The following is a 51964-nucleotide window of genomic DNA, read 5'->3' as shown; positions in this document are numbered from 1 at the left end:
GCCATCGTCGCGCCGCCGACGCCGTCGCGTCCAGTCTTGGCGCCGAGATAGACGACGGGCAGGCCGACGCCTTCCGCCTTCGAATAGAAGATGGCATCGCTTTTCGCGAGGCCGGCGGCAAAGGCGTTGACGAGAATGTTGCCATTATAGCGTGCGTCGAACTCGACCTCGCCGCCGACCGTCGGAACGCCGAAGGAGTTGCCGTAGCCACCAACGCCGGCGACGACGCCGGAGACCAGATGGCGCGTCTTCGGGTGGTCCGGCGAGCCGAAGCGCAGCGCGTTCATTGCGGCGATCGGGCGTGCGCCCATGGTGAAGACGTCGCGCAGAATGCCGCCGACGCCGGTCGCTGCTCCCTGGTAGGGTTCGATATAGGAAGGATGGTTGTGGCTCTCCATCTTGAAGACGACGCAGTCGCCGTCATCGATGTCGACAACGCCGGCGTTTTCGCCCGGTCCCTGAATGACGCGCGGCCCCTTGGTCGGAAGCGTCCGCAGCCATTTCTTCGAAGACTTGTAGGAGCAGTGCTCATTCCACATCGCCGAGAAAATGCCGAGTTCGGTGAAGGTCGGCTCGCGCCCGATCAGGCTCAGGATGCGCTCGTACTCATCAGGCTTCAGCCCGTGGGAGGCGATAAGATCCGGGGTGATGGGGCGGGTGTTGGAAATCGTCATCGTCGACCGTCAATCCTTCGGGCGGCGCGCAACCCTTCAAAAAAGGGACACGGCGCGTGTGAACCGCAACAGACACAACTGCATGTGTCCTCATCTCGCAGCGATTCAAGGACGAAACATGCAGCAACTCAAAGTGCTACAGCGACCTTTGCACGTCTGATAAGACGCGCGGCGCTGCAGGGGGCGCTTTGCGGCTTCTTTAGCCTATGCTGCGGCGCGGCGCGACAGAAAAATAAGCTCGATCAACAGTGCGCCGGAAAGGCCATCCGGAGCCGCCGGCGGGAAAATTCGTGCCGTCAAAACTTGTAGCCGAGCATCAGGCCCGCACGTGTCAGGCCATCATTGGGGCCGTTGCAAAGATCCGCATTCGAGGCATGTTCAATGGTGGCCGAGAGATTCCAGTGGTCGTCGAAGCGGTAGCCGGCGGCCGCATATTCGCGAAACAGCAGACGGCAGCCGAGCTTCGGTCCGCTCGTGCCGTCATCGTTCAAGTCACCGTCATGAACGGTGGCGCCGAGGCCGACTTCGACGAAGAACCGTTCGGTGAGATCGGCATTCCAATTAAGGCCGCCGTAGACCTCGTTCACGCCGCTCGACGAGGTTGCGATCGACGCGCCGGCATGTACGCGCGGCCTCAGGATCGTTTCAACAATACCGGTGGCGCTGTCGGTTGCGAAGGGATCAAAGAAGATCGTGAAGGACGGAAAGACGCCGCTTTCGTGATTGTCGCCGTCGCCAATCGACGTCGTCGCACCGAAACGCAGCTCATCGAAAATGCCTTCTGCCGCCTCCGTTTGCGATGCCCCAGCCGCGAGCCCGGTCGAAAAGATCAAGGCGACGGCGAACTGGTAGAGCCTGCCCCGACCGCCGAACGAGCGTGGATGCGTCATGCAGAAATCCTTCAAGCCGAATCAATCTTACGCAGCACACCGAACGACAGTAGATTGCCGTGGCTTGCGCGAATGTCATCTGCAAAAAGTGATTTAATCGAAACTGTCGTAACCGGTGCGGCCGCTATCGAGCAGTCGCCTGAGGATTTGAAAGCCTCTCTCCACGTCGGCCCGCTCAGGCGATGAGGAGAAGCCGACGCGGATGCGGTGGAAGACGCGGTCGGCACGCCCCGCCTTGAACTCATCCTCGTCGTCGATGAGGACTCCTTCCTGCAGAGCCGCCTGTTTGAAGGTTCCCGAGAGCCAAGGATCAGGCAGCTTCAGCCAGAGGAAGGGTACCCTCTGGTGGGAATTGAACTCGAAACCGGAGAAGACTTCGCGTGCCATCGCTTCGCGCGCCGTAATTTCCTCAACGGCGCGGTTGCGCAAGGCGGACGCGGCGCCTGACAGGACCAGCCGAGCGCAAAGCTCGGCGAGAATGAAGGGAAGACCACCGCTTATCATCTTATGCGCAATGCGGATCCGCTGGCTGAAATGCGGTGGGCAGGCAACCCAGCCGCCACGCACGCCGGCAGCCACGGATTTCGACAGGCCTCCGACGAGGAAGGTCCGCTCCGGCGCCAGCTCCGCCATCAAGGGCAACCGATCGCCGGTCATCGAACCATAGACCTCATCCTCGACCAGCCAGACGCCGTATTTTCGCGCGATCTCCGCGACTGCAAGGCGCCTGTCCAACGGCATGACGGCGACCGTCGGGTTCTGGGCGCTCGGCATGAGAAAGGCGAGCTTCGGATGTTGCTGGGCGCAGACGCGCTCGAAATCGTCCGGAAGGAGGCCGAATTCGTCGCTCTCCACCAGTGCTGTCCGCCGGCCGATCAGGCCCGCACTGCGGCTGACCTGTGAATAGGTCAAAGTCTCGAAAGCGATCCGGTCACCGGGGGAGGTGACGGCCGAGATCACGGCGATGACTGCGGCATGAGCGCCGAGCGTCGGCACAATGCTTTCGGGCACAGGGCGGAAATTGCCGCGTGCGAGCCATTGACTGCCAGCCTCGAACCAATCGTCCGGAAAATTGCGGGCATAACTCGCAATGTCCCCATGGTGCTCGCGGCTGATGTCGCCCAGCAATTTGGCCAGAATGTCACCCTGGCCAACGTCCGGCGCAGCGGTGCTGTCGAAACGCAACTTACCCGCCGGCGCATTGATCGGGCGCGTTCCAGCCAAGGACGTCGTCAAAGGATCGGCCTGTTCGGGCGGACGGCTCTCCGGGCGATCGAGGACATAGGTGCCGCGGCCGACCTCACCACTGACGAGCCCTCGTTCGCGGACGATGTTGTAGGCCCGGCCGATCGTGCCGATCGTCACGCCGATGTCAAAGGCAAGATTGCGCTGCGGCGGCAGCTTCGTCCCCACGGGCAGGGCGCCGCTGCCGATCGCCTGTTCGATCTGATCGGCGATCCGGGCGTAGAGGGGGCCTTGGCCCTGCTGTATATCGGGCAGCCAAGTTGTCATAGTGACAATTATCTATATTGCCTCAAACGCCGTGTCAATTATCTCAAGACAATGAGATCAATCCAGACAAAGGCATCTACAATGAGTGCAATTGATACAATTGAATCTCTACACGATCGAGGGGGCGATGTTCTCAGCAGCGGCGATGAGAGGACCTTCAGTATCGCGGCATCGGTGGGAGAGGGCCTGCTTGCCAAGCTATGGTATCTCTATTGCTCCCTGGCAGCGAAGCGGCGAAGCCGGATCGCGCTGGAAGAATTGAGCGCATATCAACTGAAGGACATCGGCGTCAGCGAAGAGGAAGCGCGCAGGGAAGGAGCCATGCCTTTCTGGCGCTAAAGCACCTCCTGCAGCGCCGCGCGTCTTTTCAGGCAACTAAACTCACGGCCGCGCTTTGAATTGCTGCATGCGGCGGCAGCGCTCTCTGTTAGCTGCAGCCTTGCCCGCCGGCGGCCCAGCGCCGGACGTCGGTGGCGATGCGAGAACCGACAGGCTCGCTCAACAGCGGACCGAAGGCTTGCAGGCGGGCGGGATGGCCTTCGGCCTGGACGACGGCAAGCGGACGCGCCTCCGGCGACTTCCTCGGTACCAGAAGGATACGCGGACGGCCCGAGAAGGAATTGAGCTCCGGTGCGAGGCGATAGGCCTTGAAGGCAGGATCGCCCGACTTGAACCAGCAGCTGTTGGCACCGAGCGCCACGCGCTCCATCGTCGGGAGAGCCGCGGTGCTGGCAGCTGGCGCAGCTGGCGTTCTCGACTGGCAGCCTGCAACAAGCGCAAGGCTGGCGACGGCGCAGGCAAGCGCGGAAAAGCGTGCGAAGGAGTATGAAGGCATCGGCGGTCTCGATCGTCGGTCGGTGGCGGGAGGCCGTCTTTTATCAGGGCGAAGGTTAAGCAGCGATTACATCAAGGGCGGAGGCGAAAATCCCGCGTCCGTCCGAACCGCCGTGTGCCGCTTCAATCAGGTTTTCCGGATGCGGCATCATCCCAAGCACGTTGCCCTTCGCATTCATGACGCCGGCAATGTCGTTGATCGATCCATTCGGGTTGGTGCCTTCGGCGTAACGGAACACCACCTGACCGCTGCCCTCGATCGCTTTGAGCGTTTCGGCGTCGGCGAAATAATTGCCGTCGTGGTGGGCAACGGGGCTGCGGATGACCTGTCCCTTCGAATAGGCGCGCGTGAAATCCGTGTCGGCGTTGGCAACTTCGAGCTTGACCTCGCGGCAGACGAATTTCAGCGAAGCATTGCGCATCAGGGCGCCGGGCAGGAGGCCTGCTTCAACTAGGATCTGGAAGCCATTGCAAACGCCAAGGACCTTCACCCCCTGATCGGCCTTCGCCTTGATCGCCTGCATCACCGGCATCCGCGCGGCAATCGCACCGCAGCGCAGGTAGTCGCCATACGAAAAACCGCCCGGTATGACGATCAGGTCGACGTCCGGAATTTCCGTTTCCGTCTGCCAAACGGTCACCGGCTTGTGGCCGGAGATCTTGGTGAGCGCCGCGATCATGTCGCGATCGCGGTTGAGACCGGGGAGTTGGACGACGGCAGACTTCATGGGACGTACATACCTTGCCTTGGCCTCGGCGCCTAAGCACTCCGAGGTGGTTTCAATGCGCAGTGGAAACGCTGGCTGTCAATCCGGCTGGAGCCGCTTAAAAGGACTTGAGGAGGCGACCAGCCGATCACCAGCGAAGCCATTCCCCCGCCGTCAGGCGAGGGAGATGGTGTAGTTTTCAATCACGGTGTTAGCCAGCAGCTTCTCGCACATGGCCTTGAGGTCGGATTCCGCTTTGGCCTTGTCCGCCGTTTCGATCTGCAGATCGAAGACCTTGCCCTGACGAACCTGGCCGATGCCGTCAAACCCCAGCGCACCGAGCGCACCCTCGATTGCCTTGCCCTGAGGGTCGAGAACGCCGTTCTTGAGCGTCACGGTTACACGTGCTTTGATCACTTTGCTTATCCCCGAAATTACTTGACCAACACCGGGCCGGAACCGCGCGGCGGCTCGTTCTCGTTGATGATGCCGAGGCGGCGCGCCACTTCCTGATAGGCTTCGACGAGACCGCCCATGTCGCGGCGGAACCGGTCCTTGTCCATCTTTTCCTTGGTTTCAATATCCCAGAGACGGCAGCTATCGGGAGAGATCTCGTCGGCAAGGACGATCCGCATCATGTCGCCTTCAAACAGGCGTCCGCATTCGATCTTGAAATCAACGAGCTGGATGCCGACGCCCAGGAAGAGGCCGGAAAGGAAATCGTTGATGCGGATGGCAAGCGCCATGACGTCGTCGAGTTCCTGCGGGCTCGCCCAGCCGAAGGCCGTGATGTGCTCTTCGGACACCATCGGGTCGTCGAGCGCATCGGCCTTGTAGTAGAACTCGATGATCGAACGCGGCAGCACGGTGCCCTCTTCGATACCGAGGCGCTTGGCGAGCGAACCGGCGGCGACGTTGCGCACGACGATCTCGAGCGGGATGATCTCCACTTCCTTGATCAACTGCTCGCGCATGTTCAGGCGGCGGATGAAATGCGTCGGAATGCCGATCTTGTTCAGATGGGTGAAGATGTACTCCGAAATCCGGTTGTTGAGCACACCCTTGCCGTCGATGACATCATGCTTCTTCTTGTTGAAAGCGGTCGCGTCATCCTTGAAAAACTGGATCAGCGTGCCCGGTTCCGGACCCTCGTATAGGATCTTGGCCTTGCCCTCGTAGATACGGCGGCGACGATTCATGGATCTTATCTCTGTTGGTTGGTGGCGCTCTTGGGTCGCGCAATTGGAATTTTCTCAGCGGGTCCATATCTGAAAAGAACGCATTTCACAATCGGCGTATCTTCCCATCCCCCGATTTAGATTAGGGTATCATGAAAGTCACCAAAGACGAAAACTTCGCATTGCACTTTCAGCGGTGTTTTGGTTTATGGCGATAACTGTTTCCGGCAAGGAATTCTGAGGGAGATTAGTTTATGACCACGATGCAGGATCGCGAGAAGGGCTTCGAGGCTAAGTTTGCGCTGGACGAAGAGCTGAGGTTCAAGGCAGTGGCGCGACGCAACAAGCTGCTCGGTCTTTGGGCGGCTGGTCTTTTGAACAGGGCCGACCCGGACGCCTATGCAAGGGAAGTCATCACCGCCGACCTCGCAGAACGCGGCCACGAGGACGTGGTGCGCAAGATCAAGGCAGATTTCGATGCCGCCGGCATCGCACAGTCGGAAGACGAAATCCGCTTGCGGATGCTCGAGTTTCTCGGTCAGGCGATGGAGCAGATCCAGAACGACTGATCTCGCCGTCCGCGAAAGAGCCCCGACGCCGCCCGAGATCAAAATCGGGCGGCATTTTTTATGCTACGGCCTGTACATACAGTACTTCAAAGTACTGCGTCACCGCATCCTGCGCGAATCTGAAAAGCCGCGCGGCATGTTAAAACCACCTCTGGCAAACGTCTCGAAATCGTGCCGGCTCATTGGCTTCGCCAGCACATAGCCTTGCAGGAAATCGCAGCCGAGATCGGCGAGAAGCGCGGCGTGGGCCCAGGTTTCGACGCCTTCGGCGACGACTTTGATATTCAATGAATGGCCGATGTCGATAATGGCGCGCACCAGCTTTTGCTGTTTGCTGCTTTCCGGGATCGGCCCCACCAGGGCACGGTCGATCTTCAGACGCGCCGGGTTGAGCTTGAGAAGCCCGATGATCGAAGCATGGCCGGTACCAAAATCATCGATCTCGATATCTATGCCGAGGTCATTGAGAGCGGCGATCGTTTCTGCAACTTCATCCTCGAACTCGTCGAGAAAGATCGATTCGAGCAATTCGACCGACATGACGCCACGGGGGATGTTCATCTCCCGCAGGTCGGACACGAGCTGAGGGTCGCGCAAGCGGCGCGAGGAAATATTGACCGAAATCTTGGGAACGGCGAGCCCCTGCCGCTGCCAGGCGCGGAAGTCGGCATAGGCCATTTCGACGACCATCCGGTCTATTGCGGCGAGAAGATTGATATCTTCCGCGACCTTCAGGAATTGCACGGGCGCCAAGAGCCCGCGTTCCGGATGGTCCCAGCGCACCAGGGTTTCGACGCCCGTGATCTCCAGAGTGCGGGCGTCGAACTGGGGTTGGTAGTAGGGAACGAACTGCTTTTTTTCGAGGGCTTCGCGGAGCTCGTCTCCGATCCGCTTTGCAGTCAGGATCTGGTTCTGCATCTCGTCGGAAAAGAGCTCGAACCGGTCTCGACCAAGGCTCTTGGCGCGATAAAGCGCGATGTCGGCGTCCATCAGGAGCTGCCTGGGGTCGGTCAGCCTGGCTTCGTCCAGTGAGACGCCGATGCTTGCGCCAAGGCGGCACAATTGACCGGCGTAAGGGACGGGACGGCGGAAAGCCTGGATGATGCGCCCGGCAAGCTCTGCGAGCTGTGTTGTATCCCGGCCGCTGCGACACACGATGACGAATTCGTCGCCACCGATACGCGCGATGAAATCGTCTTTCTCGGCATGTGACCTCAGCAAGGTTGCTGCATGAACGAGCATTGCGTCGCCGGCCTGATGACCGAGTGTATCGTTGATTTGCTTGAAGCGATCCAGGTCGATATGAAGAATGGCGTTGACGACGCGCGCTTCCGTCAGGATCCGATCGAGATAGCGGCGGTTCGGCAAGTCCGTCAGATGATCGTGAAGCGCGTTGTACTCGATGCTGACGCGGGCAGCTTCCAGTTCGCAATTGCGCGCCTCGGCGAAGGATTTTGCGCGCCTCAGCTCCTCCTGCAGGGCGATGTCGTCGGTAACGTCCCAATTGGCGCCGACGAGCCTCCTCGCGCCATCCAGGTCGGTGTGGAAAGCGGCGTTTGAGCGGATGTGCCGAACGACTCCGTCGGGCCTCATGATGCGGAATGCGTTGGTGAAAGGCGTACCGCTGGCAATCGCGTCATTGACGCGCTCGATTGCGGCGGCCTTGTCCTCCGGATGCAGAAAGCTCTCCCAACCGGCAGACGAGGGCGCTTCGCCGGTGGGCTCAAGGCCATACATGCTGAGCATGGCTTCGTCCCAGTGCGAAACGCCGGTATCCAGATTGTGCTCGAAGACGCCGATCCTCGAAATATCGAGCGCCAGTTGCAGGCGACGCGAAACTTCCTCGAGGCGGGCCTCCGCCTCCTTGCGCGCCGTAATATCGGTATCGGTGCCGATGATGCGGCACGGCTTGCCGTCGGAGTCGTAAGCGACCGACGCGCCCCGGCTTTCGATCCAGATCCAGCGCCCGTCCGCGTGGCGCTCGCGATACTGGAATGTGTTGAACCGGGCCTCACCCGAATCCTGGCGTTCGATGCAGGCTAGAACGTGCGCACGGTCATCCGGATGGACGTTTTCAATCCATTTTTCCAGCGTGCCATCGACCTCCGCGTCATCCGTCAAACCCCGCAGACGTCGCCAGGTCGAAGAATAGAACAGATTGCCGGTTTGGAAGTCGTGATCCCAGACACCTTCCAATGCGCTGTCGAGGGCATATTTCCAGCGCGTTTCGTCTTTGCGCAGACTGGCGATTTCCGAAACCAGGCTGTCAACCGGGAGCATCGCCAGCAACGTCTTGGCGTCGGCTCCTCGCGCGGCAGGCAGAGGGGCCCGTGAGACGAGCATGGAAAGCGTGCCGGGCGCACCGAGAAACCGGACGACCGCCGGATCTTTCGATTGCTGCGTCTCCTCCACGTGCACGACGGCTGGAAGATCTTCGCCATGAACAAACGCGGCAACTGGTGCGCCGGCAAGTTCTTCGGCGGTCCGCCCAAGCATCCGGAGCGCGGCTGCATTGGCGGCGCGTATCACATCGCCCCTATCAACAAGAATGACGCCCGCCGGCAATTGATCTATTGCGACCGGTGCCAAGCTGTCGTGTGTCGTCGGCCCACTGCCGGTATCGATTGGTTCCCGCGGTTCGGTCACTTATCCCGGATCCTGAGAGTTGCCAGCCGATAATGATGCGCAGCAATGAAATTCGGATTAATGCTGCGCGCGGTGCCCATGCCGCTTATGGCTGCAGCCGGCTAAGGAACTGGGCAAAGACCATCGTGCCCTCGGGCCACGGGCCGTGGCCGGATTCGGCATTGATATGCCCGGCTTCGCCGGCATCGAGCAGGAGCGAGCCCCAGGCGTTGGCGATGTCTCCGGCGTGTTCATAGGACCCGAAGGGATCGTTGCGGCTTGCCACCATCAGCGACGGGAAGGGCAGCGGGTCGCGCGGGTAGGGACCGAAAGTCATCAGATGCTTCGGGCGGATCTTGGGATTGGCGACGTCCGGCGGCGCGACCAGGAAGGCGCCCGCGATCTTCTTCGCGCAATGCGGCAGGGCGTGGATCGCCGTGGCGATGCCTAGGGAGTGCGCGACGATGACCACCGGCTTTTTTGTGGCATTGACTGCCTCGACCATCCGCGCCACCCAGTCCTCGCGCACAGGCTTCGACCACTCCGCCTGCTCCACGCGGCGCGCCGTCGAAAGCTTTCGCTCCCAGCGGCTTTGCCAATGGGTGGGGCCGGAGTTGGTGTAGCCCGGAACGATCAGGATGTCAGCTTCTGAAACCTTCATAATTGCCGCGATTTGGAGGTGAAAAGCGCCGAAGTCAAGGCGCAGGCGACAGAGGCTTCATTTTCTGTATAATCGAAATGTCGGTCGCGGTTGACAGCGGCTAGTTTCGCCGTTGTTGCGGGTCCGTGGCCGCTCTGGTTCGTTGAGGAGTGTGAGCCATGACAACCTTCCATGTCCTGTCGGGGGCGAATGCGAGCGTCTCGCATCCCAGTATACGAAAGATTGGCATTGCGGATGTGTTCGATGCGTTGCGTCTCGGCCTGAATGATTTTCGCGAGAAGCCGTCGCATTATGTTTTCTTGTGCTTGATATACCCGATCGCCGGTGCAGTACTGATAACCTGGAGCGCGGGCGCAAACATGCTGCCGCTGCTCTATCCGCTTGCTTCCGGCTTCGCCCTCATCGGTCCTGTCGCGGCAATCGGCCTCTACGAGATCAGCCGGCGCCGCGAATTGGGCATGGACTCCTCATGGCCGCATGCTTTGCGGCTGCACCGGTCGCCGGCGCTGCCTTCGATTCTGGCGGTCGCCGCCGTGCTGTTCGTGATCTTCATTGCCTGGCTTCTGGTCGCTCAGGCGCTTTATGAGATGATTTTCGGAACCGTGCCGCCAGCTTCGATTTCCGCCTTCTGGAACAGCATTATCGGCACGGAAGAGGGCTGGAACCTCATTCTTATCGGCAACGCCGTCGGCTTCGTCTTCGCCGTCGTCGTGCTCTCGATCAGCGTGGTTTCATTCCCCTTGCTGCTTGACCGCGACGTCGGCGCCGTCGCCGCCGTCGAGACCTCGATCCGGGCGACGCTCACCAATCCGCTACCGATCGCCTGCTGGGGTCTCATCATTGCAGCCGGCCTGGTGATCGGCTCGATCCCTGTCTTCGTCGGCTTGGCGGTCATCATGCCGATTTTCGGCCACGCCACGTGGCATCTCTATCGGAAACTGGTGGAACCGGACACGACCGGCCGCCAAGCCTGAACGGCACGATCGCCAACAACGCGGTGATCTTGCATCGATCCAAGATCACCGCGATTGTCGTTGCGTGAGTTCATCGAGCGCCGGCCCGAAACGGCGGCTGTTATTGACGGAAGAATTTATAGTAGGACGAGATCTGCGCCGCGGTGTTCGACGAGAGCTTGAGTTTGATGCCGATCTTGTCGCCGCGATACCAGCGAACTATGCCGGTGAGAAAGCCAAGCTCCTCACTCTGGATCGTGACTTCCTGCCCGGTTTGCGCGCCGATGTCGAAGAGGAGCTGGAAGCAGATACCCTCGTCGGAAAGATCTCTGACGATCCCGTTGCTCGACCCGAATTTGCAGGTAACTTTGCCGGTTATTTTCGTCTGTGTGCGCGGTGATGTGCGCTGAACACTGTCCCTGTAAGTCATGGCTTCCTCGAAAACCTGATTAGACAGGTGTCGAGGCTTGCACACTACTTCTGAACAACTTGCTAAAATATCGCCCGCACTCGAACAAAATGCATCACATGCGGGCGTTATTTTTCACGTGGCAACGTCACCGTGTGTACGACGGGCCAAGCTGCTGCTGCATGATAAGACATGCAGCAGTTCAAAGTGCTACAGCGTCCTTTGCGCGCCTGATAAGACGCGCGGCGCTGTCGCCGCATCAGCCAAAGACGCGTTTAAAGATCGTGTCGACGTGCTTGGTATGGTAACCGAGGTCGAATTTCTCGCGGATTGCCTCTTCGGAAAGCGCGGCACGGACTTCCGAATCGGCCAGCAACTCCTCGAGGAAGTCCTTGCCCTGTTCCCAGACCTTCATGGCATTGCGCTGAACGAGCCGATAGGCATCCTCGCGCGAAACGCCGGCCTGGGTAAGCGCGAGCAGCACGCGCTGCGAGTGAACAAGGCCGCGGAACTTGTTCAAGTTCTTCATCATGTTCTCGGGATAGACGAGCAACTTGTCGATCACGCTGGTCAGCCTCGCCAAGGCGAAATCGAGCGTGACGGTTGCGTCCGGCCCGATCATGCGTTCGACCGAGGAGTGCGAGATATCGCGTTCATGCCAGAGCGCCACGTTTTCCATGGCCGGCACCACGAAGGCGCGGACCATGCGGGCGAGACCGGTGAGGTTTTCCGTCAGCACCGGATTGCGCTTGTGCGGCATGGCCGAGGAGCCCTTCTGGCCCGGGGAGAAATATTCCTCGGCTTCCAGCACCTCGGTGCGCTGGAGATGGCGGATTTCCGTCGCAAGACGCTCGATCGAGGAGGCGATGACGCCGAGCGTCGCGAAATACATGGCGTGGCGGTCGCGCGGGATCACCTGCGTCGAGACCGGTTCCGGCTTCAGGCCGAGCGCCTTTGCGACATGCTCCTCGACCCGTGGATCGATATTGGCAAAGGTGCCCACAGCACCGGAGATGGCGCCGGTCGCAACTTCTTCGCGTGCGGCAAGAAGGCGCTGCTTGCAGCGATCGAATTCCGCATAGGCAAGCGCCAGCTTGATGCCGAAGGTGGTGGGCTCGGCGTGGATCCCGTGCGAACGGCCGATGGTGATCGTATCCTTGTGCTCGAAAGCACGGCGCTTCAGGGCTTCGAGCAGCTTGTCGAGGTCAGCGAGCAGGAGGTCCGTCGCGCGAACGAGCTGCACGTTGAAGCAGGTGTCGAGAACGTCTGACGAGGTCATGCCCTGGTGGACGAAGCGGCTATCCGGCCCGACGAATTCCGCAAGATGGGTGAGAAAAGCGATGACGTCATGCTTCGTGACCGCCTCGATCTCATCGATACGGGCAACATCGAAAGTTGCCGCGCCGCCCTTTTCCCAGATCGTCTTCGCCGCATCCTTGGGGATGACGCCGATTTCGGCGAGCGCATCGCAGGCATGCGCCTCGATCTCGAACCAGATGCGGAATTTCGTTTCCGGCGACCAGATGGCCACCATTTCCGGCCGGGAGTAACGGGGGATCATGGGCTTCAAGCTTTCGTTCGACAGTGGAGGATGGCTGTGCCTCTATCAAAGATGGCGATCAAGCTCAACGCCGTTGGCGCACATCCGATCGCGCAAGCCAAGGGCTGGCAGCAACAAGAGCGACAATACCGAGCGGCAGGTAGAGCCGAACACCCAGGACCAGAAACTGGTAGAGAGCGGCAAGCGACGTGAACAGGAACTGAAAGAGCCAGATGCGCGTTCCAGTGTCCGCATGCCACTGCGCGTAGAATATCCGATAGTCGAATGCGAAGAGGCACGCCGTCGTGCCAACCGTGCCCGCGATAAGGCACAGAAGAAAGGCCGCAAAACGGGTCTCGACCGCCCGCCCGTGTGCCGAGAAACGTGCCGCAAACAGCGAAAGCGGCCAAGCCAGCAAGCCGCCGAGCGCATAAAGCGAGAGGATGTCCATGAGGTGGAAGGCCGCCTCGGTTCCGCGCAGCCAAAGCGCCAACCACGCAGACATCGCCATTGCCAAGGCCCACCCCGGAGCACCGATCAACACTTCCCGCGGTTTGGGAAGGGAGCGCACGAATCGCGATCCTTTCGACAGTACGACATCCGAAAAGAGCGCTGGCGATCGGGCGGCTCGCTCCTCGCTCGTCATTTGGGAAGCCGGACCGGCAACGCAATCCAGCGGCCATCGGTCGACCCCTCGAAACCGAGCGATTTGACCAGGACCATCACCACGTGGACTTCGGATCCGTCATCGTTGACGCGGGTCACGACGCCACCGATGCGATAACCCGTCGGGCAGCGGCGACTTTCCGGGATGCGTGCGTCCTCCTGCAAGACGTCCGTTGCAGGTTTCCCGGCCTTCTCCGTCATCGTCAGGCGAAAGCCTTTGACCTCCTTCAAGAAGCTGCTGCACACACCTTGCGGTTCGAAGCTCTTCTCCTCGAGCTTCAACGTATAGGTCTTGCGGAATGGCTCGTCGGCTGGGAAGGCATCGTAGTTCAGCGTATGCGCCGCGCTGCTTCCTTCGGTTACAGGATTGTAAGCGGCGAAGATCCCTGGGGCATCGGCCAGACGGTAAGCGTCTATCAGCGGTGCCGCACGGTGATGGGCCTCGCGGCGCGCTTCATGCAGGGCGCCACCGTCTTTCTCGATCACGGCGCGGACAGGTGCACCGGGGAGAAAGGTGTCGTTGCGCGTATCGAGCACGTAGATCGTCGAATAGGGAAAGCCGGAACCGTCCTGTACGCCGTATTCCTCGAAGGCGAAGACATTGCCGTCGGATGAAAATCCGATCGGCTGCAAGGCAGCATAGTCGCCAGCGCGCGCGTCAGCGCCGGCAATCGTCGCGGTTGCCAGAAGCGTACCGAGGATTACCGCCCGCGTGCTCATCCGAGTGCCTGCTCCGCTGATTTGCGGATCGCCTCGATGGCGGCGCGATAGGTTTCGACGGAATCGCCCTTGAAGACGGCCGAGCCGGCAACCAGCGCGTTGGCACCGGCCTTGACAGGCAGCGCAGCGGTCTCCGGCGTGATGCCGCCATCAACCTCGATCTCGATCGGCCGCTTGCCGACCATTGCCTTGATCCGGCGGATTTTCTCTTCGGTGGCGTGGATGAATTTCTGTCCACCGAATCCTGGATTGACCGTCATCACCAGAATCAGATCGACCGTATCCAGCACATATTCGATGGCGCTTTCCGGGGTCGCCGGATTGAGCGAAACGCCGGCCTTTTTGCCGAGCGACTTCACCGCCTGCAGCGAGCGGTGCAGGTGGGGCCCAGCCTCCGCGTGAACCGTCAGAATATCGCAACCGGCCTTGGCGAAGGCTTCGAGATAAGGGTCGGCAGGTGAAATCATCAGATGACAATCGAACGTCGCATCCGTATGGGGACGCAGTGACTTGATCACGTCCGGGCCGAAGGTGATGTTCGGCACGAAATGGCCGTCCATGACGTCGAGATGAATCCAGTCGGCGCCGGCATCGACGACGTCGCGAACCTCCTGGCCGAGCTTCGAGAAGTTGGATGCCAGGATCGACGGGGCTATGCGAATGGGATGGGTCATGACAGGCTCCGATGTTTCCCGCGCCATAGCATCCCGGCGGTGCGCAAACAACATCTCACACGAAGCCTTGCGACTCGGCGCCTAGATCGCGATGATTTTGGGTCGCGGGCGGAAAACCGCGCACACTTTTCCTCATTCCCGCTCTATTGCGCCCAGGACGGCATCAGGTCGTTCTCGGCCGCAACCGCATCGTGGACACCGCGTGCGATCGCACGCGCCATCGTCGAGGCGGCGGCCGCGCTGAGATCGATGAAATCCTCAAGCAGGGGCGCCTTGCCGCTTGCGCCAGTCGCGAGCGCGAAGACCAGGTCGCCATCAAGCGGTGTGTGGGCCGGCCATAACGCGCGGGAAAAACCGTCATGGGCGGCGATAGCCAGCCGTTTCGCCTCCGCCTTGCTGAGGATCGCATCGGTGGCAATGACGGCGATCGTGGTGTTCGCAGCGGCCGATTGCCTTTCACGGAACTTGAAGCGTGCAAGGGCCGCATCCTCCGGCAGAGGAGTGGGGTAACCAAGACCGCCGAACTCGTCATCCAGTTCGAAGGGGGCCGCCCAGAAATGGCGCGTATTGCCGATTGTCGCCGAGCCGAGCGCATTGACGGCGACGAGTGCGCCGATCGTGATGCCATTGGCCAGCAGCGTCGATGCCGAGCCGAGGCCGCCTTTGAAGGTGGCCGTGCGTGCGCCCGTGCCGGCACCGGCCGTCCCGGTCAGAAATGCTACACCGGCAGCCCGCGCGGCGTCGTAGCCGAGGTCGCGATAGGGCGAAAAGCGTCCCCAATCCTTGTCGCAGCCGTTGATGAGATCAAAGAGAATTGCCGCCGGTACGATCGGAATGCGATGGGGACCGACCTCGAAGCCGCGTCCCATCTCCCGAAGGGCGGCCTGTACGCCGGAGGCGGCGTCCAGACCGAAGGCCGAACCGCCCGAAAGCACGACGGCGTCCACCGTCTGAACAGTGTTTTCCGGCGCAAGAAGGTCCGTCTCCCGTGTTCCCGGAGCACCGCCCAGGACCTGGACCGCGGCCGTTGCCGGCTGCTCGCAAAGCACGACGGTGACACCGGACTTCAGCCGGTGGTCCTCGGCATTGCCGACCAGCAGGCCGGCGACATCCGTAATCAGGTTGTTCGGTCCCTTGCGCATCAGTCCGCGCCGCCTGCGCCCGTGGCAGCGACGAAGCGGCCGTCCCGCCACTCCATCAGCCTGTAAGGCGTCTCGGTCCTCTCGTGGCTGTCGTTGAATTTTATCGGCCCGAGGATCGTTGCGTAAGGCCCCTTCAGAAGCGCCTCGGGAAGCGCGCTGCTATCCTTGGCAGCCTGGTCCTTTGCCTGTTCAAGGAGCGACATGGCGGCAAAGGCCGGCAGGACATAGCCCTCGGGTTCGGTTCCGCTCGCACGCATCGCCTTGACGACGGCGCCGGCTTCGGTCGACCGGGACGCATCCGGAACAGTGACGGCAAGCACCCCGTTCTCGAGCGGCACGTCGAGGTCGGCGGCGTTCAGTACATCGCCGCCGAGCAGGGTTATCGGGATGTTCTCAGCCTTCGCGTCACGCGCGATCACGGCAGTGTCGTAGCGGTCGCCTCCGGTAAAGACGTGGGTGGCGCCACTCTTCGCCAGTCGGCGGACGAGGCCGACCTGTTGCTCCTGAGCCGGCCGATAGGTGTCGGTGAACACGGGCGTCACCCCGATCTCGGCAAGTGCGCTGCGAACGCTTTCGACGAGTTCCCGGCTATGGATCGTGCCGTCGTCGATGAGCGCGAGCGGCTGGCCCTTCCAGTTTGCGACGATGACGTCGGTGACCGCCGCCGCTTCGGCCTTTCCGCTCGGCGCCAGGCGATAGAACGGCCACTTTTTCTTGAGAGCGTCCTCCATCAGGATGTCGGAGCGGACACTAAGGGTGATGGCCGGAATACCGGCTTCGGCCAGTGCGGGCAGGGCGGCTTCAAGGCTCTCCGTGCAGAGAAAGCCGATCGCGGCCTCGGCGCCGCTCTCCAGCAGCGCCTTCGTCAGCGCCTCGCCGCCGGCGGGATCACAGCTTTCGTTGATCGGGATAATCTGGCTTTCACGGTCGCCTGCCTGAAAGGCAGCGCCGTCAGTCATCTGCTTTCCGAGCATGGCGAAAGGCCCTTCTGCGGGAGCGACGACGGCAACCTTTAAGCCCGCCGTAAGGGCAGGGGAAGCCGACAACAATCCGGCGGCGACGAGGCTCGTGACAATCGATCGAAACATGTATTTTTCCCGCAACGACGCCATGTTTTAAGGATGTGTTTCTTTCCGTCAAAGGAAAAGATCGCACGCCACAGCGCCGCGCGTCCAATCAGACGCGCAAAGATTGCTGCAGCAAGAGCTTATTGTTCCGATCACGCTATGGTCATGCCGCTGATCCGCAAGAATCTCGTGCGGCCGGGTTTCATATTTTCCGTGAGAGTCTATGTATGTGCAAGACATCGATCCGGAGAGAGATGTGTTGGAGAAGACACGGCTGGACCCCATAACGTACCGCAATGCGATGAGCCGCATGTCCGCTCATGTGCAGCTCATCACTGCGGCCGACGGGGGCGCGCGGCGCGGTGTCACGATCACTGCGTCCTGCTCGGTGTCCGACGAACCGCCGACGATTCTCGCCTGCCTCAACGCCGCAAATCCGCGCAACGATATCTTTGCGCGTTCCGGTGCTTTCGCGCTGAACCTCCTGGGTGCACCGCACAGGACCCTGGCCCATGCTTTCTCTGGCCGTGATCAGCTCGACATGGAGCGGCGCTTCGCGCTCGGCCAATGGACGCAGCTCACCACCGGCGCGCCGATTCTTGGTGATGCCGTCGTCGCCTTCGATTGCCGCCTCATCGAGGCCAAGATCATGGCGACCCATCTCATCCTCTTCGGCGAAGTCGTCGACATGCGTCTCGGACAGAAGCACCCACCGCTCATTTATGTGGACCGTGGATACCACACGCTATAAGTTTTTCCCCGACCGCGGAGGAAACATGGCGAAACACGAGACGGGAAAGCTGCCGCGATCCATCGATGAGACGATGGCGATGCTGGAGGCGCAGGACTACCTCGCCGGAACCGCGCTTGCGACGGTGCTTTTCCTGGCACTGAAAATGAGGCGACCGCTGTTTCTCGAAGGCGAGGCAGGGGTCGGCAAAACCGAGATCGCCAAGGTCCTTGCCCGTTCCCTCGATCGGCCGCTGATCCGGCTGCAATGCTACGAAGGGCTCGACGTCTCGTCGGCCGTCTATGAATGGAACTACCCGGCGCAGATGCTGGAGATTCGCCTTTCGGAGGCGGCCGGCATGGTCGACCGCCAGAGGATCGAAGGCGATATCTTCTCCGAAAGGTTCCTCATCCGCCGCCCGGTGCTGCAGGCGATATCCGCCGGAACGGGGCGGGCCCCCGTATTCCTGATCGACGAACTCGACCGCACCGACGAGGCCTTCGAGGCCTTCCTGCTCGAAGCGCTTTCCGATTTCCAGGTCACCATCCCGGAGCTTGGAACGATCAGGGCGGACGAGCCGCCGATCGTTATCATCACGACCAACCGCACCCGCGAGATTCATGACGCCTTGAAGCGACGCTGCCTCTATCACTGGGTCGACTATCCGAAGGCGGCGCAGGAACTGGAGATCATCCGGCGCAAGGTGCCCGGCTGCAACGCCGCTTTGTCGCGGGAAATCGTCGCCTATGTCCAAAGATTGCGGGCGATCGATCTCTTCAAGAACCCCGGCGTGGCGGAGACGATCGATTGGGCGACGGCACTCACCGAACTTGACCGGCTGGCGCTCGATCCGGAAACGATCGCCGACACGCTCGGCACGTTGCTCAAATACCAGGACGATATCGCCCGAATCGAGGGCACCGAGGGGCGCAAGCTGCTCGCCGAGGTCAAGGCCGAACTCCTGGCGCAGGGCTGACCGTCATGGCGGGCAATCACGTCGATCGCACAGCAGTTTCGCCGATAACGTTGGGCGACGGCAAACTCGCCGACAATATCGTCTTCTTTGCCCGTGCGTTGCGAAGGGCGGGAATGAGAATAGGTCCCGCCGCCATTGCCGACGCCATCAATGCCGTGAGTTTGATCGGGATTGGCTCCCGCAACGAATTCTACGCCGCCCTGCAATGCACCTTCGTCAAGCGCCATGAAGATCAGGCCCTGTTCGACGAGGCATTCCGGCTGTTCTGGCGCTCACGCGATCTCGTCCAGAAGATGATTGCGCTCCTCTCGCCGGTGGCACCGGAGCGGCAGGGCGAACATCGGACCAGGCGCGCCGGCGAGGAGCGACTCCGCGAGGCACTCCTCGCAGGAAGAGACGATGCCCGTTCGCCGCGCGACGAACCGGAGATTGAAGTCGATGCCCGCTACACGGTCTCCGGTCGCGAGCTTTTCCGCAAGGCGGATTTCGCGCAGATGACCGCAGCCGAGATCGCCGAGGCCAGGAAGGCCCTGTCGTCGCTGATATTGCCGCTGAATCGTGTGCGGACCCGCCGCTTTCGCCCCGCCCGCCGGCCGGTACGCATCGACCCGCGCGCCACCATGCGCGACGCGATGCGCTTCGGTGGCGAATTGATCCTCCCGCGCTTTCGAGAGCCGCGCCTTGTCCAGCCGCCGCTCGTCGTGCTTGCCGATATTTCCGGTTCGATGAGCCAATACACGCGGATTTTCCTGAATTTCCTGCATGCGCTGACGGAGCAGCGGCATCGTGTTCAGACGTTCCTCTTCGGGACGCGGCTCACCAATGTCACGCGCCAAATGCGCAACCGCGATCCCGACGAAGCGCTGGACGAATGCGTGGCTGCGGTCAAGGATTGGTCCGGCGGCACGCGTATCGGCGAAACGCTTCATGAGTTCAACCGGCGTTGGTCGCGCCGGGTGCTCGGGCAGGGCGCCATCGTCCTCCTGATCACCGACGGCCTCGAGCGCGATAATACAGCGGAGCTGGAAATCGAAATCGATCGTCTGCATCGCTCTTGCCGACGCCTTATCTGGCTCAACCCGCTGCTGCGCTTCGACGGATTTGAGGCGCGCGCCCGGGGTGTGCGAGCCATGCTGCCGCATGTTGACGAATTCCGGGCGGTGCACAATCTTGAGTCCGTGGCCGAGCTGGTGAAATCGCTGTCAGGACAAGGTGTGCAAGACGCCGATCCGCGGCGCTTCCTGGGTGCGAGAATGGCATGAACAGTTGCCCTCGCAAACGATCGTACTGCATGCTTGGAGAACCGGAACATGTCGACAGAGCCTAACGTCCTCGATCCGCTGGAGATCGCCGAAACTTGGTGCAGTGACGGGCGCAAAGTGGCGCTTGCCACTGTCATCGAGACCTGGGGCTCGGCACCGCGACCGGTCGGCAGTCATCTCGTCATCGATGAGGAAGGGAACTTTCAGGGATCCGTCTCCGGCGGATGCGTCGAAGGTGCGGTCATAGCGGAGGCGATGGACATCATCGCCTCCGGCACATCCAGAATCCTCGAATTCGGCGTTGCCGATGAGACTGCATGGCGTGTCGGCCTTTCCTGCGGCGGCCGCATCCGGGTCTATGTCGAAAGAATTGACGGCTGACGATGGAACGCTCCACCCTTCAGGCAATCAATGCGGCGCGGGCCGCGCGACGAGCCGCGGTCGTCGTTACCGATCTTGCGGACGGCGCCAGTCAGGTCTTTCCGGAAGGAGCGAAATTTCCGCCGGAATGGGACAGCGTGATCGTGGAAGCGTTGCGTTCGGGGCGCGCCGGCGTTACGGCGGTGGAAGGACGATCGCTGTTTATCAATGTTCATCTGCCGCCGCCGCGCATCGTTGCCATCGGCGCCGTTCATATCTCTCAAGCACTTGCCGGTCTGGCTGCAGTTGCCGGATTCGACATGACGATCATAGATCCTCGCACGGCGTTCGCGACGACGGAGCGCTTCGGTAATGTCGGACTCCTGGCCGAGTGGCCCGAAGACGTTCTGTCCTCAAGGCCACTCGACCGCTATACGGCGCTCGCCGCGCTCACCCATGATCCGAAGATCGACGATTATCCCATCCGGGCGGCCTTGGAAGCGGGCTGCTTCTATGTGGGAGCGCTCGGCAGCCGCAAGACCCACGCAACGCGCGTCGAAAGATTGACGCAAGCAGGCGTGCCGGCGGAAGCCATTAGTCGTATCAAAGCCCCGATCGGCCTTGATATCCGCGCGGCGAGCCCTGCCGAAATCGCTGTCGCTGTCCTGGCCGAGATCATCGAAGCCTTGCGCCGCCGTGATCCGGCGGGCCGGGCAGGAGGTGCAAGATGAGGTTCGGTCCCGTGCGGCTCGCCGATGCCGAGGGCGCTGTTCTTGCGCATGCGATGAAAACCGGAACGCTGAGGCTGTCGAAAGGCCATCGCCTGGGCCAAGCGGACATCGCGGCGCTTGCCGAAGCCGATGTGAAAGAGGTCATTGTTGCCCGGCTCGATGCGCACGACCTGCTCGAAGACGAGGCGGCTGCGCGGATCGCCGCAGCGATCGCTCCCGACCACCTGCGCTTTTCGCAAGCGGCGACGGGCCGGGTGAATATTTATGCCACCGTCTCCGGTCTTTTCGTGGCAAATCGCGCCGTCGTCGACCGGCTGAACCGGATCGATCCGGCGATCACGCTCGCCTGCCTCGCCGATCACACGGCGGTCACATCGGGCGACATGGTGGCGACGATCAAGATCATTCCGCTGGCGGTGCCGGAGAACTTCGTCGCGCAAGCCGAGGACATGCTGCGGGCCGAACCGGCCTTCGAGGTTAAACCCTTCGCACCGCGTCGCGCGGCTCTGATTGCTACCGAGTTGCCGTCACTCAAGCACCAGGTCATGGAGAAGACCCATGCCGTCCTCGCCGCCCGGCTCTCGCGCTCCGGGAGCCATCTCGTTACGGAACGTCGTGTGGCGCATTCGGAAGGCGCGGTTGGCGCTGCCATAGCCGATCTGAAGTCGACTCATGATCTGATCATCGTTTTCGGCGCGTCTGCAGTCGCCGACCCGGACGACGTGATTCCGTCAGCGATTCGCGAAGCAGGTGGCGTCGTCGAACATGTCGGAATGCCGGTCGATCCTGGCAACCTTCTCGTTCTGGGCGGAATCGGCGAAATTCCCATCGTCGGAGCGCCGGGTTGCGCACGCAGTCCGAAGGAGAACGGCTTCGACTGGATTCTCGACCGGCTGCTTGCCGGCGAATGGCCGAACTCGCAGGAAATAACCGGCCTCGGTGTCGGCGGCTTGCTGAAGGAGATTCCGACGCGGCCGCAGCCTCGGGAGCTAAGCGTCAGCCCACCGCGCGATCCGGCACGGATCGTGGTTCTGGCTGCGGGTAGGGCAAGCAGGATGGGTGCCGGCGGCGGACACAAGCTTCTTGCCGAATTCGACGGTGTTCCACTGGTTCGGCGCTCCGTGGAAACGGCGATGGCGGCCGATGCCGGGAAGGTCGTCGTCGTGACCGGATACCGCGAATCGGATATTCGCGCCGCACTCGACGGCCTGTCCGTTACGCTTGTCTCCAATCCGGACTACGCCGCCGGTATGGCCTCGTCGCTGGTGGCCGGCGTGACTGCGCTTGGGACAGAGGCCGGCGGCGTTCTCGTGATGCTAGCGGACATGCCGGGGGTTACTCCCGATCATCTGCGCAAGATGATCGAAGTCTTCGACAACGAAGGGAGGCAAGCGGTCGTGCGTGCCGTCTCTGAAGGCCAGCGCGGCAATCCGGTTATTTTGCCGAGAGAGACGTTCGCCGCAGTCAGGCAACTCGTCGGCGACGTCGGAGCGCGGCATATCGTCGAGCGGTGCGGGCTTCCGGTCGTCGATGTCGAACTCGGCGAAGCGGCGCGCATTGATCTCGACACACCGGAAGCGATTATCGCCGCGGGTGGGGTACTGAAGGAGTGAAGGATGGATAACGCGGCGATCGAGGAGATGTTCGAAACATTGGGGCCGGTCACGATCCGCCGCATGTTCGGTGGGAAGGGCATCTATTTCGAAGGTGTGATCTTCGCGCTCGAAGTCGACGGCGAGATCCTTCTCAAGGGGGACGCCGAATCGGCGCCGGAATTCGAGCAGGCAGGCAGCCGCCAATGGGCTTACGACGGCAAGGGGAAAACGGTGAAGATGCCCTATTGGAGCATTCCAGATGCGGCGCTGGATGATCCGGACGAGATGGCCCGCTGGGTGAGAATCGCTTACGCGGCGGGACTCAGGTCGAAGAAATAGCAGATGAAGCGGGCAACAGAGATCATTTCATTTATTGAACTAATGAAATGATCCAACTCTTTGAAACCACGCAATTCCGGACGGGAAAACGTTATACACTTTTCCTGGAATAACTCTAGCCGAGGGCCCGAACAGCATCGGTGGCGAAGCGCGACAGCGGCCGGGGCAGGGCGGACAGATCGAACCAGCCGATATCGGAGAGCTTGTCCGGTTCGGTGAGACGTGGCTCGCCGGAAAAATCCTCAGTCACGTAGATGAGCGAAACCCAGTGCTGCCGGTCCGCTTCAATCACCTGCTCGCTGATGCAGAGAAAGCGGGTCGAGTGGATCGAAAGGCCGCTTTCCTCCTCAGCCTCCCGTCGCGCCGCATTTTCGGCGCGCTCCATATGATCGACCTTGCCACCGACGATGTTCCAGTGGCCGGCCTCGGGCGCCTTGAGGCGCCGGCAAAGCAGGATCTTGCCTTCGCGTAGAATGGCGAGACCGCAGCCAACACCGGGGAAATCGACACCGGGAAGAGCCATGAGGCCGAAGGTCAGGCCTTACCGGCAATCAGCATGAAGGCCGGGATATCGTCGCCAAAACCGATCGGCGTCGGGCCGTCGTCGTGATCGCGACGATGCCGGTTGCGGCGGTCGCGATTGTCGTCGTTGGCGGCATTCTGTGCGCGCCCCGGCCGATCGTTGCGGCCATTGTGACCGTTGTGACCGCGCCCGTTATCTGCATTGCGTTCCGGTTTCACTGCTTCCGCCCTTTCTGCAACTGGTTCGAGTTCAGCCGCACTATCGGCATGGGCGGTATCGGATCTATGATCGGAACGGCCCCTGCCGGAACGTTCCACATCTTTTTTGCGATCCTTGTGGCGATCACGGCCGCGATCCTTGCGGCCGGTATCGTGGCTTTCCATCGGTTCCGGAAGCTCGGAAAGGTCGCCGTTCAGCCACTCGACGTTCTGACCGATCAGCTTCTCGATGGCGTCGGCGAACTTCGTGTCGCGTTTCGTGACGAGCGTGAAGGAGGCCCCGGAACGACCCGCCCGGCCGGTGCGGCCGATGCGGTGAACATAGTCTTCCGCGTGAATCGGGACGTCGAAATTGAACACATGGCTGACGTCCGGAATATCCAGCCCGCGAGCCGCCACATCCGAAGCGACAAGCAGCTTGATGTTGCCGTCCTTGAAATTGGCGAGCATCGCCATGCGCGAGCGCTGATCCATATCGCCGTGCAGCGCGCCGACGGAGAAGCCATGGCGGTCGAGCGAACGGAAGAGATCGGCAACATCCTTCTTGCGGTTGCAGAAGATGATCGCGTTCTTCAATTCGTCCTGGGCCCGGATCAGGTCGCGCAACACCGCGCGCTTTTCATAGTCCTTGGCGTGCGCGGCGACGAACCGCTGGGCAACGGTGGTCGCAGTCGAGGAGCGGCGAGCCACTTCCACACGCTCCGGGTTCTGCAGGAAGCGATCTGCAAGCTTCTGGATTTCCGGCGGCATCGTCGCCGAGAAGAACAGCGTCTGGCGGGTAAAGGGAATAAGCTTCGCGATGCGCTCGATGTCCGGAATGAAGCCCATGTCGAGCATCCGGTCCGCCTCGTCGATGACGAGGATCTCGACACCTGACATCAAAAGCTTGCCACGCTCGAAATGGTCGAGCAGACGGCCGGGGGTGCAGATCAGAACATCGGCACCGCGCTCGAGCTTGCGGTCCTGTTCGTCAAAGGAAACGCCGCCGATCAAAAGCGCGATGTTGAGCTTGTGGTTCTTGCCGTATTTATCGAAGTTTTCTGCGACCTGCGCGGCGAGTTCACGCGTCGGTTCTAGGATCAGCGTGCGCGGCATCCGGGCGCGGGCGCGACCCTTTTCCAGAAGCGTCAGCATCGGCAGAACAAAAGAAGCCGTCTTGCCGGTTCCGGTCTGTGCGATGCCCAGAATGTCGCGACGCTGCAGCGCTGGAGGGATGGCGCCAGCCTGGATCGGTGTCGGAATTGTGTAGCCCGCATCGGTAACTGCGGAGAGAACTTTTTGGCTCAGGCCAAGGTCAGCAAAATTGGTCAAAGGGGAAACTGTTTCCGTTCCGGTTCAATAGAACACTAATCGATCGATGGAAAATGCGCCATCACGTGGCGGCGCTCTTAAGCCGAAAGGCGCCGAAAGTCAAGAAATCCAGCACGTTGAAGTAGCGAAAGGTAAACGGGCGCGAATCTGCGCGTTTCTTGTCAAGCGGGAGGAGACAATGCCGGTCCTTGCTAGCATCAATTCATATAGCCAGCAAGCTTCGTGCCGGCACTGAGAAAACGCATTGGATCGACGGCGTGACCGTTCAACCGGACTTCGTAATGCAGATGCGGACCGGTCGACCGTCCGGTGCTTCCGGACTTGGCAATGACGTCATCCGCACGCACATGGTCGCCGACGTCGACCAGGATCACCGACAGGTGGGCATAGCGGGTGACGACGCCGTTGCCGTGGTCGATCTCGACCATGTTCCCATATCCGCCCGTCGGGCCAGCGACGGTGACGGTCCCAGCGGCGGCAGTGCGGATGCGCGTCCCGATCGATGCCCGAAAATCGATGCCGGCGTGAAGCGCCAGCCGCCCGAGAAAGGGATCGAGCCGATTGCCGAAATTGCTGGTGATATCGCTGGCGGGCGCCGGATTTGCGAGCGGCAGCTTCCTGGCGGCTTCGCGGGTCCTCTCCAGTTCCAGAAGGGCGCTATCGAGTGCGGCAAGCGATTTCCCGAACAGATCATCACCGTTGGGTTCGACGAACGGCCCGCCGATCGCGGTTCGATCGATCCCGCTCGCGGAAGCTGCCGTCGTGCCGGCCGGAAGCGCGACACCGGTGCGCTCGACGATCGTCCTGATCGCTTCGGACGCCCGGGCCGCGTTGCTCCTCAGGCGCTCCATGCGCACCATGTGATCGCGTTCGACATCTTTCAGCGAAAGCGTGACCTTGGAAAAGATCCGGTCCGCTCGGTCCGAGATTGTTTCCTTGTCTCGGCTTCCAGGCAGGGTAGGCGTATAGGCGAGGGCAGCGAGGCGCATCGGCGTTGCGTTGGCCTCACCGCTCATCCCCAGGATTTCCTCGATTGCCTCGACGCCGCCATGCGCGTCTGCAGGCTTCTCGTAGGCGAGGGGTTCAACCGCCGGGGGCACGTCAGCGCCGAGATCTTCGGAAGCATCGGCGGTTCCCGCCAGAGCACCGAGCCTGTCTCTGCGCGACCAAAGGACCGACTGTTGTTGCAGGAGTTTCTCGACTTTTTCCTCGACGACCTGCTGGTCCAGCAACTGCCGACTCGTCACGCGGTCCACCTGCGCCCGCAGCGCCGTGATTCGGTCTTCGTATTCGTGCTGCATACGCGCCTGACGAGCGATCGTGCCGCCGATCAGGTCGTCGCGCAGAACCAGATAGGTTGTGGCCGCCATGTATCCGATACCGAAAACCCCGACAACGGATGTGACAAGCGCCGCCATCCAGGGGCGAACGGTCATATGCCGCACCTTGTCGCCGCTCGCCAGAATCAGCACGTGGCTTCGCGTGCTTTTTCCGAAGGCACGATTTGCCGGACGAACAGACACCACATCACCCCCGCCAGGTGCGAATTGCCTCGCATTGCTTGATGGCGATTACACTTTATTAGGGTTAATAAACCATTGAGCAAAGCATCTGCATCAGATGTTCGTAGACGACGTCATCGACCGGTAGAAGGACGGCGTCAGACCGGCCTCTGCGCGGGCGATATCGTTGAACGGAGCCTTCAGCGGGCCGCGAAAGTTCGCACGCACGAGTGCCTGGAACGTTGCGGCGGGATCCTTCCTTTGCCGGGCGCAAAGAAAGCGGAACCATTTGGCGCCGACAGCAACGTGACCCTTCTCATCCTCGTAGATAACATCAAGAACGGCAGCACTCTCGTGATCGCCGGTTTCCCGCATTTTCGCCTGTAAAGCCGGCGTGACGTCGAGACCGCGAGCCTCGAGTATGAGCGGCACGACCGCAAGGCGCGCGGTCAGGTCGTTGCGCGTATCGTGCGCGGCCTGCCACAGGCCGTCATGCGCGGGGAGATCACCATAGTCCGCACCAAGGTCGTTCAGCCGCTGCCGCACCATGCGAAAATGTTTCGCCTCCTCGAAAGCGACCTGCATCCATCCGTCGAAGAAGGAATTGGGCACAGGTTCCGAAGCAAAGCGGGCGACGATATCGAGCGCCAGATCGACGGCGTTCAATTCAATATGGGCGATGGCATGCAGCAGGGCGATGCGCCCCTTCAACGAACCGAGCGAGCGCCGCTTGACCTGGGTCGGCGGCGTGAGCACCGGCCTATCCGGACGTCCGGGCCGCTCGGGAACAGGGCGATCTCGCGGCGAGCGCAACGACAGCTTTCTCGCCTGCCAACGTCGAGCCGCCTGCTGCGCAAGCTCGGTCTTGAGACCGAGGTCTGACGCGCGAATCGCCTCGACGGCAGCGCCCCGCAGACTATGGAATTGCGGAAGGTCGGTCATCCTTCGCCCCTCATACTCATGTTCCTTAAATCGGAGCGGACTTAAGGATAAAACATGCAGCAATTCAAAGTGCCACAGCGAATTTCGCGCGTCTGAAAAGACGCGCGGCGCTGTAGTTCAAAGTGCTTTTGCGGCAGCGAGAACCTCGCTCGCATGACCTGCTACCCTGACCTTTTCCCAGACCCGGTTGATCGTCCCGTCCGGATTTATCAGGAACGTGGTACGCTCGACGCCCATGTATTTGCGCCCGTAGAGGCTCTTCTCCACCCAGACGCCATAGGCATTGACGACGTTCCTTTCTTCGTCCGCCGCCAACGTGACGGTCAGATTGTGTTTCTTCGCGAAGCGATCGTGCTGCTTGACCGAATCGGGCGAGAGCCCGATCAGAGCGACACCCGCCGCCGCGAATTCGTTCGCGAGACCGGAGAAAGAAATCGCTTCCTCGGTACAGGCCTTGGTGTCGTCCTTGGGATAGAAAAAGAGCACCACCGGCTTGCCGCGAAGAGACGAGAGCGAGATCGAACCGCCGCCGTCGCGAGGAAGCTCAAAGTCCGGGGCGACATCACCTGGTCCCAATCGTGCCATGATTTAACCTTTCTTACGCCAAGTTTTGTGGACATTCGGCAGGTAGGGCATATCGAAAATCGACGACGGCCGTCCAGCGGATTTGTGATAGATTTGACAGGTGCCGGACGGGCTTCGTGGCTACGAGGTAGCCGGTGTTCCGTCGTGTTAACTGGGGCGATAGGCGGGCCTTTCCACAGCATCGGCGCGGGCGCGTGGTGACTTGGCTCCGCGAATTGTGATCTACATGGGCGAAGAAGAGGTCCGGCCCTTGGGCGCGGCGATTGACCTTACAGGGAAAAATAAAATGCCGCACTTAGGTGGAGGGCGCCTGCACCGATGAGCGAGATCCGCGGCGAAAGGGTTTGCTTTCGCAAGGAAGACATCATCGCGCTGCACGAGCTGCCCTCGGCGCAAGCCCATGAACCGGTCATCGTGCATGCGCCTCAACCGGGCGGTGCCTTGCGTCTTCTCGGCAAGATCATACTGTGCTGCTCGCTTCTCACTTTTGTCGTCGTGGCGTCGCTCATCGCCGTCATCGAAAGCGGCCTGGTCGACGGGCCGCTCAACGCGCGGGCGCGCGCCGCGTTGAATGCTGCCCTCGGCGAGAACTACAATGCCGACGTCGAGAGCACCGTTATCCGCATGACGAGTGGCGGCGCGCTCGCCTTGAAGGCGCGTGGGGTCACGCTCAAGGAAAGCGGGTCGGGCCGCCACCTCGCCAGACTGGGCGCAATCTCGATAGCGCTCGATCCCTTCGCGCTGATGACCGGACGCATCGCGGTGTCGCGCCTCGAAGCGGAAGAAGGCCAGCTCGATACGGGCCTGTTGCCGCGCGGCGAACCGATTGATCTCACGACGATCCGGATCGCCGATGTCGGCGATGCACTAGAGGAGTTGTTCGCGCAGGTCGACCGCATGTCGCGATTGACCGCGGGCAGGGCGACACAAACCGTGCTGCTCTCCGATTTCAGCCTGTCGGTCACGGGAGCGCGTGGTCGCGTCGTTCCCGTCGAGGTGAAAACATTGGAGTTCACCCACGACCCCGACAGTTCCATGCGCGTTGATGGAACTGTCGCGATCGACGGAGTAAATGCCCAATTGACCGCCAAGGCGCTCGGATCGAATGGTCGCATCGGCGGCTTCGAGGGGACCGTCAGCGCTTTGCCGCTCTCTCCCTTTCTCCATCACGGCAGATCTGCGAGCGAAGAGGCCTTCGGCATCGAGGCGTCGGCGGATGTCAGCCTGAAAGCCACGCGTGCGGCTGATGGTCAGAAGCCGGAGTTGGAAGTCGGCGTCAGGACATCGCAAGGTTCGTTCCATGCCGGTGGCCTTGTTTCCGTTCTCAATCCGTCCGAACTGAATGTCTCCTATGACTTTGACCGCGCCTCGGTCGAAATATTGCCGTCCGTCGTCAAGATCGGACGCTCGAGCTTTCCTTTCACCGGTGCCCTGATCGATCTCGACAAGGTTGGCGAGGCCAGCCAGAAGGGGTTCGCCGTCGACCTTCTCTTGAGAAATGCGAGTACGGACCCCGAAGACATCCAGGAGCACCCCCTCGCCTTCGACGCCAAGGCAAGCGGGCGGTTCGAGGCTGGCAGCCACCGGCTGATTTTCGACCAACTGGCGATTTCGAGCCCGCTCGGCTCCATGGCGGGTTCGCTTTCCCTCGCCTTCGGCAAGACGTCGCCGCAAATCAGCTTCGTCGCACTCACCGATCAGATGCATTCCACCGCCGTCAAGCAGCTGTGGCCCTGGTGGCTCGCAAAGGGAGCAAGACGATGGGCACTCGGGAATCTCTTCGGCGGCACGGTGACCGACGCACGCATCGAGGTTTCGATAGCGGAGGGGAGGATCGCCAACAGCAAGGGCGATCTAAGGCTCAACGAGGATGAGCTCAACATCAACTTCGCAATCGACGACTCGCGTATCAACATAGCCGGCGACATCCCGCCGCTTCGCGACACTTCGGGGCATTTCACGCTCAGCGGCGAGCGCGTAGTCGTGGACGTCAAGCAGGGCGCCGCCTATTTTCCGTCCGGTCGCTCGGTCGCCTTGAATGGCGGCGACTTCAGCATTCCCGACGTCTACGCGAAGCCGCTGATGGCGGAAATGAAAATCGAGGTCGGCGGACAGGCCGATGCGATTGCCGAGCTCGTCGCCTATAAACCGATCCGCGCGCTTCAGAAGACTCCATTCGTGCCGGAGGATTTCACCGGGCCGATGACGGCCTTGGTCGGCGCACGGTTCGGTCTGATATCGGATCAGAAGCCGCCATCGCCGCTTTGGCAGGCCGAGATGCAGCTTCAGGACGTGACGATCAACCGACCCGTCTCCGGTCGGTCCATCGCCAATCTGGCGGGAACGATGCGGATCGACAACGCTCAGGCGGTGCTTCAGGCGGATGCCTTGATCGACGGTTCCAAGATGCGGATCGCCCTGACCGAACCGGTAGACAGCAAGGCCAACGTGAAGCGGACCCGCGAAATCTCCGGAACGCTCGACGACGCCGCCCGGCGGAAGATCGCTCCGGCCCTGTCCGGCATCGTCAGCGGGCCGGTCGGTGTCGACGTTTCGCTGGCGGAAGACGGCAGTCAATCCGTCAAGGCGGACCTCGGCAAGGCTTCGCTGTCGCTCCCGTGGATCGGCTGGAGCAAGGGAGCCGGCATCCCCGCAAAGACACAATTCACCGTCAAGGCAACCGATGGCGTGACCGAGATCGGCGATTTCGACATCGCCGGCGACGGGTTCGGCGCCGCAGGTCGCCTGCGTGTCGATGACGCGGGCCTCGCATCGGCCGAGCTGAACGGTGTGCGCCTTGCCAACGGAGACGATTTCGCCGTCACCATCGATCGGAGCAAGGGCGGTTACACCATTGGCCTGACCGGTGCAGCCGCGGATATCAGGCCGGCGCTGCTCCGAGCCAAGGCGGGATCCGGTTCTGCCGACAGCGGCAATATCAAGGTCAAGGCCCGGCTTGACCGGGTTATGGGCTTCAACGGCGAAGTCTTGTCCAATGTGAATTTCGTCTATTCGACCCGCGGGCAACAGATCGAAGACATCGACTTGTCGGCTTTGACCGGGAGCGGGCAGGCGGTGGTGGCCAAGACCGCCAAATCAGGCGCCGACAATATACTGGAACTGACAACCGGCGACGCGGGCGCGCTGGCGCGCTTTGCCGATATCTATCGCAACATGCGCGGTGGCCTGATGAATCTGAGGTTGCGCGACCGCGGCGCGCGTTCCTGGCGCGGCGCTGTCGATGTGCGGAAATTCTCGCTTGTCGGCGAACAGCGGCTGCAATCCATGGTCTCGACGCCGGCGGGACAGGATGGCCGCAGCCTCAGTCAGGCAGTTCGGCGCGATATCGACGTGAGCACGGCGCGGTTCGAGCGCGGCTTCGCTCAACTCTTCCTGGATCAGGGCACAATCCACGTCGAAAGTGGTGTCCTGCGCGGCGTCGACGTCGGTGCGACATTCCAGGGAACTGTCCGCGATGCGCGGGACCGGATGGACATGACGGGTACATTCATGCCCGCCTACGGGCTGAACCGGCTATTCGGCGAACTGCCGCTGATCGGCGTCCTGCTCGGCAACGGCCGCGATCGCGGCCTGCTCGGCATCACCTTCAAGCTGACCGGGCAATTCACACAACCGCAGCTTACGATCAATCCGTTGTCGATCATCGCGCCCGGCGTCTTCCGCAACATCTTCGAGTTTCAGTGAGAAAGCCGGCCAGGATCCCGGTACTCTTGCCCGAAGCGATCCGAAGCATCCAATAGGCAAAACGCGAGTGGGATGGGAAGCGGCGCTTCCCATCCCGAGGTTTGGCGTCACCCCGATGCGGCTCAAGCCGGCCGCACGAGGATATGCTTTTTCTTGCCGAGCGACAGCTTGATGACGCCGTCGGCGATATCGCTGTGAGCAATGACTCGACGTTCGTCACTGATCGCTTCGTCGTTGATTTTCACGGCACCGCCCTGGACGTGGCGCCGGGCTTCGCCGTTCGAGCCCGCAAGACCGGCGCGCACGATGAGCGTCAGCAATCCGACGCCGGCTTCGAGTTCGGGGGCGGGGACTTCGATCGACGGCAGGTTCTCGGCAAGGGCGCCTTCCTCGAAGGTCTTGCGCGCCGTTTCGGCTGCCTGCTCGGCAGCCGCCCGCCCATGCAGCATGGCGGTGATTTCCGTCGCGAGAATCTTCTTGACCTCGTTGACCTCGGAACCGCCGAGTTTTGCCAGACGACCGATCTCCGTCATCGGCAAGGTTGTGTAGAGCTTCATGAAGCGCACGACGTCCGCATCCTCGGTATTGCGCCAGTATTGCCAGAAATCGTAAGCGCCGAGCATATCGGGGTTAAGCCAGACGGCGCCGCTGATCGACTTACCCATTTTGGCGCCGGATGCGGTTGTCAGAAGCGGCGAGGTGAGGGCGTAGAGCTGGGGCGTGCCCATGCGGTGGCCGAGATCGATGCCGTTGACGATGTTGCCCCATTGGTCCGAGCCGCCCATCTGCAGTCGGCATCCCGTCCGCTTGTGAAGCTCCACGAAATCATAGGCCTGCAGGATCATGTAGTTGAATTCGAGGAACGACAGCGACTGTTCGCGATCAAGGCGCATCTTGACGCTGTCGAACGAAAGCATGCGATTCACCGAGAAGTGGCGTCCGACATCACGCAGGAATTCGAGATAGTTGATGCCAAGCAGCCAGTCCGCATTGTTGATCATCAACGCGTCCTTCGGACCATCACCGTATTTCAGGTAATTGGAGAAGACCGTCTTGATGCTGGCGATGTTGGCCGCAATCGTCTCGGGCGTCATCAGTTGCCGCGCCTCGTCCTTGAAGGACGGATCACCGACCATGCCGGTGCCGCCGCCCATCAGCGAGATCGGCCGGTGCCCGGTTGCCTGTAGCCAATGAAGCATCATGATCTGGATCAGACCGCCGGCGTGAAGGCTCGGCGCTGTGGGATCGAAGCCGATATAGGCAGTCACGGTTTCCGTACGGAACAGTTGGTCGAGCCCGGCATCATCGGAGGTCTGATGGATGAAACCGCGCTCGCTGAGCATATGGAGGAAATCGGACTTGAACTCGGACATGACCTGTTTCTTTCGAGTGGATAGGACGTCTGCGGCCGGCGTTTATCATTGTTTTATCGAAAGTGCACGTTTTTGCTTGGCCGGCGTTTTGTTATGAACGCTACTGCATGTTTCCTTAAATCCTAGCCTTTTAAGGATAAAAACATACAGCGATTCAAAGTGCTACAGCGTCCCTCGCGCGTCTGGCAAGACGCGCGGCGCTGTAGGCGGGACGAGGAAAATTGACTGTGGTTTCCGCCCGCCCCGATCGAGGCAAAACCGTGCGGAGGAACACAATGAGCAAGCTCTTGACGGCAATCGGCCTGATGAGCGGCACGAGTATGGACGGCATCGACGTCGCATTGCTGCGGACCGACGGCGAGGGCGTCGTGGAGAGAGGCCCCTCCGCCGGATACGCCTACGATGCGCGTTTTCGGGAGCGTGTGAAACAAGGGCTCGACGACGCCAAGTCTATCATCGTGCGGAATGAAAGGCCGGCAACGCTCGCGCAGTTAGAACGCGACCTGACACTGCGCCATGCGGAGGCGGTCAGAATATTCCTGCATGAAAACAACCTTTTGCCGGACGATATTGATGTAATCGGTTTCCACGGCCAAACGGTCCTGCACCGCCCCGACGAAGGGTTGACGGTGCAGATCGGCGATGGAGACTTGCTGGCGCGCGAAACACAAATCGACGTCGTCTACGACATGCGGGCTAATGACATGGTGCATGGCGGCCAGGGGGCGCCGCTCATTCCGGCCTATCACGCCGCACTGGCGCACGGCTTGTCGGAGCGGCAAGAGGTCGGCGCGCCCGTCGTCTTCGTCAATATCGGCGGTATCTCCAACATCACTTTCATCGGTGCCGATGGCCGAATCGTCGCCTATGACAGCGGCCCCGGCAACACGCTGATCGACCAGTGGGTGGAGGCCCATGCGGGCATCCCCTATGATCAGGGCGGCATGATCGCGAGCGAAGGTGCCGTGCTCGGCGAACTTGCCGAGCGTTATCTTTCCCATCCCTTTTTCACGGCACAGAAACGCCGCTCGCTCGATCGAAACGACTTTGCGCCGCCCTCAGGCGCGGACGCAAGCCTGGAAGACGGGGCTCGCACACTCGCCTACGTGACCGCCGCAGCCATTCTCAGATCGGCAGCACATCTTCCGGCGGCGCCGGCGACCTATGTGATCTGTGGCGGCGGCCGCCTCAACCCGATCATCATGAAGGATCTGACGAAGCTTGCCGATGCGGCGCATGCCCGGGTGCTTGCCGCTGAAGCGCTGGAACTGAACGGCGATTCGATGGAGGCCGAGGCTTGGGCTTATCTGGCGGTGAGATCATTGCGCGGCTTGCCGTTGACCTATCCCGGAACGACCGGCGTCGGTCGCCCCGTGAGTGGTGGTCGATTGGCATCAAAGGTGATAGATGCCGAAGCAGAACAAGGATGAAGGCACATCGAACGGCCACAACGGCGGCTTCACACCTTTCCTTGTCCTGCTCTAATTATTTCTTCGTACACCGCCAGTAGGATACCTTTGGTGTGTGAGATTTGTGCGGATCCGTGATTCGCAATCGGAACTGTTCGGAAGCTATCGAATGGGTGGTGCGATTTCCCTTCTGGCGGTGAATTTCATCGTCGCCCAGATATTCGTGGTCGCATTTCTCATCATTGCGGCAAAGAGCCGCTCGGGCCGACCGGCGATCTGGATAGCCGCCTGTTTCGCTATCGCCTCCTTGTCGGCGGTGTTTGAAGCCGTTCTGCCCTTCAGCCCGTTTCCCCGCATACTCGCGATCGGCGCTTTCGCCAGCGTCCTCGGCGGCTTCTGCCTGCTTCGCGTCGGACTCGGCCTGTTTTATCAGGTGCCGGTCAGGCCTGCGGCGCTGGCTGCTTTCTTCATCGCTTCGGTCATCGTCGATCTTCTGATTTATGACCTTCCGCGCGGCACCTTGCAGCACGCCTTTTTCTACCAGATGCCTTTCTTCTTCATTCAGGCGTGGTCCGCCTCGGCGATCGTCCGCTCGCGGCGGCGAACCTATGCAGACCGGATCCTGCTCGGGCTCCTGGCTTTGAGCGCAGCCTACTATCTCGCGAAGATCTACGCGGCGATTGCGGCAGGCGCCGGAAGAACGGCAGCCGATTATCTCACCAGCCCGTTCGCGCTGATCTCGCAGGCTCTCGGCGCCATGCTGATCGTCGGAACCGGTCTCGCGATGCTTGGCGTCATGGTCAAGGACATCATCGACGACGCTCGGGCCAGCTCCGAAGTCGATGCCCTCTCCGGCCTCTACAATCGCCGGGGCTTCAGGGAGCGTCTCGGTCCCATGCTGGAAAGGCGCGGCGCGGGCCATCCCGGCGCGCTCATCCTTACCGACCTCGACCATTTCAAGCGGGTGAATGATACATACGGCCACCACACCGGAGATGAGGTGATCCGTCGATTTTCCCGCCTGCTTCTCGATCTGATGCCAAGCCGCGCCGTTGCCGGGCGTCTCGGAGGCGAAGAGTTTGCAGTGTTTCTTCCGCTGACGGGCCTATCGGATGCGCGCGTCCTTGCCCACGGAATCCGCGCGGCGACTGCATCGATGCGGATCGACGGCCTGGCTGAAACGGTGACGGTCTCTGCCAGTTTCGGGGTCACGGCGGTTGCCGCAGGCGAGCCGCTCGAATTGGCCATGCAACGGGCGGACAAGGCTCTCTATGCCGCCAAGGCCGCAGGACGGAACAGGGTGGAGTGCGCCGAAACGCCGGCACATGTCGTGTCGCCTGCGGTCCCGCACTGGGTTGGCCGGAGCTAGGCGCTACGCATTCTCGGCGGTCCTCGCCCGCCGTATTGCGTGCAAGGACCGCTTCATTACTGTCGATCTGTCAACGGATGCGCTTGGCTGCCGGTTCCGGCGTCAATTCGCCGTTGAGACGGCGATCGAGATAATCCTCGCACTCGGCCATCAGGTTCTCGATCTGGCCATTGAAGAAATGGTTGGCACCGGGCACGGTCTTGTGCGTAATCAGGATGCCCTTCTGAGCCTTGAGCTTGTCGACGAGGCCGTTGACGTCCTTCTCGGGGGCTACCTTGTCGGAGTCACCGTTGATGATCAGGCCGGACGAGGGGCAAGGGGCGAGGAACGAGAAGTCGTAGATGTTCGGCTGCGGCGCGACGGCCATGAAACCCTCGATTTCCGGGCGGCGCATCAGCAGTTGCATGCCGATCCAGGCTCCGAAGGAATAGCCGGCAACCCAGCAGCTCTTGGAATCGGGATGCAGGCTCTGGACCCAATCGAGTGCGGAGGCGGCGTCGGAGAGTTCGCCCGCGCCGTGATCGAACTCACCCTGGCTGCGCCCGATGCCGCGGAAGTTGAACCGGAGCGTCGTGAAGCCGCGCTTCTGGAACATGTAGAAAAGCTGATAGACGATCTGGTTGTTCATCGTGCCGCCGAACTGGGGATGCGGGTGCAGAATGATGGCGATCGGGGCGCTCTTCTGTTTCGAAGGCTGATAACGGCCTTCCAGGCGACCGGCTGGTCCGTTGAAGATAATCTCGGGCATTGGCTCTCCGGGAATGTTTCTGGTTCAAATCGCGGTTTCAGTGCCGATCTGTCTTGACGAAAGCAGTCAGGTTTTCTAAAACCCAGTTTAGAACCGTTCAAAACTTCGGTGCGGGCATTCCGCCATGTGCTTCGTCTCATAAGGCAAGCGGCGCGGAAAATTCAAGGAAAATGCAACGGCGCCGATTGTAACGGCCAAGCCATTTGTTCTAGCGAAGGAAACGATGTCGGGACCGCGCATTTATATGGATTGGAACGCCACAGCGCCGCTTTTGGCCGAAGCGCGCGAGGCTTTCCTGTCCGTGGTCGACCGCATCGGCAATCCGTCGTCTGTTCACGGCGAGGGCAGGGCGCTGCGGGCGCTTGTCGAAAGCGCGCGGCGTGACGTCGCTGCGCTTTGTGGCGCGCAAGCCGCCTCAGTCACCTTCACCAGCGGCGCCACCGAGGCCGCCAACATGGTGCTGACCCCGGATTTCCGCATGGGGCGGACGCCGCTCCGGATCGCCAGGCTCTACGCTTCGGCTATCGAACATCCGGCAGTACGCGAGGGCGGGCGTTTCGCGCGCGAAGATGTTTGCGAGGTGCCGGTGACGGCCGCCGGCGTGATCGATTGCGCTGCGCTGGAAGCGCTGCTTGCTTCCCATGATCGTCAAGCTGGGCTGCCGATGGTCACCGTGATGCTCGCCAATAACGAGACGGGCATCGTCCAGCCCATCTCCGAGGTCGCGGCCATCGTTCGCGCCCATGGTGGCCTCCTGGTTGTCGATGTGGTGCAGGCGGCCGGTCGCTTGCCGTTGTCGATCGAGGCGCTAGACGCGGATTTCCTCATCGTTTCATCGCATAAGATCGGCGGGCCAAAAGGTGCGGGCGCGCTCGTGGCGCGTGGCGAAGTCATGATGCCTTCGCCGTTGATCCGTGGTGGCGGACAGGAAAAAGGCCATCGTTCCGGTACGGAAAATGCACCGGCGCTTGTTGGCTTTGGAGCGGCTGCCCGTGCTGCCGCCAACAATATAGAAGAGCGTATGGCCGCCATTGCCGCCTTGCGCGATCGGCTCGAAGCCGAAATGCAGTTGTCGGCGCCGGATGTGATAATCCACGGGCGCGATGTTTCGCGTATCGGCAACACGAGCTTTTTCACGCTTCCGGGTCTCAAGGCCGAAACTGGCCAGATCGCTTTCGACCTCGAAGGCGTAGCGCTTTCGGCGGGATCGGCCTGCTCCTCCGGCAAGGTCGGGCAGAGCCATGTGCTGACGGCGATGGGCTACGACCCCCGCCAGGGAGCGCTGCGTATTTCGATCGGCGAGGCGACGACGGAGGCTGAAATCGAGCGTTGTGCGACGGTGTTCGCGAAAGTGGCGGCCCGCCGTCGCTCGACCGGGCAGGCGGCGTGACGCAAGACGATTGAACGAAATTGCGGAAAAGCAATTTTCCGCTTGGCAAACGGGGTGAAAAGCGCCTTTTAGCCATTACATAAGCGGTGCGCAAAGTTCGCATCGTGTTGACAAGCTGTCGGACCTTGGATCCGGCAAGATTGGAGAACGACATGCCTGCCGTGCAGGAAACCATTGACCAGGTCCGTCAGATCGACGTGGACCAGTACAAATACGGCTTCGAAACGCATATCGAGATGGACAAGGCGCCGAAGGGCCTGTCCGAGGACATCATTCGCTTCATTTCGGCCAAAAAGAACGAACCGGAATGGATGCTTGAATGGCGTCTCGACGCCTATCGCCGTTGGCTCACAATGGATGAGCCGAGCTGGGCGCGTGTCCGTTACCCGAAGATCGACTTCAACGAAATTCACTACTACGCCGCGCCGAAGGGCACGACGGGGCCGAGATCCCTCGAAGAGGTCGATCCGGAACTGCTCAAGGTCTACGAAAAGCTCGGCATCCCGCTCAAGGAGCAGGAAGTCCTTGCCGGCGTGCAGAAGTCGAGGATTGCCGTCGATGCAGTGTTCGACTCCGTCTCGGTCGTGACCACCTTCAAGGAAGAGCTGAAGAAGGCCGGCGTGATCTTCATGTCGATCTCGGAAGCGATCCGCGAGCATCCGGATCTGGTCAGGAAGTACCTCGGCTCGGTCGTTCCGCCGACGGACAACTTCTATGCGACGTTGAACTCAGCCGTATTCACCGACGGTTCCTTCGTCTACGTGCCGAAGGGCGTGCGGTGCCCGATGGAGCTTTCGACCTATTTCCGCATCAACGAGAAGAACACGGGCCAGTTCGAGCGTACGCTGATCATCGCCGACGAAGGCGCCTATGTCTCCTATCTCGAAGGCTGCACGGCGCCGCAGCGCGACGAGAACCAGCTTCATGCCGCTGTCGTTGAATTGATCGCGCTCGACGAGGCCGAGATCAAATATTCGACGGTGCAGAACTGGTATCCGGGCGACAAGGAGGGCAAGGGCGGCATCTACAATTTCGTCACCAAGCGTGGCGATTGCCGCGGCAAGAACTCCAAGATCTCCTGGACGCAGGTCGAAACCGGCTCGGCGATCACCTGGAAATATCCGTCCTGCATTCTGCGCGGCGACGGCTCGCGCGGCGAGTTCTATTCGATCGCCGTGTCCAACGGTCACCAGCAGGTTGACTCGGGCACCAAGATGATCCACCTCGGCAAGAACACGTCGAGCCGCATCATTTCGAAGGGCATCGCCGCTGGCGTTTCGGACAACACCTATCGCGGTCAGGTTTCGGCCCACCGCAAGGCGGAGAACGCCCGCAACTTCACCCAGTGCGACTCGCTCCTGATCGGCGACAAGTGCGGTGCGCATACGGTGCCCTATATCGAGGCGAAGAATTCGACCGCACAGTTCGAACACGAGGCGACGACGTCCAAGATTTCCGAGGACCAGCTGTTCTACTGCCTGCAGCGCGGCATTCCGGAAGAAGCGGCGATCGCGCTGATCGTCAACGGCTTCGTCAAGGAAGTCATTCAGGAACTGCCGATGGAATTTGCCGTCGAGGCGCAGAAGCTGATCGGCATCTCGCTGGAAGGCTCCGTGGGCTAAGGCCTCGACCACCTATCGAAAAAACGCGCACGGGACTTGCGCGCAAAAAACTATTCGCTTCCGAAGAGGACGATTGAAAATGCTTGAAATCAAGAACCTGCACGCACGCATCGCCGAAGACGGCACCGAGATCATCCGCGGGCTGAACCTGACCGTGAAGGCGGGTGAAGTCGCCGCCATCATGGGACCGAACGGCTCGGGCAAGTCGACGCTGTCTTACATTCTTTCCGGACGCGAAGACTATGAAGTGACCGAGGGCGATATCCTTTATAACGGGGAAAGCATCCTGGAGCTCGATGCTTCCGAGCGTGCGGCGAAGGGCATCTTCCTCGCCTTCCAGTACCCGGTCGAAATCCCCGGCGTCGCCACCATGCAGTTCCTGAAGGTGGCAATGAACGAGCAGCGCAAGTATCGCGGCGAGGACGAACTGACGACGCCGGAATTCATGCGCCGCGTCAAGGAAGCCGCTGCCGAGCTCAAGATCGCTCCGGAAATGCTGCGCCGGCCTCTGAACGTCGGCTTCTCCGGTGGTGAGAAGAAGCGCGCGGAAATCCTGCAGATGGCGCTGCTGGAGCCGAAACTGTGTGTGCTCGACGAAACCGACTCCGGTCTCGACATCGACGCGCTCAAGGTGGTGGCCGATGGCGTCAATGCGCTGCGTTCGCCGGATCGCGCCGTTATCGTCATCACACACTACCAGCGCCTGCTCGACTATATCGTTCCGGATACCGTCCACGTCCTCTACAAGGGTCAGGTCATCAAGTCGGGCGACAAGACGCTGGCGCATGAACTCGAAGCCAAGGGCTATGCGGATCTCATCGAGGCGGCAGCCTGACGCCTGTTGAAGGAGTGTTCGAATGAATATGCAACAGGCTATCAAGATGACGGCCGCCGAAACGGCGCTCGTCGATGCCTATACCGCTCAGATCGGCGATCTGCCGGGCGATGGGGCCGTGCTGTCGCTCCGCGACACGCTCGTTCATGAGCTGCGGACTGCCGGATTGCCGACGCGACGCATCGAGTCCTGGCACTATACGGACCTGCGCACGTTGCTGCGCGCGGTGCCCGCGGCCGATCCGTCCGCCTTCGCCGACAGGGTCGAGGCCGTCGTTCCGGGTTCGTCCGTGCTTGCCGTTCGCAGCGGCCAGGCCGACCTCAAGAGCCTTCCCAAGGGTGTGACGGCACGATCCTATACCGAAAGCCTGCTTGATGGTTCGGCGGTAGTCGGTCTCACCGTGCTCGGCGCGGACGACGCAATCGGCCGGATCAATGGCGGGCTCGTTCGCGGCGGTCTCGAAATCGCGGTTGCCGAAAATGTCGAGCTGGAAGCGCCGCTCGAGATTCAGGTCGTCCAGAGCCACGGTCAGGCGCACACGCGTTTTCCGGTGTTCTTCGGTGCCGGCGCCAAGGCGACGGTGATCGAGCGGCACCTGTCGACGAACGCGGAAGCAAGCTTCGTTTCCACGGTGAGCGATGTGACGCTCGCCGAACGCGCCGATGTGATCTGGATCATTCTGCAGCAGCAGGGCCTGGCGGACACGCATCTTGGACAGATCCGCTTCGACCTCGGCAAGGACGCCAAGCTGCACCTCTTCGTCATCAATGCCGGCGGCAAGCTGGTGCGCCAGGAAATCCACGGCAAGGCGAGCGGCGAGGGCGCCGATTTGACGTTGCGCGGCATCAACCTGCTTGGCGGCGAGAGCCACACGGACGTGACCTTCACGCTCAGCCACGACGTGCCGCATACGACCTCGAGCGAGATCATCCGCAACGTCGTCTTCGACCGGGCAAAAGGCGTATTCCAGGGTAAGATCCTGGTCGCCAAGGACGCGCAGAAGACCGATGCGAAGATGTCGTGCAACACGTTGCTCTTGTCCGACGACGCGGATTTCTCGGCGAAGCCGGAGCTCGAAATCTTCGCCGATGACGTGCAGTGCGGTCACGGCGCAACGGTGATCGATATCGATCACACGCAACTCTTCTATATGCTCGCCCGCGGTATTCCGGAGAACAAGGCCCGCGCGATGCTCGTCAACGCTTTCGTGGCCGAGATCGTTGAAGAGCTGGAAGATGACGAAGAGCTGGTCGAGGCGCTCGAAGGCATAATCTCAGCCTGGCTCGAAAAACACGCCTGATTGGACAAAGACATGGAACACACGGTGCCGGTGCCGGCCTACGACGTCGAGACGATCAGAAAGGATTTCCCGATCCTTTCGCGGATGGTCTATGGCAAGCCGCTTGTCTATCTCGACAACGGTGCATCGGCGCAGAAGCCCCAGCTCGTCATCGACGCCGTGGCTCATGCCTATTCCAATGAATATGCCAACGTCCATCGCGGCCTGCATTTCCTCTCCAATGCCGCGACGGAAGCCTACGAGGCGGCGCGCGAGAAGGTTCGCCGCTTTCTGAACGCGCCATCGGCTGACAACATCATCTTTACGAAGTCCTCGACCGAGGCGATCAATACGGTTGCCTACGGCTACGGCATGCCGAAGCTCGGAGAGGGGGACGAGATCGTCATCTCGATCATGGAGCATCACTCCAACATCGTTCCCTGGCACTTCATCCGCGAAAGGCAAGGCGCGAAGCTCGTCTGGGCGCCCGTCGACGAGGACGGCGCGTTTCACATCGATGACTTCGTCAAATGCCTGACGGAACGGACAAAGCTCATCGCCATCACCCATATGTCGAACGCTCTCGGTACGGTTGTGCCGGTGAAGGAAATCTGCCGCATCGCCCGTGAGCGCGGCATTCCGGTGCTCGTCGACGGCAGCCAGGGTGCGGTGCATATGCCGGTCGATGTTCAGGACATTGATTGCGACTGGTACGTGATGACCGGCCACAAACTCTACGGTCCGTCCGGCGTCGGCGTGCTCTACGGCAAGATGGATCGCCTGAAGGAGATGCGGCCTTTCATGGGCGGCGGCGAGATGATCGAGGAAGTAACCGAGGACCGGGTTACCTACAACGATCCGCCACATCGCTTCGAAGCCGGTACGCCACCGATCGTCCAAGCGATCGGCCTCGGCTACGCGCTCGACTACATGGAAATGATCGGCCGCGACGCGATCAGGGCGCATGAGGCGGATCTCACCGCCTATGCGCGTGAGCGGCTGTCGGCAGTCAACTCGCTCAGGGTCTTTGGCGATGCGCCCGGCAAGGGAAGCATTTTTTCATTCGAAATCGCTGGCATTCACTCGCATGACATTTCGATGGTGATCGACCGTGCCGGCGTTGCTGTCAGAGCGGGGACACATTGTGCGCAGCCGCTCTTGAAACGCTTCGGAGTCACCTCCACATGCCGTGCGTCTTTCGGCCTCTACAATACGCGGGCCGAAGTCGATGCGCTGGCCGATGCGCTGGATCATGCGCGGAAGTTTTTCGCGTAGGGCGGGACGCGGAAAATATGTGCGGTTTTCCGCCCGCATCCCGCTCTGACTTGTTAAAATCGATCGTTCATGATTTTCGGTCAAATCGATCCAAAATCGTGGTGATCTAAGGAGGCCGATATGAGCCTGGACGCAACGGAAGAAAAGATCGATGTCCGCGAGGGCATCGTGCATTCGGCCATGCCCGCCGAAGAACTGGCGCGCCTCAGCGATGACATCATCGCCGCTTTGAAGACGGTCTACGATCCGGAAATCCCGGCCGACATCTTCGAACTCGGACTCATCTACAAGATCGACATCGAAGACGACCGGATGGTGAAAATCGAGATGACGCTGACGGCGCCCGGTTGCCCCGTTGCCGGAGAAATGCCGGGTTGGGTCGAGAACGCTGTCGGCGCTGTCGAGGGTGTCTCAGGCGTCGAAGTGACTATGACGTTCGATCCGCCATGGACGCCGGACCGCATGTCGGAAGAGGCGCAGGTCGCGCTCGGCTGGTACTGAGCCTCATATTGATCCGTTAAGACGCGGGCATTACATTAGATTCTGGAAGGCGCCGGGCCTTTACCCCGGCGACGTGAAGGAGAAGAAGCCGATGGGCTTTGCCATAATGAGCTTGACCGATGCCGCCGCGGGCCGCGTGCGGTCGATCGTTGAGAATGCTGGAGGCGATGCCAAGGGCATCCGCGTCAGCATCAAGAAGGGCGGTTGCGCCGGCATGGAATATGCCGTCGATCTCGTGACCGAGCCAAACAGCAAGGACGACTTGGTCGAACATCTGGATGCGAAGGTCTGGGTCGCGCCCGAGGCCGTGCTTTACCTGCTCGGCACTCAGATGGATTTCGAAGTGACGCCGTTGCGCTCCGGTTTCACCTTCAACAACCCGAACCAGACGTCCGCCTGCGGCTGCGGCGAGTCCGTCGAACTGAAGCCGGCGGATCTGGCGGTGCTTGCGGCCAAGGGCGATGCCGTGGTTCGCGCGAACTGAGAGTTCACGTAACCGGTGGATTGAAAGCCCGGCTTCTTGCCGGGCTTTTTCGTTGCTGTTCGAAGCCGTCCTTGCTCGATAACTTCGTCTCTGAAGGGCGGGGTGTGCGAAGGCACACTCCGCCGCGTCATTTCATTCCGCCGCTTCGGCGTAGCTCTCGATCGGCGGGCAGGTGCAGACGAGGTGGCGGTCGCCATAAACGTTGTCGACGCGGTTGACCGGCGACCAGTACTTGTCGACCCGGAAGGCGCCCGGCGGGAAGCAGGCCTGTTCGCGAGAATAGGGTCTGTCCCAATCGCCGACGAGGTCTTCGACCGTGTGAGGCGCGTTCTTCAGCGGATTGTTGACTTTGTCCATCCGGCCTTCCTCGATGGCGCGGGCTTCCTCGCGGATCGCCAGCATCGCATCGCAGAAGCGGTCGAGTTCCGCTTTGGTTTCCGACTCTGTCGGCTCGATCATCAGCGTGCCGGCGACCGGCCAGCTCATGGTCGGCGCGTGGAAGCCGCAGTCGATCAATCGCTTGGCGACGTCGTCGACCGTAACGCCCGCGCTGTCGGCGAGCGGACGCGTGTCGATGATGCATTCATGCGCAACGCGACCCTTTGCCGACTTGTAGAGCACATCGTAAGCACCCTTCAGTCGCGCGGCGATGTAGTTGGCGTTAAGAATCGCCACCTTGGTCGCTTGGGTCAGGCCTTCGCCACCCATCATCAGGCAGTAGCTCCAGGAGATCGGCAGGATCGAGGCCGAACCGAAAGGAGCCGCCGATACTGCCCCCTCATGCCCGTCCGTTTCCGGATGACCGGGGAGGAAGGGAGCGAGATGCGCCTTTACCCCGATCGGCCCCATGCCCGGGCCGCCGCCCCCGTGCGGAATGCAGAAGGTCTTGTGCAGATTCAGGTGGCTGACGTCCGAGCCGATGTCGCCCGGCCGGGCAAGACCGACCATGGCATTCATGTTGGCGCCGTCCATATAGACTTGGCCGCCATGCTTGTGAACGATCTCGCAGACCTCGCGGACGTTCTCCTCGAACACGCCATGCGTGGACGGGTACGTGATCATGCAGCAGGAGAGATTGTCCGCATATTGCTCGGCTTTGGCGCGGAAATCGTCCATGTCGATTTCGCCGATGTCGCTAACCTTGACGACCACCACCTTCATGCCGGCCATCTGCGCGGACGCAGGATTGGTGCCGTGCGCCGAGGTCGGGATGAGGCAGACGTCGCGATGGCCGTTGCCGTTGGCGATATGATAGGCGCGGATCGTCAAAAGGCCGGCATATTCACCTTGCGCTCCCGAATTCGGCTGCATCGAAATCGCGTCATATCCGGTGACGGCGCAAAGCTTTTGCGACAGATCCTCGATCATGTGGCGATAGCCGAGCGCCTGGTCCGCCGGAGCGAAGGGATGAATTTCGGAAAACTCCGGCCAACTGATCGGCAGCATCTCAGCCGTGGCGTTGAGCTTCATCGTGCAGGAGCCGAGCGGGATCATCGCCCGGTCGAGCGCGAGGTCCCGGTCCGCGAGGCGGCGGATGTAGCGCGTCATCTCGCTTTCGGCGCGGTTCATGTGGAAGATCGGATGGGTGAGATACTCGCTGGTGCGCAGCAGCGGCTGCGGCAGGCGATAGCCCGGCTCGAACTCTTCCACCTTGAAATCGCCGCCGAAGGCACGCCAGACGGCCTCAAGCGTCACGGGCCGCGAGCGTTCGTCGAGGCTTATCCCGATCTTCGTGTTGCCAATCTTGCGAAGGTTCACTTCCTCGGCGACCGCCGTCTTCAGGATGATGCCCTGCAGCTTTCCGACCTCGACGGTGATCGTGTCGAAGAAGACATCCGGCTCGACGGTGTAGCCAAGCTTTTCCAGTCCCATCGCGAGACGCACCGTCTTCTGGTGGACGCTCTGCGCAATCGCCTTGATGCCCTTCGGGCCGTGGAAGACGGCATACATCGACGCCATCACCGCAAGCAGTACCTGCGCCGTGCAAATGTTGGACGTCGCCTTTTCGCGGCGAATGTGCTGTTCGCGCGTCTGCAGCGACAGACGGTAGGCGCGGTTGCCGCGCGAATCGATCGAAACGCCAACGAGGCGGCCGGGCATAGAACGCTTGTAGGCGTCCTTGACGGCCATATAGGCCGCGTGCGGACCGCCATAGCCGACAGGGACGCCGAAACGCTGCGTCGAGCCGACAGCGATATCGGCGCCCATTTCGCCGGGGGACTTTAGCAACGCCAGCGCCAACGGATCGGCGGCAACAGCTGCGATCGCGCCTTGCTCGTGCAGCTTGGAGATCAGCGCCGTGAAATCGCGGACGTGACCGTAGGTGCCCGGATACTGGAAGATCGCGCCAAAGACATTGGCAACATCGAGATCTGCGAAGGGGTCGCCTACGACCACTTGCCAGCCGAGCGGTGCGGCGCGGGTCTTCAGAAGGGCGATCGTCTGGGGATGGCAATTCTCGTCGACGAAAAAAGTTTTTGCCTTGGACTTCGCGACGCGCTCGGCCATCGCCATGGCTTCGGCGGCGGCCGTCGCCTCGTCGAGCAGCGAAGCGTTCGCGACATCGAGGCCCGTCAGATCGCAGACCATCGTCTGATAGTTGAGCAGGGCCTCGAGCCGGCCTTGGCTGATCTCGGGCTGATAAGGCGTATAGGCCGTGTACCAGGCCGGGTTTTCCAAAATGTTGCGCTGGATGACCGGCGGCGTAATCGTGCCGTAATAGCCCTGGCCGATCAGCGAGACCAGTTTCTGGTTGCGGTTCGCCGTTTCGCGCAGCTTGTCGAGCGCCTCGCGTTCGGTCATCGGCGTGCCCCAGACGAGCGGCGTCTTTTGCCGGATCGCCGGGGGAACCGTATCGTCGATGAGGGCGTCAAGGCTCGGATAGCCGACGACCTTCAGCATCTCTTCCATTTCCGCGGGCGAGGGGCCGATGTGACGCCGATTGGCGAAATCGTAAGGCTTGTAGTCGGTAAAGGTGAAGTCTTTCGGCATGCTCATCAGGCGACGAGCTCCTTGTAGGCCGCTTCATCGAGAAGGGCGTTGGCCGCACTCGGATCGGCGAGTTTCAGCTTGAAGAACCACGCCGCACCCTGCGGATCGCTATTGACGAGCGACGGGTCGTCGACGATCGCCTGGTTGACCTCGATGATCTCCCCGTCGAGCGGACAATAAACGTCGGAGGCCGCCTTCACGGATTCGACCGTCGCAGCCGAATCGCCTTTGGCGAAGGAGGCGCCCGCTTCCGGCAGTTCCACGAAGACGAGATCGCCGAGCTGACCGGCGGCATGCTCGGTGATGCCGACGGTCGCGACGTCACCTTCGATCTTCAGCCATTCGTGTTCTTCCGTAAATTTCAGCATTAGCGCGCTCTCCTGATCAGCGTTTGTAGGTTTGTTTGACAAAGGGCAGGGCGGCGACGGCAAGCGGCAGATATTTGCCCCGCACCTCCGCAAATAGTTTCGTGCCGTTGCCGGCGTGGGCCGCATCGACGTAACCCATCGCAATTGGGCCATCGACGCTGGGGCCGAACCCGCCGGAGGTGACGGTACCCACCGTCATATTGCCCTCGGCATCCGCAAAAACCTTGGCCCCGCCGCGAACGGGTGCGCGACCTTCGGGCTTCAACCCGACGCGGCGGCGCTTGGCTCCGTTGGCAAATTCAGCTAGGATGCGCTCAGCGCCGGGGAAACCACCGGCGCGATCACCGCCCGCGCGGCGGCTCTTCTGAATCGCCCATTCGAGCGCCGCCTCCACCGGCGTCGTGCCAGTGTCGATGTCGTTGCCGTAAAGGCAAAGGCCCGCCTCGAGGCGAAGCGAATCGCGGGCACCGAGGCCGATCGGCATGACGTCCGGATGTTCGAGCAGTCGCTGCGTCACATCGACGGCCGAGTCGACGGGAATGGAGATTTCAAAACCGTCCTCGCCGGTGTAGCCGGAGCGGGAGATGATGCAGGCCACGTCGTGTAGATCGGCTTCCGCCACGTCCATGAAACGCATGGCGGCGACATCGGCCCAGAGCTCGCAGAGCACGGCTTCCGCGCGCGGCCCCTGCAGTGCTACAAGCGCGCGATCATCGAGCATTGTGACGTCGCAGGTATCGCCGAGCCCCTTCTTCAGATGGTCGAAATCCGCATCCTTGCAGGCGGCGTTGACAATGAGAAAGAGATGGTCGCCGCGATTGGTTATCATCAGATCATCGAGAATGCCGCCTTCATTGTTTGTGAAAAGGCCATAGCGTTGGCGGCCCTCTGCCAGGCCGAGGACATCGACTGGCACCAGTTTTTCGAGCGCCAGCGCCGCGTCCTCGATACGGCCGGATTTCGGCCGCACGATGATCTGGCCCATGTGCGACACATCGAAGAGGCCCGCTGCCGCACGGGTGTGCAGGTGTTCCTTGAGCACGCCTTCCAGATATTGCACCGGCATGTCGTAGCCGGCAAAGGGCACCATGCGCGCACCGAGCGAAAGGTGCAACGCGTGCAGCGGCGTGTGCTTCAAATGGGAGATCTCTTCCAAATCCGGCCTCCAGGTCTGGCGCATCTCGCGCCGGCTCACACTACCGGCGTCGAACGCCGACAATTTTGAGCCCCCTCTGTCCCTTTGCCTGAGATTGTTATCCCTTCGGCGAGCGTAAACGCTTCTCTCCAGAGTCCTACCGGCACCTTGCTGGTCCTTTGGCCTGAGAGTTTCCGGGGCGGTTGCTCCTTCGGCACCGGACTAAACCGGCTTCTCCCAACAAGATCGTTCCCAGATAACGGCGAAGCCCGGATTTTGGCAAGAGCCTATGTCGCGACCAAACACATTTTTGTCGCCGTGGCTTCATCATTGGCGATAGCGACCTGCGGCAATTCGGCCTTTGCAATTCCTCCCGGTTGGGGGTAACCAAGAGGGGACTATGGCAAGGCGCGTGGATAAATGGCGGATTGCGGTGCGGGTGCTCGCCGCCTTTGCGCTCGTTTTCCTGTCTTTCGCCCACAAGCCGGCTCTCTCCAAAGCACCAAACCCGGCGGTTGCCGTCGACTATCTGCTGCCCGACGGCACATTCGCGGATATCTGCTTCGGCGCGGAAGGCGTCGATCATGATACCGGACAGGACAGCTCGTCCGGGATCGCGCCCATTTGCGAAGCCTGCAGGCTGGCCGGATCGGTGCTGTTGCCGGCGCCGCCCGAACAAGGCGCGCCCGCCGAAAACGGCAACTGGTTTGCCAAGGCGCCTATCCGCAAGGCCGAAGTGGCGCTTACTCCCCTGCGGCTGCTGCCGCCGTCACGCGGGCCCCCAACATCCGTCGTAACCTTCTCCTGACGCATTCCATTTTTCATTCGGCCGCCGAGGCGGCATTGACCACGAAGGCCCGAGGTTAGAGGCCGCGTGGTTTGGAGATTACGACATGACCAAGACCAAATTCATCCTGCTTGCCGCCAGCCTCTCGCTTGCCGCCGCAGGCATGGCGCATGCGCACGCTACCTTCGAAAACAACCGTGCGCCCGTCGAAACGACCTTCAAGGCTGTTCTCCAGGTCCCGCACGGCTGCGACGGCAAGGCGACGACGGAAGTGCAAGTGAAGCTGCCGGAAGGCTTTGTCTTCGCCAAACCGCAACCGAAGCCCGGCTGGGAACTGGAAATCGTCAAGGGCGACTACCAGAAGACCTATGACAATCACGGAACCGAGGTTTCGTCCGGACCGGTGGAAATTCGTTGGAAGGGCGGCAATCTGCCCGACGAGTTCTACGACACCTTCACCGTCCGGGGCAAACTGTCCGGCTTCGACAAGGAGACGGTTCTCGCCTTTCCGACAACGCAGCTTTGCGGCACCGAGGGCAAAGTGGTTTGGGATCAGGTGGCGGCCGAAGGTCAGAACGCTCATGAACTCAAGAGCCCGGCGCCGACCATAACCGTGACGCTCGCAGGCGGCCAACATGCCCACGGTGGGCATGGCAAGCATCAGATGGCCGGCGGTCCGATCGAGTCCGGTGACCTCGAAATCTCCGGCGGCGCCGTCAAGGCGATGCTGCCCGGCGCAAAGGTCGGCGGTGGCGGCCTTGTCGTCAAGAACACCGGCAGCTCCGACGATCGGCTCGTCGCGGTCGAAAGTCCGGCCGCGGGGCGGGTCGAGCTGCACGAAATGACGATGGAAAACGAGGTCATGAAGATGCGCAAGCTCGAGGACGGCATCGCCATTCCGGCCGGAGCGACGGTCGAACTCACAAGCGGCAGCCTGCACCTGATGTTCATGGAGGTGAAGAAGCCGTTTGCCGAGGGCGACACTGTTCCGGTGACGCTCACCTTCGAAAAGGCGGGCAAGGTCGACTACGTGCTGCCGGTCGGCGCTGCCACGGGCCGCCACAAGCACAAATAGGATCCGGCTCGACCGTCAAGCGCGCTGAATGAACTGATCGAGGATGGCGGCGATCTCATCGCCGCTTTCCTTTTCGTCGCCGGCGGGTTCGTCCTGCCGGCTTCCCCGTTTACCGTCGCGCTCTTCGCTCTGCCTGTATTCGAGATAGCAGCGCAGCGCTTCGGCCTGTGTCTGCTGCGGCGGTCGGCCGCCGGCGCTGATCAGCATCAGGCCGAGAGGCAGGGCGCCCTTCACCTTCGCGACCAGTTCCGGCGCGCTCTGTTCCTGCCGACGCGCCGAAAGCAACGTGATCACCTCGTCGGTCGGGCCGTCACCGCGCACGCGAGCGGAAGGCTTGACGGCTTCCGCCGCGTAGGCCGCCGTTGTCGCGGAGATGGTAACGACCTGGGTCAAGATGTTCCGCCTCGCCAGCGCTCAATGCGCCCTTTCCTTCAGACCTCAACGATCCTTCTTCTGTGCCAGATTTCGCTTGCGAGCCGGTGAAATCGGGCGGGGGAATTTTACGCAAATCGTAACGTTTGCGGCTTTCGGCGCGGCTCGCGAAAAAATCACGTGACGCCACATGCGCGAGAACATGTCGAAGAACCGGCTGGCGATCCTGCCCGGTCTCACGCACTACGGCATCTTCGTGTCACCTAACCTCTTGGGCCCTGTCCTTCCTCGACGGCGAGAGCAGCTCAAAGAAGGAGGCGGAAGAGGCCGAGGGAAAGCAGGCGACCACATCCAGGCCGCCCGCTGCGATGTGCTGCCTCGTTCGGGAGCAAATCTTTTTCTATACCTTCGGTTGAGCAACATAGTACAATCACAGTCGCAATAAAAAAGGGGGACGCCAGATCCTGCGCAAATGCAAGAGCATCGGGGGACGTCACTCAGCAGGAAAGGACGAAGGGTCAATGCGCGTGATCGTGTTATTGCTAGCGCTCTCTGTACTGTGCGCGTGCTCGCAAACCGGAAGGTCCACCACCATCGACCGGTACGAACGCGGGGAGGGGGACTATTATCCGGGAATCGTTCCGCCGACTCCATTCTAGAAATATTTCCCGAACCCTAGGGAAAGTAGAGTGGCCGCAGGAAGGCTCATGAGCGGTCTTCCTGCGCCGCTTTGCTGCGTCGATTGAATGGACGTGCACGCTCACTCCTGCCGCACGAGAGGATGCCTGCAGACGGTGGAGCGATACGTCTCCCACCACCGTTATGGCTGCGCCGGTCGCTGAGCATGTGAAAGAATGGCTCGTGGTCACCGGCAGGGAATTGATCCCGCGCCAAGGCCGGAATATCAATGATCGTCAATCCGTTAGCAAAGGTACGAGGCCTATGCGCAAGATCCTGTTGTTGCTCGCAGTCGTGACTCTCGCGGCGTGCACGAAGACCGTCCACGTCGGAGGCGAAGGGGAGTATTACCAGGGTATCGTCCCGCCGCGCTAATTGCAGGAGGCCTCCTCTAACCGGCACCTGCCGTTGAAGGCGACTGGTCCGGGCGCTCGAAGCACATACTCCTCGTAATTAGATCAATAGAGATTGCGGATCGCGAGCAACTCCGATGGTCGGATTTTGCGCGTCAGCATTCTTGCGTCCTTTTCCAAGGAAAGCGGCAATTGACGGCACGGCCCGTCAGCCGCCGGGCCGGTCCCTGCGTCATCCTTCCGCCAGAACCTCGCCGAGATAGCCGCGCGCCTTGGCACGAGGTCGTCACCTATGTCTTAGGTACGTCCCCTATGTCTTC

49 protein-coding genes and 1 riboswitch are annotated in these 51964 nt (G+C 61.3%); of the genes, 22 read left to right on the top strand and 27 right to left on the bottom strand.

The annotated features are described in order from the left end of the window. The 3 genes from QN219_RS05505 to QN219_RS05495 all read right to left on the bottom strand — a co-directional run. Positions 1 to 674, bottom strand: a 674-nt coding sequence (locus QN219_RS05505) for an AIR synthase related protein (protein ID WP_283998588.1), incomplete at its 3' end; no start/stop codon positions are given. Positions 675 to 970: 296 nt separating this feature from the next. Further along, the gene (locus tag QN219_RS05500) at positions 971 to 1564 is read right to left on the bottom strand and encodes an acyloxyacyl hydrolase (RefSeq protein ID WP_283998587.1); all 594 of its coding nucleotides are present in this window, start codon (positions 1562 to 1564) and stop codon (positions 971 to 973) included. 93 nt (positions 1565 to 1657) lie between these two features. Further along, positions 1658 to 3076 carry a PLP-dependent aminotransferase family protein gene (locus QN219_RS05495; RefSeq protein ID WP_283998586.1) on the bottom strand — a complete coding sequence of 473 codons (1419 nt, stop codon included), beginning with the start codon at positions 3074 to 3076 and terminating at the stop codon, positions 1658 to 1660. Positions 3077 to 3157: 81 nt separating this feature from the next. On the opposite strand from QN219_RS05495, the gene QN219_RS05490 reads away from it, so the two are divergent. Further along, entirely contained in the window at positions 3158 to 3415 is a 258-nt protein-coding gene (locus tag QN219_RS05490) for a DUF1127 domain-containing protein (protein ID WP_283998585.1), read from the top strand. A gap of 88 nt (positions 3416 to 3503) precedes the next feature. Here the strand turns inward: QN219_RS05490 and QN219_RS05485 are convergent, their stop codons facing one another. From QN219_RS05485 to purC, 4 genes are all read right to left on the bottom strand, one after another. Beyond that, positions 3504 to 3911 carry a hypothetical protein gene (locus QN219_RS05485; RefSeq protein ID WP_283998584.1) on the bottom strand — a complete coding sequence of 136 codons (408 nt, stop codon included), beginning with the start codon at positions 3909 to 3911 and terminating at the stop codon, positions 3504 to 3506. A gap of 55 nt (positions 3912 to 3966) precedes the next feature. Then, positions 3967 to 4638, bottom strand: coding sequence for a phosphoribosylformylglycinamidine synthase subunit PurQ (gene purQ / locus QN219_RS05480; RefSeq protein ID WP_283998583.1), 672 nt, complete (start codon positions 4636 to 4638; stop codon positions 3967 to 3969). A 153-nt stretch (positions 4639 to 4791) separates the two neighbouring features. Then, entirely contained in the window at positions 4792 to 5034 is a 243-nt protein-coding gene (gene purS, locus QN219_RS05475) for a phosphoribosylformylglycinamidine synthase subunit PurS (protein WP_173513265.1), read from the bottom strand. Between the two features lie 17 nt (positions 5035 to 5051). Then, complete coding sequence (gene purC, locus QN219_RS05470; protein ID WP_173513266.1) at positions 5052 to 5816, bottom strand: phosphoribosylaminoimidazolesuccinocarboxamide synthase; 765 nt, start codon at positions 5814 to 5816, stop codon at positions 5052 to 5054. Positions 5817 to 6049: 233 nt separating this feature from the next. Here purC and QN219_RS05465 point away from each other — a divergent pair, with 233 nt between their 5' ends. Beyond that, positions 6050 to 6364: an ATPase inhibitor subunit zeta gene (locus QN219_RS05465; protein WP_283998582.1), complete on the top strand. Its 315-nt coding sequence runs from the start codon at positions 6050 to 6052 to the stop codon at positions 6362 to 6364. 99 nt (positions 6365 to 6463) lie between these two features. Here the strand turns inward: QN219_RS05465 and QN219_RS05460 are convergent, their stop codons facing one another. Both QN219_RS05460 and QN219_RS05455 read right to left on the bottom strand, forming a co-directional pair. Then, positions 6464 to 9010 (bottom strand): EAL domain-containing protein, encoded by a 2547-nt coding sequence (locus QN219_RS05460; protein WP_283998581.1) that lies wholly within the window; start codon positions 9008 to 9010, stop codon positions 6464 to 6466. An 85-nt stretch (positions 9011 to 9095) separates the two neighbouring features. Beyond that, the gene (locus tag QN219_RS05455) at positions 9096 to 9650 is read right to left on the bottom strand and encodes an alpha/beta hydrolase (protein WP_283998580.1); all 555 of its coding nucleotides are present in this window, start codon (positions 9648 to 9650) and stop codon (positions 9096 to 9098) included. A gap of 158 nt (positions 9651 to 9808) precedes the next feature. Here QN219_RS05455 and QN219_RS05450 point away from each other — a divergent pair, with 158 nt between their 5' ends. Then, entirely contained in the window at positions 9809 to 10624 is an 816-nt protein-coding gene (locus QN219_RS05450; protein ID WP_283998579.1) for a DUF2189 domain-containing protein, read from the top strand. Positions 10625 to 10724: 100 nt separating this feature from the next. Here the strand turns inward: QN219_RS05450 and QN219_RS05445 are convergent, their stop codons facing one another. From QN219_RS05445 to QN219_RS05415, 7 genes are all read right to left on the bottom strand, one after another. After that, positions 10725 to 11033: a PilZ domain-containing protein gene (locus QN219_RS05445; protein ID WP_173513271.1), complete on the bottom strand. Its 309-nt coding sequence runs from the start codon at positions 11031 to 11033 to the stop codon at positions 10725 to 10727. A gap of 238 nt (positions 11034 to 11271) precedes the next feature. Then, complete coding sequence (gene purB, locus QN219_RS05440) at positions 11272 to 12573, bottom strand: adenylosuccinate lyase (RefSeq protein ID WP_283998578.1); 1302 nt, start codon at positions 12571 to 12573, stop codon at positions 11272 to 11274. 64 nt (positions 12574 to 12637) lie between these two features. Beyond that, entirely contained in the window at positions 12638 to 13198 is a 561-nt protein-coding gene (locus tag QN219_RS05435; protein WP_405052086.1) for a hypothetical protein, read from the bottom strand. Continuing rightward, positions 13195 to 13938: a DUF2259 domain-containing protein gene (locus tag QN219_RS05430; RefSeq protein WP_283998577.1), complete on the bottom strand. Its 744-nt coding sequence runs from the start codon at positions 13936 to 13938 to the stop codon at positions 13195 to 13197. Before QN219_RS05430 ends, QN219_RS05435 begins: the two co-directional genes overlap by 4 nt. Further along, positions 13935 to 14612: a ribulose-phosphate 3-epimerase gene (gene rpe, locus QN219_RS05425; RefSeq protein WP_283998576.1), complete on the bottom strand. Its 678-nt coding sequence runs from the start codon at positions 14610 to 14612 to the stop codon at positions 13935 to 13937. Before rpe ends, QN219_RS05430 begins: the two co-directional genes overlap by 4 nt. A gap of 143 nt (positions 14613 to 14755) precedes the next feature. Next, complete coding sequence (locus tag QN219_RS05420; RefSeq protein ID WP_283998920.1) at positions 14756 to 15757, bottom strand: P1 family peptidase; 1002 nt, start codon at positions 15755 to 15757, stop codon at positions 14756 to 14758. Continuing rightward, on the bottom strand, positions 15754 to 16842 hold the full coding sequence (locus QN219_RS05415; protein ID WP_283998575.1) for a branched-chain amino acid ABC transporter substrate-binding protein: 1089 nt from the start codon (positions 16840 to 16842) through the stop codon (positions 15754 to 15756). Before QN219_RS05415 ends, QN219_RS05420 begins: the two co-directional genes overlap by 4 nt. A gap of 202 nt (positions 16843 to 17044) precedes the next feature. Between QN219_RS05415 and QN219_RS05410 the strand changes: the two genes are divergently transcribed. From QN219_RS05410 to QN219_RS05380, 7 genes are read left to right on the top strand one after another with little or no spacing between them, the layout of a single operon-like run. Next, the gene (locus QN219_RS05410) at positions 17045 to 17572 is read left to right on the top strand and encodes a flavin reductase (protein WP_283998574.1); all 528 of its coding nucleotides are present in this window, start codon (positions 17045 to 17047) and stop codon (positions 17570 to 17572) included. A 25-nt stretch (positions 17573 to 17597) separates the two neighbouring features. Beyond that, positions 17598 to 18527, top strand: coding sequence for a MoxR family ATPase (locus tag QN219_RS05405; RefSeq protein ID WP_283998573.1), 930 nt, complete (start codon positions 17598 to 17600; stop codon positions 18525 to 18527). Between the two features lie 5 nt (positions 18528 to 18532). After that, positions 18533 to 19789 (top strand): VWA domain-containing protein, encoded by a 1257-nt coding sequence (locus tag QN219_RS05400; protein WP_283998572.1) that lies wholly within the window; start codon positions 18533 to 18535, stop codon positions 19787 to 19789. A 48-nt stretch (positions 19790 to 19837) separates the two neighbouring features. Next, a complete protein-coding gene (locus QN219_RS05395) occupies positions 19838 to 20170 on the top strand; it encodes an XdhC family protein (protein ID WP_283998571.1) in 333 nt (110 codons plus the stop codon). Positions 20171 to 20172: 2 nt separating this feature from the next. After that, positions 20173 to 20880 (top strand): XdhC family protein, encoded by a 708-nt coding sequence (locus tag QN219_RS05390; protein ID WP_283998570.1) that lies wholly within the window; start codon positions 20173 to 20175, stop codon positions 20878 to 20880. Next, positions 20877 to 22493 carry a molybdopterin-binding/glycosyltransferase family 2 protein gene (locus QN219_RS05385; protein ID WP_283998569.1) on the top strand — a complete coding sequence of 539 codons (1617 nt, stop codon included), beginning with the start codon at positions 20877 to 20879 and terminating at the stop codon, positions 22491 to 22493. The genes QN219_RS05390 and QN219_RS05385 overlap by 4 nt, the downstream gene beginning before the upstream one ends. Before the next feature lie 3 nt (positions 22494 to 22496). Continuing rightward, entirely contained in the window at positions 22497 to 22814 is a 318-nt protein-coding gene (locus QN219_RS05380; protein ID WP_283998568.1) for a TfoX/Sxy family protein, read from the top strand. Positions 22815 to 22929: 115 nt separating this feature from the next. Here the strand turns inward: QN219_RS05380 and QN219_RS05375 are convergent, their stop codons facing one another. The 5 genes from QN219_RS05375 to QN219_RS05355 form a co-directional block, all read right to left on the bottom strand. Next, positions 22930 to 23337, bottom strand: a complete 408-nt coding sequence (locus QN219_RS05375; RefSeq protein WP_283998567.1) for an NUDIX domain-containing protein — start codon at positions 23335 to 23337, stop codon at positions 22930 to 22932. Between the two features lie 11 nt (positions 23338 to 23348). After that, the gene (locus QN219_RS05370; RefSeq protein WP_283998566.1) at positions 23349 to 24866 is read right to left on the bottom strand and encodes a DEAD/DEAH box helicase; all 1518 of its coding nucleotides are present in this window, start codon (positions 24864 to 24866) and stop codon (positions 23349 to 23351) included. A 197-nt stretch (positions 24867 to 25063) separates the two neighbouring features. After that, the gene (locus tag QN219_RS05365; RefSeq protein ID WP_283998565.1) at positions 25064 to 26389 is read right to left on the bottom strand and encodes a M23 family metallopeptidase; all 1326 of its coding nucleotides are present in this window, start codon (positions 26387 to 26389) and stop codon (positions 25064 to 25066) included. A gap of 93 nt (positions 26390 to 26482) precedes the next feature. Continuing rightward, the gene (locus QN219_RS05360; RefSeq protein WP_269283525.1) at positions 26483 to 27310 is read right to left on the bottom strand and encodes a ferritin-like domain-containing protein; all 828 of its coding nucleotides are present in this window, start codon (positions 27308 to 27310) and stop codon (positions 26483 to 26485) included. Positions 27311 to 27427: 117 nt separating this feature from the next. Continuing rightward, positions 27428 to 27895 carry a peroxiredoxin gene (locus QN219_RS05355; protein ID WP_283998563.1) on the bottom strand — a complete coding sequence of 156 codons (468 nt, stop codon included), beginning with the start codon at positions 27893 to 27895 and terminating at the stop codon, positions 27428 to 27430. A gap of 318 nt (positions 27896 to 28213) precedes the next feature. On the opposite strand from QN219_RS05355, the gene QN219_RS05350 reads away from it, so the two are divergent. Next, on the top strand, positions 28214 to 31600 hold the full coding sequence (locus QN219_RS05350; protein WP_283998561.1) for a DUF3971 domain-containing protein: 3387 nt from the start codon (positions 28214 to 28216) through the stop codon (positions 31598 to 31600). A gap of 122 nt (positions 31601 to 31722) precedes the next feature. Here the strand turns inward: QN219_RS05350 and tyrS are convergent, their stop codons facing one another. Continuing rightward, positions 31723 to 32973: a tyrosine--tRNA ligase gene (tyrS, locus tag QN219_RS05345; RefSeq protein ID WP_283998559.1), complete on the bottom strand. Its 1251-nt coding sequence runs from the start codon at positions 32971 to 32973 to the stop codon at positions 31723 to 31725. 275 nt (positions 32974 to 33248) lie between these two features. Between tyrS and QN219_RS05340 the strand changes: the two genes are divergently transcribed. Both QN219_RS05340 and QN219_RS05335 read left to right on the top strand, forming a co-directional pair. Continuing rightward, a complete protein-coding gene (locus tag QN219_RS05340) occupies positions 33249 to 34403 on the top strand; it encodes an anhydro-N-acetylmuramic acid kinase (RefSeq protein WP_283998557.1) in 1155 nt (384 codons plus the stop codon). A 148-nt stretch (positions 34404 to 34551) separates the two neighbouring features. Next, positions 34552 to 35751 (top strand): GGDEF domain-containing protein, encoded by a 1200-nt coding sequence (locus QN219_RS05335; protein WP_283998555.1) that lies wholly within the window; start codon positions 34552 to 34554, stop codon positions 35749 to 35751. A gap of 70 nt (positions 35752 to 35821) precedes the next feature. On the opposite strand, the gene QN219_RS05330 is transcribed toward QN219_RS05335, so the two are convergent. Further along, entirely contained in the window at positions 35822 to 36499 is a 678-nt protein-coding gene (locus QN219_RS05330; protein ID WP_173513292.1) for an alpha/beta hydrolase, read from the bottom strand. Positions 36500 to 36722: 223 nt separating this feature from the next. Here QN219_RS05330 and QN219_RS05325 point away from each other — a divergent pair, with 223 nt between their 5' ends. From QN219_RS05325 to sufA, 7 genes are all read left to right on the top strand, one after another. Further along, a complete protein-coding gene (locus QN219_RS05325; protein WP_283998552.1) occupies positions 36723 to 37889 on the top strand; it encodes a cysteine desulfurase family protein in 1167 nt (388 codons plus the stop codon). Positions 37890 to 38041: 152 nt separating this feature from the next. Further along, the gene (sufB, locus tag QN219_RS05320) at positions 38042 to 39511 is read left to right on the top strand and encodes a Fe-S cluster assembly protein SufB (protein ID WP_283998551.1); all 1470 of its coding nucleotides are present in this window, start codon (positions 38042 to 38044) and stop codon (positions 39509 to 39511) included. Between the two features lie 79 nt (positions 39512 to 39590). After that, on the top strand, positions 39591 to 40346 hold the full coding sequence (sufC, locus tag QN219_RS05315; protein WP_269283548.1) for a Fe-S cluster assembly ATPase SufC: 756 nt from the start codon (positions 39591 to 39593) through the stop codon (positions 40344 to 40346). A 22-nt stretch (positions 40347 to 40368) separates the two neighbouring features. Beyond that, positions 40369 to 41646: a Fe-S cluster assembly protein SufD gene (gene sufD, locus QN219_RS05310; protein ID WP_283998549.1), complete on the top strand. Its 1278-nt coding sequence runs from the start codon at positions 40369 to 40371 to the stop codon at positions 41644 to 41646. Positions 41647 to 41658: 12 nt separating this feature from the next. Then, positions 41659 to 42900, top strand: coding sequence for a cysteine desulfurase (locus QN219_RS05305; RefSeq protein WP_283998547.1), 1242 nt, complete (start codon positions 41659 to 41661; stop codon positions 42898 to 42900). A gap of 120 nt (positions 42901 to 43020) precedes the next feature. Then, positions 43021 to 43401: an SUF system Fe-S cluster assembly protein gene (locus QN219_RS05300; protein WP_283998545.1), complete on the top strand. Its 381-nt coding sequence runs from the start codon at positions 43021 to 43023 to the stop codon at positions 43399 to 43401. A gap of 91 nt (positions 43402 to 43492) precedes the next feature. Next, positions 43493 to 43885 (top strand): Fe-S cluster assembly scaffold SufA, encoded by a 393-nt coding sequence (gene sufA / locus QN219_RS05295; protein WP_283998543.1) that lies wholly within the window; start codon positions 43493 to 43495, stop codon positions 43883 to 43885. A gap of 132 nt (positions 43886 to 44017) precedes the next feature. On the opposite strand, the gene gcvP is transcribed toward sufA, so the two are convergent. The 3 genes from gcvP to gcvT are packed head-to-tail and all read right to left on the bottom strand — an operon-like array spanning position 44018 to position 48400. Then, positions 44018 to 46882 (bottom strand): aminomethyl-transferring glycine dehydrogenase, encoded by a 2865-nt coding sequence (gene gcvP / locus QN219_RS05290; protein ID WP_283998541.1) that lies wholly within the window; start codon positions 46880 to 46882, stop codon positions 44018 to 44020. Next, positions 46882 to 47244, bottom strand: a complete 363-nt coding sequence (gene gcvH, locus QN219_RS05285) for a glycine cleavage system protein GcvH (RefSeq protein ID WP_136505500.1) — start codon at positions 47242 to 47244, stop codon at positions 46882 to 46884. Before gcvH ends, gcvP begins: the two co-directional genes overlap by 1 nt. A 16-nt stretch (positions 47245 to 47260) precedes the next feature. Continuing rightward, entirely contained in the window at positions 47261 to 48400 is a 1140-nt protein-coding gene (gene gcvT / locus QN219_RS05280) for a glycine cleavage system aminomethyltransferase GcvT (protein ID WP_283998538.1), read from the bottom strand. A gap of 141 nt (positions 48401 to 48541) precedes the next feature. Beyond that, positions 48542 to 48629: riboswitch (glycine riboswitch) on the bottom strand. Positions 48630 to 48779: 150 nt separating this feature from the next. Between gcvT and QN219_RS05275 the strand changes: the two genes are divergently transcribed. Together QN219_RS05275 and QN219_RS05270 are read left to right on the top strand one after the other, a co-directional pair. Further along, on the top strand, positions 48780 to 49187 hold the full coding sequence (locus QN219_RS05275) for a hypothetical protein (RefSeq protein ID WP_283998537.1): 408 nt from the start codon (positions 48780 to 48782) through the stop codon (positions 49185 to 49187). A gap of 85 nt (positions 49188 to 49272) precedes the next feature. Then, positions 49273 to 50241, top strand: coding sequence for a DUF1775 domain-containing protein (locus QN219_RS05270; RefSeq protein ID WP_283998535.1), 969 nt, complete (start codon positions 49273 to 49275; stop codon positions 50239 to 50241). Positions 50242 to 50256: 15 nt separating this feature from the next. On the opposite strand, the gene QN219_RS05265 is transcribed toward QN219_RS05270, so the two are convergent. After that, a complete protein-coding gene (locus QN219_RS05265; RefSeq protein WP_283998533.1) occupies positions 50257 to 50634 on the bottom strand; it encodes a hypothetical protein in 378 nt (125 codons plus the stop codon). Between the last annotated feature and the right edge of the window lie 1330 nt (positions 50635 to 51964).

The sequence above is a fragment of the Sinorhizobium sp. 8-89 genome (assembly GCF_030124325.1).
Classification (GTDB): Bacteria; Pseudomonadota; Alphaproteobacteria; order Rhizobiales; family Rhizobiaceae; genus Sinorhizobium.
This window is presented reverse-complemented; position numbering and strand designations above follow the sequence as displayed.

Excerpts from the sequence above, each read along its gene's own strand:
- QN219_RS05500 (WP_283998587.1), bottom strand. The coding sequence starts at position 1,564 with ATGACGCATCCACGCTCGTTCGGCGGTCGGGGCAGGCTCTACCAGTTC.
- QN219_RS05495 (WP_283998586.1), bottom strand. The coding sequence starts at position 3,076 with ATGACAACTTGGCTGCCCGATATACAGCAGGGCCAAGGCCCCCTCTAC.
- QN219_RS05490 (WP_283998585.1), top strand. The coding sequence starts at position 3,158 with ATGAGTGCAATTGATACAATTGAATCTCTACACGATCGAGGGGGCGAT.
- QN219_RS05485 (WP_283998584.1), bottom strand. The coding sequence starts at position 3,911 with ATGCCTTCATACTCCTTCGCACGCTTTTCCGCGCTTGCCTGCGCCGTC.
- purQ (WP_283998583.1), bottom strand. The coding sequence starts at position 4,638 with ATGAAGTCTGCCGTCGTCCAACTCCCCGGTCTCAACCGCGATCGCGAC.
- purC (WP_173513266.1), bottom strand. The coding sequence starts at position 5,816 with ATGAATCGTCGCCGCCGTATCTACGAGGGCAAGGCCAAGATCCTATAC.
- QN219_RS05465 (WP_283998582.1), top strand. The coding sequence starts at position 6,050 with ATGACCACGATGCAGGATCGCGAGAAGGGCTTCGAGGCTAAGTTTGCG.
- QN219_RS05455 (WP_283998580.1), bottom strand. The coding sequence starts at position 9,650 with ATGAAGGTTTCAGAAGCTGACATCCTGATCGTTCCGGGCTACACCAAC.
- QN219_RS05450 (WP_283998579.1), top strand. The coding sequence starts at position 9,809 with ATGACAACCTTCCATGTCCTGTCGGGGGCGAATGCGAGCGTCTCGCAT.
- QN219_RS05445 (WP_173513271.1), bottom strand. The coding sequence starts at position 11,033 with ATGACTTACAGGGACAGTGTTCAGCGCACATCACCGCGCACACAGACG.
- purB (WP_283998578.1), bottom strand. The coding sequence starts at position 12,573 with ATGATCCCCCGTTACTCCCGGCCGGAAATGGTGGCCATCTGGTCGCCG.
- QN219_RS05435 (WP_405052086.1), bottom strand. The coding sequence starts at position 13,198 with ATGACGAGCGAGGAGCGAGCCGCCCGATCGCCAGCGCTCTTTTCGGAT.
- QN219_RS05430 (WP_283998577.1), bottom strand. The coding sequence starts at position 13,938 with ATGAGCACGCGGGCGGTAATCCTCGGTACGCTTCTGGCAACCGCGACG.
- rpe (WP_283998576.1), bottom strand. The coding sequence starts at position 14,612 with ATGACCCATCCCATTCGCATAGCCCCGTCGATCCTGGCATCCAACTTC.
- QN219_RS05415 (WP_283998575.1), bottom strand. The coding sequence starts at position 16,842 with ATGTTTCGATCGATTGTCACGAGCCTCGTCGCCGCCGGATTGTTGTCG.
- QN219_RS05410 (WP_283998574.1), top strand. The coding sequence starts at position 17,045 with ATGTATGTGCAAGACATCGATCCGGAGAGAGATGTGTTGGAGAAGACA.
- QN219_RS05405 (WP_283998573.1), top strand. The coding sequence starts at position 17,598 with ATGGCGAAACACGAGACGGGAAAGCTGCCGCGATCCATCGATGAGACG.
- QN219_RS05400 (WP_283998572.1), top strand. The coding sequence starts at position 18,533 with ATGGCGGGCAATCACGTCGATCGCACAGCAGTTTCGCCGATAACGTTG.
- QN219_RS05395 (WP_283998571.1), top strand. The coding sequence starts at position 19,838 with ATGTCGACAGAGCCTAACGTCCTCGATCCGCTGGAGATCGCCGAAACT.
- QN219_RS05390 (WP_283998570.1), top strand. The coding sequence starts at position 20,173 with ATGGAACGCTCCACCCTTCAGGCAATCAATGCGGCGCGGGCCGCGCGA.
- QN219_RS05385 (WP_283998569.1), top strand. The coding sequence starts at position 20,877 with ATGAGGTTCGGTCCCGTGCGGCTCGCCGATGCCGAGGGCGCTGTTCTT.
- QN219_RS05380 (WP_283998568.1), top strand. The coding sequence starts at position 22,497 with ATGGATAACGCGGCGATCGAGGAGATGTTCGAAACATTGGGGCCGGTC.
- QN219_RS05375 (WP_283998567.1), bottom strand. The coding sequence starts at position 23,337 with ATGGCTCTTCCCGGTGTCGATTTCCCCGGTGTTGGCTGCGGTCTCGCC.
- QN219_RS05360 (WP_269283525.1), bottom strand. The coding sequence starts at position 27,310 with ATGACCGACCTTCCGCAATTCCATAGTCTGCGGGGCGCTGCCGTCGAG.
- QN219_RS05355 (WP_283998563.1), bottom strand. The coding sequence starts at position 27,895 with ATGGCACGATTGGGACCAGGTGATGTCGCCCCGGACTTTGAGCTTCCT.
- QN219_RS05350 (WP_283998561.1), top strand. The coding sequence starts at position 28,214 with ATGAGCGAGATCCGCGGCGAAAGGGTTTGCTTTCGCAAGGAAGACATC.
- tyrS (WP_283998559.1), bottom strand. The coding sequence starts at position 32,973 with ATGTCCGAGTTCAAGTCCGATTTCCTCCATATGCTCAGCGAGCGCGGT.
- QN219_RS05340 (WP_283998557.1), top strand. The coding sequence starts at position 33,249 with ATGAGCAAGCTCTTGACGGCAATCGGCCTGATGAGCGGCACGAGTATG.
- QN219_RS05335 (WP_283998555.1), top strand. The coding sequence starts at position 34,552 with ATGGGTGGTGCGATTTCCCTTCTGGCGGTGAATTTCATCGTCGCCCAG.
- QN219_RS05330 (WP_173513292.1), bottom strand. The coding sequence starts at position 36,499 with ATGCCCGAGATTATCTTCAACGGACCAGCCGGTCGCCTGGAAGGCCGT.
- QN219_RS05325 (WP_283998552.1), top strand. The coding sequence starts at position 36,723 with ATGTCGGGACCGCGCATTTATATGGATTGGAACGCCACAGCGCCGCTT.
- sufB (WP_283998551.1), top strand. The coding sequence starts at position 38,042 with ATGCCTGCCGTGCAGGAAACCATTGACCAGGTCCGTCAGATCGACGTG.
- sufC (WP_269283548.1), top strand. The coding sequence starts at position 39,591 with ATGCTTGAAATCAAGAACCTGCACGCACGCATCGCCGAAGACGGCACC.
- sufD (WP_283998549.1), top strand. The coding sequence starts at position 40,369 with ATGAATATGCAACAGGCTATCAAGATGACGGCCGCCGAAACGGCGCTC.
- QN219_RS05305 (WP_283998547.1), top strand. The coding sequence starts at position 41,659 with ATGGAACACACGGTGCCGGTGCCGGCCTACGACGTCGAGACGATCAGA.
- QN219_RS05300 (WP_283998545.1), top strand. The coding sequence starts at position 43,021 with ATGAGCCTGGACGCAACGGAAGAAAAGATCGATGTCCGCGAGGGCATC.
- sufA (WP_283998543.1), top strand. The coding sequence starts at position 43,493 with ATGGGCTTTGCCATAATGAGCTTGACCGATGCCGCCGCGGGCCGCGTG.
- gcvP (WP_283998541.1), bottom strand. The coding sequence starts at position 46,882 with ATGAGCATGCCGAAAGACTTCACCTTTACCGACTACAAGCCTTACGAT.
- gcvH (WP_136505500.1), bottom strand. The coding sequence starts at position 47,244 with ATGCTGAAATTTACGGAAGAACACGAATGGCTGAAGATCGAAGGTGAC.
- QN219_RS05275 (WP_283998537.1), top strand. The coding sequence starts at position 48,780 with ATGGCAAGGCGCGTGGATAAATGGCGGATTGCGGTGCGGGTGCTCGCC.
- QN219_RS05270 (WP_283998535.1), top strand. The coding sequence starts at position 49,273 with ATGACCAAGACCAAATTCATCCTGCTTGCCGCCAGCCTCTCGCTTGCC.